This window comes from Polaribacter cellanae (genome assembly GCF_017569185.1).
GTDB classification, from domain to species: Bacteria; Bacteroidota; Bacteroidia; order Flavobacteriales; family Flavobacteriaceae; genus Polaribacter; species Polaribacter cellanae.
Genome location: NZ_CP071869.1, coordinates 3,248,503 through 3,306,173, shown reverse-complemented (window position 1 = coordinate 3,306,173; position 57,671 = coordinate 3,248,503). Strand labels below are relative to the sequence as shown.

The following is a 57,671-nucleotide window of genomic DNA, read 5'->3' as shown; positions in this document are numbered from 1 at the left end:
AATTCTTACGAAAACTTTTCTGAAGTTGTAAATAACAGTAAAGAACGAATTGCAAAAAATCCAAAATTCAATTTAATAAACGATTATGCTAAGTGGTTGAAGAAAAATCAGGACAACACTTCGTTTTCTTTAAATTATAAAGATTTTTCTAATGATAGTAAGAAACAAGAAAATTCGGCAAAAAAATATAAATCTGCTTTCGAATACACATCTAATTTAAGTTTTAACTCTCCTAAATACGAGCTTCCTTTATTAAAAAAAGATTCTATTTTAGAGCAGAAAAGAGAAAACTGGCATAAAAATCTTTCTAAAGATGTATATGTTGCAGAGGCTTTGAATGTTTTAAGTGAACTAAAACTGAAAAACGCTAGACAAATCGTAAAAAATTAAATTACAAACTATCTTATAAACCTGATAAAATTTAAAAAATTATCAGGTTTTTTTTAACTACAAACTATGAATTTTAAAATTGAATTTGCTACAAAATGGTCGGATTTCGATCCCAATAGACACATGCGTCATACAGCTTACAACGATTATGCTGCAGAAGTTCGTGTCCGTTTTTTTGCTGCACACAATTTCTCTATTGAAGAATTTACAAAACACAATATTGGCCCAATTCTATTTACTGAAGAAACTTCGTTCCGAAAAGAAATTCATTTAGGAGAAAATATCTCCGTAAATTTAAAATTATCTGGTATTTCCGAAAATAACGAACGCTGGAAATTAGTACACGAAGTTTTTAATGAAGCTGGAAAATTATCCGCAAAAATTAAAGTCTATGGAGCTTGGATAGATTTAACGAAAAGAAAACTTACAGTTCCACCTAAAGAAACCCAAAGTCTTTTTTTATCGGTAGAAAAAACGGAAGATTTCGAAATTATTTCTTTATAATAATTATAAATAAACTTCTAAAAGTTTACTTTTAGGAGATATCGCATTTACCTCCATTTTCTCTATGGAAGCTGGCAATAAAACAGTTTCTCCTTTTTGTAAATAGGTTGTTTTTCTATTATCAATTAGTGCAAAACTACCTTCAACACAAATGTAAATTACAAAAGAATCTAAATTAGAATAATCTTTTACAATAGTGTCTTCAACAATTATAATATTTGTTTTAAAATAAGGCGAATGCACTAATTCATTAGAAATATTCGGAGTCGTTTTATAAGAAGTTTTGTACTCTTTATAAGATTTAAAATCGATAACATCAATCGCTAAATCGTTGTGTAAATCTCTTAGTTTACCAGTTTTAGCATCTACTCTATCGTAATCGTAAATTCGATATGTTATATCTGATGTTTGCTGAATTTCCGCCAATAAAACACCTGCTCCAATTGCATGCACTCTTCCTGTTGGAATGTAAAAAGTGTCTCCTTCAATAACTTTTTCATGGTGTAAAACTTCTAAAATAGAACCTTTTTCTACATGTTTTTTATACCCTTCTTTATCTAATTCTTTATCAAAACCAACGATTAATTCTGCATTTTCATCAGCTTCCATCACATACCACATTTCATTTTTTCCAAAAGAATTGTGTCGTTCTTTTGCAATTTCGTTGCTTGGATGCACTTGAATAGACAAAGGCGTTTTTGCATCAATAAATTTTATTAATAAAGGAAATTCATTCCCAAATTGTTGGTAAACCTTATTTCCTAAAAAATTTCCTTTAAATTCTTTAATTAGATTTCTAAGTGTTTTCCCTTTATAAACACCTTCAAGAACAACTGTTTCGCTATTTTCTACATCAGATATTTCCCAAGATTCTCCAATATTATTTTCTGAATATTCTTTTTGTAAAACTGTTTTTAGCTTTTCTCCTCCCCATAATCTGTAGCTAAATACTGGCGAAAATTTTAACGGATATGCTTTCATCAAATAAAAATTAATTAAAATAAAAAAGCTGAAGTTTTCACTTCAGCTTCTACATTGTACAGGCGGAGAGACTCGAACTCTCACACCTCGCGGCACTAGATCCTAAGTCTAGCGTGTCTACCAATTCCACCACGCCTGCAACTTTTTCCGAAGATTTCGGGATGCAAATATAAACAATCCTTATAAACTACAAACTTGTTCATTATAATTTTTATATTTTTGAAAGAAATAAAAAAATTATGAGTGCTATAAATTCTTATATAAAAAATAACAAACAACGCTTTTTAGACGAATTAATCGATTTATTAAAAATTCCTTCAATTAGTGCAGACAAAGCATACAAAAAAGATGTTTTAAATACAGCCGATTTTGTTTTAGAAAGTTTAAAAAAAGCAGGTTGCGACCATGTAGAAATGTGCGAAACACCTGGTTACCCTATTATTTATGGAGAAAAAATTATCGACAAAAATTTGCCCACAGTTTTAGTGTATGGCCATTATGATGTGCAACCAGCAGATCCTATCGATTTATGGCATTCTCCACCTTTCGAACCCGTAATTAAAAAAACCAGTATTCATCCAGAAGGAGCGATTTTTGCAAGAGGTTCTTGCGACGATAAAGGGCAAATGTATATGCATGTAAAAGCCTTAGAATATATGACTTCCACAGGAAATTTACCTTGCAACGTAAAATTTATGATAGAGGGTGAAGAAGAAATAGGTTCAGAAAGTTTGGCTTGGTTTGTTCCAAGAAATAAAGAAAAATTAGCCAACGATGTTATTTTAATTTCAGACACTGGCATGATTGCCAACGATATTCCATCTATAACCACAGGTTTGCGTGGTTTAAGTTATGTGGAAGTAGAAGTTACTGGGCCAAATAGAGATTTACATTCTGGTTTGTATGGTGGTGCAGTTGCAAATCCTATTAATATTCTAACCAAAATGATTGCTTCACTTCACGATGAAAATAATCACATTACAATCCCTGGTTTTTATGATAAAGTGGAAGATTTATCATCAGAAGAAAGAGCAGAAATGGCAAAAGCTCCATTCTCTTTAGAAGATTATAAAAAATCGATTGCTATTGGCGATGTTTATGGTGAAAAAGGATATTCTACAAACGAACGAAACTCCATTAGGCCTACTTTAGATGTAAATGGAATTTGGGGAGGTTACATTGGTGAAGGTGCAAAAACAGTAATTGCAAGTAAAGCTTTTGCTAAAATTTCGATGCGATTAGTTCCTAATCAAGATTGGAGAGAAATTACCCAATTATTCAAAAAACATTTTGAGAGTATTGCACCTAATGCAGTTACTGTAAATGTAACTCCACATCATGGAGGGCAAGGTTATGTAACTCCAATAGATAATATCGCATACAAAGCTGCTAGTAAAGCTTATAAAGCCACTTTTGGTAAAACACCAATTCCACAAAGAAGTGGAGGAAGCATACCCATTGTTTCACTTTTCGAACAAGAGTTAAAAAGTAAAACTATTTTAATGGGCTTTGGTTTAAATTCGGATGCCATTCATTCTCCAAACGAACATTTTGGCGTGTGGAATTACCTAAAAGGAATTGAAACCATTCCTTATTTTTATAAATATTTTACAGATTTATCTCTCAATAAAAAAGAAACTTTATGAAACCAAATTTACAAGCAAATTTTATATGTAGCTTTCTTATCATATTTGCATTCAGCGCATTAAAAGCTCAAGAAAATCAAAAACAATTTACTGTTGCAGAATACGAAGCAGCCGCAAAATTTATGGACAGGAGTTTGTACAGAAAAGTATACAATCAAGTTTATGGAGTTTCCTTTGCCAAAAAAAATAAATTAATATACACCACAAACACAAAAGAAGGCAATAGGTTTGTTTTGGCAGATGCCAGAAAAAAAACTAAAAAAGACGCATTTGATCATCAAAAATTAGCAAAAGTCTTATCTGAAAAAATGAACTTTAATATTACAGAAAATTCGTTACCTATATATAACGTGTCTTTTTCTAAAGACATGAAAAAAGTACATTTTACTGTTACTAAGCAAAAATATGCTTACAATTTAAAAAATAATTCCATTGAAGAAATTGAAAAAGACACAAAACAAGTAAACAGAAACGAGCATATTTCTCCAAATAGAAAATTAGCAGCTTATATAGATCATTACAACCTTTGGATTCGTAATTTAGAAACCAATAAAAAAACGCAAATTACTTTCGATGGAAAAGAAGATTATGGATATGCAACCAACAATGCTGGCTGGATAAAAAGTGATGGAGCTGTCTTAAAATGGTCGCCAAATTCCGATAAAATTGCTACGTTTCAACAAGATGCAAGAGGTGTTGGTATGATGTATTTAACATCTACAAATGTTGGGCACCCTAAATTAGAAGCTTGGAAACATCCACTTCCAGGAGATAAGAAAATATTTACAATCGAAAGAGTAATTATTCACTTAGGAAAAAAACCAAAAATGGTTCGTTTAAAAATGAAACCAGATTTCCAAAGAGGAACCACAACAGACCATATTGCAGATTGGAATAACGAATTATTAGACGCACAATGGAATAAAGAAGGAACTAAATTTGCCTTTGTTTCTGGTTCTAGAGATCATAAAATAGCGCATTTACAAATTGCAGATGCAAATTCTGGAAAAGTAATCTCTATCCATAAAGAAGAAGTCGATACCTACTACGAATCTGGCGTAAACGCGGAAAATTGGAAAGTTTTATTCGGTTCTAACGAATTTATTTGGTATTCAGAAAAAACAAATTGGGGCCATATATATTTATATGATTTAGCTACAAAAAAATTAAAAAACCAAATTACCTCTGGAGATTGGCTTGTAAAACAAGTAAAACATATTGATGAAAAAAATAGACAAATCTATTTTACAGCTGGCGGAAAAGAAGAAGGAAATCCCTACCACAATTACTATTACAAAGTAAATTTCGATGGAACAAATCTTACCAACTTAACACCATCTAAAGGAACACATTCTGTTACTTTTTCTGATGATTATTCTATGTTGGTAGACACCTATTCTACAACTACAACTCCACCTGTTTCTGTCTTAAGAAATGGAAATGGAAAAAAAATAATGGATTTAGAAGCTGCAGATATTTCTGAATTAAAAGCCAATAATTGGCAAGAACCAATTGAATTTTCTGTAAAAGCAAGAGACAAAAAAACAGATCTTTATGGAGTTATGTTTTTACCTAGTAATTACGACGAATCTAAAAAATACCCTGTTTTAAATTACATTTATCCAGGACCACAATCTGGAAGTGTAGGTTATTATGGTTTTAGGCCTGTTTGGAGAGATTTCCAAGCAGTTGCAGAACTCGGTTTCGCTGTTGTTGCAGTAGATGCAATGGGTACTCCAATGCGTTCTAAATCTTTTCATGATGCTTATTATGGAAACATGGGCGATAATGGTTTGCCAGATAATATTACTGCTATTAAACAATTAGCGCAAAAATATAAAGGAATGGATATCGAACGTGTTGGAATTTGGGGGCATTCAGGAGGTGGTTTCGCTTCTACAAGAGCTGTTTTTGAGTATCCAGAATTTTATGATGTAGCAGTTTCTGGTGCAGGAAACCACGATAATAGAAATTACGAAGCAGATTGGGGCGAAAAATGGCAAGGACTTTTAGAGGAAGGAACTTTGGAAGGGAAAGCAGATAAAACCACAAATTACGACAATCAAGCAAATCAATTAATTGCGAAAAATTTAAAAGGAAAATTATTAATAACCCATGGTTCTATGGATAATAATGTGCCTCCATCTAACACAATGTTGGTAGTAGAAGCCTTAATTAAAGCGAATAAAGATTTCGATATGATTTTGTTTCCAAACAAAAGACATGGTTATGGAGATATGACAAAATATATGACCAGAAAACGTTGGGATTACTTCGTAACTCATCTTTTAAACGCAAAACCAGCTGAAGGTTTTAAACTGAAATAATTTATATGAAAAAAATAATTTTAATTTTCTTTCTTTTCTTAGGATTTTCATCCGCAAAAGCACAAGGTTTACTTAGCGAGAGAAGCAAATACACAAAACAAGATACACTTAGAGGATCTATAACTCCAGAAAGAATTTGGTGGGATTTAACCTATTATCATTTAGATGTAGAAGTAAAACCCGATGATAAATTTATTTCAGGAAAAAATACGATTAAATACACTGTTTTAAAAGAAAATCAAACTTTACAGGTCGATTTGCAAGCACCCTTATCCATTACAAAAGTTACTCAAGATGGCAAAGAGTTGAAAGTAATTCACGATGGAAATGCACATTTTGTAAAACTGATAAAGAAGCAGGAAATAGGCAACAAAGAAAGTATTGTTGTTTATTACGAAGGAAATCCGAAAGAAGCCATTAGAGCTCCTTGGGATGGAGGTTTTTCTTGGAAAAAAGATAAAAATGGAAAGCATTTTGTGGCGACTTCTTGCCAAGGTTTGGGCGCAAGCGTTTGGTGGCCTTGTAAAGATCATATGTATGACGAAGTAGAAAACATGCGAATTAGTGTTACTGTTCCAAAAAATTTAATGGATATTTCTAATGGTAGATTGGAAAGTGTGGTTGATAATGGCACAACAAAAACCTACAATTGGTATGTAAACAATCCTATAAATAATTATGGAGTAAACGTAAATATTGGCGATTATGCACATTTTTCTGAAGTTTTTAAAGGAGAAAAAGGAGATTTAGATATGGATTATTATGTCTTAAAATACAATTTAGAAAAAGCCAAAGAGCATTTTAAAGATGCGCCAAAAATGATGAAAGCTTTCGAACACTGGTTTGGTCCTTATCCTTTTTACGAAGATGGGTTTAAATTAGTAGAAGTTCCTTACTTAGGAATGGAACACCAAAGTTCTGTTACGTATGGAAATAAATACAAAAAAGGGTATTTAGGAAGAGATTTATCGGGAACAGGTTGGGGTTTAAAATTCGATTTTATTATCATTCACGAATCTGGCCACGAGTGGTTTGCAAACAATATTACAAACAAAGATATTGCAGATATGTGGATACATGAGAGCTTTACCAACTATTCCGAAAATTTATTTTTAGATTATTATTATGGTAAAAAAGCAGCATCTGAGTACGTTATAGGTACTAGAAAAGCCATTGAAAATAAAGCAACAATTATTGGAACATACAATGTTAATAAAGAAGGTTCTGGAGATATGTACTACAAAGGAGGTAACTTATTACATACATTAAGACAGTTGGTAAATAACGATGAAAAATGGAGAATGATTTTAAGAAAAATGAACAAAGTTTTCTACCACCAAACAGTTACTACACAGCAAATAGAATCTTTTTTAAGCAAGGAAACAAGTATGGATTTAACACCTTTTTTCAATCAATATTTAAGAGATATAAGGATTCCTACATTAGAATATTCAATAAAAAATAATACTTTAAGTTATCGTTGGACAAATGTTGTAGATGGTTTTGAAATGCCTTTAAGAATTTTTATTGATGATGAACCAAAATGGATTTATCCAGCATCAGAAAAGAAAGAATTACCATTATCGTCTCAACAAAAACAACAATTTGAAGTTGATAAAAACTTTTATGTTGAAGTTGAAAATAATTTAAAAAAATAACTTTAATTTATAAAGAAATATACCAAGTTGCACGAATCCAAAGTCGGTTTTCGGTTTGATTATGTATAAAAGTACTTAATCTATAATCCAACCCAAATTCTACTTTGTCTTTTTTAGTGGCTTGATAACCTAAATAAGGCGTAAATCGAATTTCCAAATCATCCTCATCAAAATCATACAAATATTCGTTACCAATTTTTATATAAAATTCGCTTACATCAACTCGTTCTCCATTTAAAGGTTTTTCTAGGCTCACTCTGTAACGTGTTCTAAAAGTGGTTTGTTTTTGAGTTTGATAAAACTGTTCAAAAGCAAAACGATGTCCTAATTTCAAGGATGAAAAAGAACTGACAATATTGTAATGCTGAAAAGTTCTGTGGATAATCTCTGAATCTTCGAAACGAATAATATATCCAAAATTTACAGATTGATTGGTGTTTATTTTGAATGATAAAATGGAAGAAACATCTACCAAACTATGAGAAAACTGATAATCTTCATCATAAACTATAGTTCTAGACTCAATACTATTTACCCATTTTGTTTGGTCTGATAGCTTTTTTCCCACTACAACTTTTGGTAAAAAACCCAAATTAAAATCTGATTGTCCAAAAAGTGAAAATCCAATAAAAAAAGTAACTAAAAGTGTTAGAAATGATTTCATTAAAATTCTAAATTAGTGGAATCTGACGATTTAATAAGCAACTCTTTTTCTATTTCTCCTTTTCTATTGAACAAAATTTCAAAATTCTGGTATCTTTTTTCTTTTTTGCCTTTTACAATAATTTCATATTTTGGAATTATCTTTTTATGATGTGATTTCAGATTAAATATCTCGTTATAAATAGCACTTTCATCACCTATAAATTGAATTTGAACTTTCTTAAAACGAAATTTCTTGAATTTTTTAGACAATGTGTTTTCTATATTTTTCTGTATGTCCTCTTCTAAATCACTAAATTTTACAGTTTTTTCTACATCTATTAGTGTACCATTTTCTTCAAATTCTAAACTGATTCTATTCCTATTATGGCAAACTTTAGCTTCAACTGTTTTACCATCTTGACTTTCTTCTGCATACCATTTTACTTTCTTTTTAAAATCCCACATAGTAACTATGTGTAATGCTTTTTTAGGAACATCTGAAGTTTTTAAACGATATTCCTTTTCAAATTTAACTTGAGAAAAAGTAAAATTAAAACCAAATAAAACAGCTACAAAAAATAGAAAAGGTATTTTTTTTATCATCATTTCTTTAATATATAAGCTTTTAAAATATAATCTACCTTTGGATATTTTTCTCTTAAAAAAGCATTCCCCAATTTATTAATTTTACCTTGTTGTCTTCCTAATTTATCTCCATAACCATCATAAAACTTTAAAACATTTTCTTGGCCAGCAATTACTTTTGCAACCACAGGAAAACCTGTAACTCCAGAATATGCCAACTTATCCAAACGATGATTTTCTTTTAAATTTATAAAAATTTGATTCGACCTCGTATTTACTCCTCCTCTAGCAAAAGAAATAGTCATAGAATCGTTTTTTCTTATTACTGGTTCATCTTCAACTCCTTTTTGCCAACTTTTATTAATTAAAGAATCGTTATGAATTCCAAATTGAGCCACAAAATTTGGTACGACTCTATAAATTGCAACATCGTTATAATAGCCATATTTAATTAATTGATACAAACGATCCACACCTTTTGGAGACCATTCTCTAGTTGCTTCAATATCGAAATTACCTTGTGTGGTTTCAAATCTTGCTTTAAAAGTTGCTGGTGCTTCTTTTTGCATCCATTTTTCTTTGAACTTTTTTGTTGCACAAGATGCAAAAAGGAGGATTCCTACTAATAAAATTAATTTATTTTTCATTTTTCCCAGTAATTTACTGATTTACAGAACACAAATATATAAAGCTTTTTTTAAAAATTTAAAACGACAATACCGTCTTTATTAAAATGTTAAATTTTAACAGCTATAGCTACGAATTTTAAGAAAAATTTCACTTTAAATCAATCTAACTTTAACGGTTTCTTCAATGGTTTTATATGGCAATGCCTTAATTTTGTATTGAATTATAAAACATATAAAACTATGAAAAAATTATTACTAGGAACTCTTTTATTTGGTTCCATGTTTCAAACAAATGCACAAGACTTTAACCAATGGTCTATAGACGTAGGAGTTGGTGTTCACACCCCTGTATTTCCTTTAGCTTCAGGTTATAATCCAGAAATTAAACAGCCAGATTTTTGGCAAACCAACTTAGGTGTAAGATATATGTTTAACGAAAAATTTGGTCTTCGTTTAGATTTAGGTTACAATAAGTTTACAGAAGGTAAAAACAGTAAGCCTTTCGAATCTAATTATTACAGAGCCTCTTTAGAAGGTGTTGTAAATGCTGGAAATATTTTAAACTTTAAAAGCTGGACAAATCGTTTTAATCTTTTATTACATGGTGGAGCTGGTTTTTCTAGATTATACCCAAAATCGCCTGTAGATGCGAGTCGCGATCAAGTAATTAATGTAATGGCTGGTATTACACCTCAAGTTAAATTAACAGATAGAGTTTCTTTATTTTTCGACGTATCTGCAATTGGGCATTTTTACCAACAACGTACTTTCGATGGAACAGCAACTATTAAGAGAAGAGGGTTAACAGGTGGTATTTTTAATTATTCTGCTGGTTTAAATATTGCTTTAGGTAACCACGAAAAGCACGCAGATTGGTATTACGAAGATGTTATGGAAGCAAACGAATTAGAAGAAATTCAAAATCGTTTGCAACAAGCAGAAGATAAAATTGCTGAGTTGAAAAAGAAAAATACTGACTTTGATAAAAACAAATTAATGTCGGAATTAGATCGCAGATACAACAAAGCAAACACAAACAATAACGCTACAAATACTGTTGCAAATAAAGATTTCGTTAAGGAGTTATTTAACAATGGTTATGTAAATGTTTATTTCGATGTAAACAAAACAACAATCCAAAAAGGATCTCATAATGCTATTAATTATCTAAAATTATATATGAAACAAAATTCGTCTGTAAATGCAGAATTAATAGGTTATGCAGATGAAACTGGACTTGATGGATACAACACTGCTTTGTCTGCAAAAAGAGCTAAAAAAGTCTACGACATTTTAGTTGCTGCAGGAATAGATGCTAGCAGATTATCTTATAAAGGTAATGGCGAAGATACAAGTGTTTCCAAAGATGCTAGACAATTAGCTAGAAGAGTAACATTTTTTATCAAATAAATAATAAAAGTTCGTATTAAATTATTATTTAGTATACTTTGGAGATTACACCTTATAACAAATTACATTTTGTTATAAGGTGTTTTTTTTTTGCAGAATATTTTAACTCTACATTTGTAGAATTCATTTTTTTGTTCTATGTTTGTAGAGTAAAATAGAATTCTTATGCAATTATCTAAAACCGAAGAACAATTAATGCAGTATTTATGGAAACGTAAAAAAGCATTTTTAAAAGATTTATTAGAAGATTATCCAGAACCAAAACCAGCAACAACAACAGTGGCTACTTTGTTAAAAAGAATTGCTGATAAAGGTTTTATCAACTATAAATTATTCGGAAAATCACGAGAATATTATCCGATTATTAAAAAGACAGACTATTTTTCGAACCACGTAAATGGGTTGATTAAAAATTTCTTTAACGATTCTGCGAGTCAGTTTGCGTCATTTTTCACAAAGGAAACCAACCTTTCTACAGACGAGTTAGAGGAATTAAAAAAGGTAATTGACAGTCAAATTAAAAAGCAACAAAAATGATTATTTACCTCTTAAAATCGGCAACTTGTTTAGCACTTTTGTTATTTTTCTATCATTTTGTGTTGGAAAAAGAAAAAATGCACAACTTTAATCGTTTCTATTTATTAGGAAGTGTTTTGTTTTCGTTTTTAGCGCCGTTAATAACCTTTACAACCTATGTAAAATCAATTGTAAATACAGTTCCAACAACCATGGAAGATTCTTTCTTTGTGGAAAACACCACCCCAATACTTATTGAAGAAAGGATCGATTACTCTCAAATAATTTTGGGAATCTACCTTTTTATTTGTGCGATTCTGCTATACAGATTTGTACGAAATTTGTATAAAATTATAAAGAAAATTCATGAAAATGAAAAGGTAAAACAAGGAAAAGCAACCTTGGTATTAGTAGAAGATAAAATACTACCACACACATTTTGGAATTTTATTTTCATTAACAAAACAGACTATAAAAACGGAAAAATAGAAGCAGAATTATTTACACACGAATTAACACACGTAACACAAAAACACACGTTTGATGTTTTATTTATAGAACTTTTACAAGCTGTTTTTTGGGTAAATCCGTTGTTTATTTTCTTAAAAAAAGCAATCCAATTAAACCATGAATTTTTAGCCGACGAAAAGGTTATCAATCAATATAAAAACCCATTCCAATACCAGCATTTATTATTAAATAAAGCTGCTTGGAACAACGAATATTACTTGGCCAGTAATTTGAATTATTCACTCACAAAAAAAAGATTAGAAATGATGACTACAAAAAGTTCCCACACCAAAATCTTGCTAAAAAAACTGGCGGTAATTCCGTTAATTGCAGGATTTATTTTCCTCTTTGCAGAAAGAGTTGAAGCGCAAGAAAAGCAAGATAATATTGAAACTGTCCATGAACAGCCAAATAATCAAGAAAAACTATCTGATTCAGAAATTTACAAAAAATACGTTTATAAAAATCTAAGAATTATACGTAAGGATAAAAATGGAAATAAAATTAGTAAAACTTACGATGAATTAAGCGCTATTGAAAAAACACGTTTAACACCTCCTCCACCTTTAAAATTGAAGAAAATTGTTCCCTCTCCAAAACAATTTGAAGCTTTAAAAGATAAAACCAAATATGCAGTTTGGATTGATGGGAAAATTGTTGATAATTCAGTATTAAACAATTATAAGCATACAGATTTTGCGAGATACTCCAATGGTCATGTATATAAAAATGCAAGAAGTAAACGTTTTCCTCAAGAAAATCAAGCAAACTTAGAAACCACAAAATATTTTGAAGCTCAAAATAAAAAGAGAGTAGAAAAATTTCAAAAATATTTAAAAGACGAATACAATGTTGAAGAAATAGTAGAAACACCCAAAAAGAAAGAATACATAGATTCTCCAATTCCAACCAATAAATCTTCTAAGCAGAGTATAGGAACAGTTACAAATATTCAATTAAAAATAAAAGATGTAAATGCTTTAAAAATTAGTTATCCAAATAGTGATTCTATTAAATTTAACGCAAACTGGTTTATAACAATCGATAATAATAGATACTACTACACTTTTGATAAAAATGAAAGAATTGCAAGATATTATAAAAACGGAAAATTAGTAAATCTTGATATTGAAAGAGAATACAATAAAAAACATACTAATTTTGAGAAACTAAAAAATACAGGAAAACATTATGTTTTTAAGTCTGAGAAAGACAAAAAAATTATAGACAGAGAATTCTCAGATTTAGGTGGAATGTATTTTAGAATGAATCGTGCACAAAAAAATAGTGTTTCTTATCCTGACAACCCTGTAAAACCATATGTAAAATTGCGTAAAGGAGATAAAGTTTGGTACAAAAAACGTAGCGAATTAACAAAAGAAGATAAATTATTAATCCCACCTCCACCACCAAATCCAAAAGCTTCAAAAGAAGATATTTTAAAAGCAAAAAAGGCTTATACTAATTGAAAAAAAAGAACTGGAAATGATTTACCTCCACCTCCTCCAATAAAAAATAAACAAAAGATGGTTCAAGTTATTCCTTTCGAAATAATTATTCAAAAAAAAGATGATGAAATAGAACTAGAATGTATAAAAGGTTGTGCTTGGAAAAAACTAACTTTTTCAAATAAAAATTCAGATATTAATGAGTTAGGAATGGCAAATAATTCAGATCTTAAAAGTTCCAAATTTTATTTTAATTTAAAAAGAGGAAATGATAAAATATACTTAATAGGCAACAAAGGCTCTGCTTGGAATCGTTTAAGCTTCTCTATAAATAAAGATCAAAAAATTAAAATTAATCAACTTGGAATGGTTGAATAATAAAGTAATTTTAATTATAGTCCAAAAAAAACCTCGAAATTCGAGGTTTTTTCATGTAACAAATTCTGTTTTAATACGTTGTAAGTATTCACAATGTCACTTCAAGTAATTTTCGATTTTATAAGAAAATTGTATCGAGAAGTCTTTTACAAGTTCTCGTTATAAACAAATTCATTAATCAACAATTCACTAGAAATGACTGTTTAAAATCAACACACTGTGCTTAAAAATTTCTTTCTAACCTGTTCTGGAGTCGATAAAAACCTAATTGAGAATTGTTCTAATGGAGAACAAAACAAATATGTTGGTATTGGAGCCACCGTTTTTTTTACTGCAATTATGGCAACCATTGCTGGAAGTTATGCGCTTTTTACAGTCTTCGATAATATCTTTGCTTCCATTTTCTTTGGACTAGTTTGGGGATTATTAATCTTTAATTTAGATCGTTTTATTGTTTCCACAATTAGAAAGTCAGATTCTAAATGGAAAGAATTTATACAAGCTTCTCCAAGAATTTTATTGGCGGTTATTATTGCCATTGTAATTTCTAAACCTTTAGAATTAAAGTTATTTGAGAAAGAAATAAATCAGGTTTTGTTAACGGAGAAAAACCAAATGACATTGGATAACAAAACGCAAATAGCAGCACAGTTTACGCCAGAAATCGCGAAAATAAATTCAGAAATCGAAAATTTAAAACAAGAAATTAACATCCAAGAAGCGAAAACAAATGCTTTGTACGAAACCTATATAGCAGAAGCTGAAGGTAGAAAAGGAACCAAATTATTAGGCAAAGGACCTGTTTACAAAGAAAAACGAGAAAAACACGATGCCTCTTTATTAGCATTAAATAATTTAAGAAAAGAAAACACCGAAAAAATTAAAAATAAAGAAGCAGCTATTGCTACATTAATACAAAGTCAAAAAAAATACGAAAGTAAAACACAGCCTATTATTGCAAATTTCGATGGATTAATGGCAAGAATAAATGCATTGGGAAAATTGCCTTGGTTGCCATCTTTCTTTATTTTCTTGTTGTTTTTAGCAATAGAAACTTCCCCCATTTTCGCAAAATTAATTTCACCAAAAGGCGAATACGATTTTAAATTAGAAGATAGCGAATCTGCTGTAAAAACATGGGTAAAACAACAAGTAGACCAAAGAAACCAATTGTTGCAAGCAGATATTACAGTCAACAAAAAAGTATATGAAGATATTACGACAGAGGAAGAAATTTATGCTTATAAACAAAAAATGGCTCGCGATTTAATGAAATTGCAAGCCGATTCTTTTTATAAAAAACAACAAAAAATGTTGTAATCTCCTTTTGTCTTTCAGGCATTTTCCCCAAAGGGGAAAGTGAGCTACAAATTCTATAAAAAGAGTTTCGCAAGAGTGTCTCCTCCTTTGGAGATATTAAGAGAAGATTACTCTTTTTCCGCCATTTTCTTCACGTAATCTGTAATAATTACAATTTGCGTTGGTCCAACTTTTCCCTCGATATATTTTGCGTTTTCGTGGTCTAAAGAAATTCTACGAACTGCAGTTCCTTGTTTGGCAACCATACTCGAGCCTTTTACCTTTAAATCTTTAATTAAAACCACAGAATCTCCAGCTTGTAAAATAGCACCATTTGCATCTCTATGAATAATTTTTTCGCTTTCATCTAAATGGTCTCCTGTCTCCTTTGCGAAACGTAAATCGTCATCCTCTAAATACATCATATCCAACAAATCTTTTGGCCAACCTTCGTTTCTTAAACGAGATAACATGCGCCAAGCAACCACTTTTACAGCTCTAAACTCACTCCACATAGAGTCGTTTAAACAGCGCCAATGATTGGCATCCATTTCTTCTGAATTCTCTATTTGAGTGATACAAATCTCACAAGCCAACAAACTTCCATCCATTCCTCCACCACCTGTTATGGTTGGTTTTACATCGTAAACAGCTAAATTATTGGTTGCTGAACATAACTCACATTTGTTGCCACTTCTTTTCTCTAAATCTTGTTGTAAACTCATTTTCTTGGATAAATAATTTGTGTCAAAGCTACATCAAATTTATGAATATCATTTATTTTTGGAATGGGTTTAAAAAAATTAATTCCAACTGTTTTTACTTGGGGTTTGCATTCGGCTAAAAAACCATCGTAAAATCCTTTTCCATAACCAACTCTGTAGTTGTTTTCATCGGAAATTAGCATAGGCACAAAAACCAAATCTATTTCTTTTGGGTCGATTTCTTTGGCATTTACAGGTTCTGGAATTCCCCAAGAGTTTACTTCCAATTGGGTGTTTTTATCGAAAATAAAATGTTGCAATGTATTATTTTCGAAATCGCATTTACTAACTACAAGTGTTTTGTTTTTTTTATTTAAAAAATCGATAATGGGTTGTGTGTTAATCTCATCGTATTTTCTAATACTTAAAAAAAGATGAACAACCTGTATTTCAGAAAAATCCAATTCAAAAATTTGAGTGTAAATATCTTGCTCAAATTCCAATTTTTGTGTTGGAGATAATTCCCTTCTTTTTTTCTTATATATTTTTCGAAGTTCTTTTTTAAACATATGCTTTTTATTGAATCTCTAATGAAGTAAATTGAAAACTATTTCCATCAAACAATCCTTTGTCAGACAATTTTAAAGACGGAATTACCAACAAAGCCATAAAAGATAAACTCATATAAGGTGCTCGTAATTTACTGCCCATTTGTTTTGCTATTTTATCTAACTTTGCATACGATTTGCCAATTTCTTGGGCAGGTTTATCAGACATAATTCCTGCAACTGGTAATGGAACAATTTTTTCTTCGGATGAATTTACAGCACAAACGCCTCCTTTATTTTCAATAATTAAATTTACTGCTTTGCAAATGGCTTCGTCTGAAACGCCAACTGCAATTATATTATGTGAATCGTGCCCAACAGAACTTGCAATGGCACCTTCTTTTATTCCAAAGTTTTTTATAAATGCAATTGCTGGCTTTTCTTTTTTATAACGATTTACAACCGTCATTTTTAAAACATCTGTTGCTGTGTTTGAAACTAAATTCCCATCAACAACTAAACTTTTTGCTTCAATATTATTGGTTACTAATTCGCCATCCAAAGCTTCAATAACTCTTATTTTTTCTGCTGAAGATGCAACTCTAAAATCTACTTTTTTCTTTTTATTTGTGTTGAAATTATTCAACACTTCAAAATCTACATGTTTTACAAACGACTTACCATTTTTAGCAACCAACTCTCCATTTATATAGGTTTCTAAAACCTTGAATTGCTGTAAATCTTCCACAATTATAAAATCGGCATCATCTCCTTTTTGTAGTAAACCAACCTCTAAATTGTAATGTTTTACCGGGTTTACACAGGCAACTTGCAATACTTTAAAAACATCCATTCCTTTGGCAACTGCTCGTTCACAAAGCTGGTTGATATGCCCTAACAACAAATCATCTGGATGTTTGTCATCGGAACAAAACATCATATTTTCGAAATGTTCTGGTAGTAAATCTATTAATGCTTCGAAGTTTTTTGCAGCACTTCCTTCTCTTATAATTATTTGCATTCCTTTTTGCAATTTCTCCAAACCTTCCTCATAAGAAAAACATTCGTGGTCTGTAGAAATTCCTGCAACAATGTATTTGGTAACATCATCTCCTCTTAATCCTGGAGCATGTCCATCAACAGGTTTGTTATTATTTTTTGCATGTTTTATTTTTGCCAACACCTCTTCATCATTAAATAAAACACCAGGATAATTCATCATTTCTGCAAGGTATTTAATGTCGGGGTTTTTCATCATTTTCTCGATATCATCAGCATTAATAACTGCTCCTGCACTTTCAAAAGAAGTTGCAGGCACGCAACTTGGCGCACCAAAGTTAAATTTTAACGGAACTTTCTTTCCGTTTTCAACCATAAAATCGACACCTTTTACGCCTAAAACATTGGCAATTTCATGAGGATCTGAAACCGTTGCAACTGTTCCATGAACAACTGCTATTTTCGCAAATTCCGAAGGTACTAACATCGAACTTTCTATATGAATATGAGCATCTACGAAACCTGGTAAAATATAATTTTCTTCAGTATGATTTACTTCACGAATGGTAGAAATTTTTCCTTTTTCGACAACGACTTCTCCTTTAAAAATTCGCTTGTTTTGTATATCTACAATGTTTCCTTTTACAATCATAAAAAATGTTTGTTCAAAATTACAAATAATCATTGAAGGTTAACAAGAAATCCCTACTTTTAAGGAAAATTTTAATCAAATGAAATATTTCTCTACTTTTTTTATCTCTTTTGTAGTCTTTACATTAAATTCTCAACAGAAAAACCCTATTAAAGATTACAAATACTATATAGAAAACGAACAAATTATTAGCGAAAATAAATTAGATGCACATGCTTCTTTTACTTCCTTTTCTAATGAAAAAAGTAGTTTTTCGAACAAACCAGAATTTTACAAATCTTTAAACGGAATTTGGAAATTTAATTGGGTTAAAAATCCGAAGGATAGACCTACTACTTTTATGAAAGAAGGTTTTAATACTAAAAATTGGAGCGATATAAAAGTCCCTTCTAATTGGGAAGTGGAAGGTTTTGGAACACCCATTTATGTAAATCATCAATACGAATTTGCAGATTACAAAGCGATGATTGCAGATGATATGGAATTAGTGGACACAAGATATCCAAAAAACCCAGGTGATGTTCCAGACAACTACAACCCTGTTGGTTCTTATGTTAAAGAGTTTACTATAGATAGAAATTGGAACGAAAAGGAAGTTTTCTTACACATTGGCGCCATGAAATCTGGTGGTTTTGTATGGTTGAATGAAAAATATATTGGGTATTCTCAAGGGAGTAAATTACCTGCGGAATTCAATATTACAGATGCTGTAAAATCAGGAAAAAATACTTTGGCGATTCAAATTTTTAGATGGACAGATGGTTCTTATTTAGAATGCCAAGATTTTTGGAGAATTAGTGGAATTGAGCGTGGCGTTTTTGTCTATGCACAGCCAAAAGTTAGAATTCAAGATTTCGAAGTAACTTCCATATTAGATGACGCTTATAAAAATGGTGTTTTTAATTTAGAAATTAATGTTGAAAATCATTTGAATAAAACAAAAAAAACAACCATTGAATATCAACTTTTAGATAAGAATAATCAAGCTGTAAAAACAGAAGAAGAAACGAATCACATTTCAAAAAAATCGAAAGGAAAAGTTAATTTTTCTGCAACGATTCCAAATGTAAAACAATGGAGTGCAGAACACCCAAATTTATATTCACTTTTAATAAAGGTAAAAGATTCTAAAGGAAATATATTAGAGGTTTCAAATACAAAAATTGGTTTTCGTTCTGTGGAAATTAAACAAGGTTTATTGTTAGTAAACGGACAACGAATTACTTTAAAAGGTGTAAATACACAGGAAGCAGATCCAGAAACTGGGCATGTAATGTCGGAAGAATTAATTTTAAAAGACATAAAACTTTGGAAAGAAAACAACATAAACGCAGTTCGTTTAAGTCATTATCCAAGAGGAAAACGTTTTTATGAATTGTGCGATATTTATGGAATTTATGTGGTAGATGAAGCAAATATCGAGTCTCATGGAATGTATTATGGAAAATATTCTTTGGCGAAAAAACCAAATTGGGAAAAAGCACATGTAGACAGAATGGTTCGCATGGTTAAACGCGATAAAAACCATCCTTCAGTTGTAATTTGGTCTATGGGAAATGAAGCTGGAAATGGCGTGAATTTCTTTAAAGGTTATGCTGAAATGAAAGCAAACGACAAAACAAAAAGACCTGTTCAATACGAAAGACCTTACAAAGATTACGATGGTAGTTTGTTTGATATGGATTCGAATACAGATATAATTGTGCCTCAATATCCTTCTCCAAGATTGTTCGAAGAAATTGGAAAATCGAAAACAGATCGTCCTTTTATTCCGAGTGAATATGCACATGCAATGGGAAATAGTACAGGAAATTTCCAAGATTATTGGGATATTATTGAATTATATGACAATCTACAAGGTGGCTTTATTTGGGATTGGGTAGATCAATCCATTTGGAAAACAAACGAAAAAGGAGAAAAATTTTATGCGTATGGTGGCGATTATGGTAAAAATATGCCAACTGACAATACATTTTTAAATAACGGAATTGTTTTTCCAGACAGAACGCCACAACCGGGTTTATATGAAGTTAAAAAAGCGCACGAATTCATAAACTTCAAGGAAAAAGGAATTAATAGACATAACGAATTAAGAGTTTTACTTGAAAATTTGTATGATTTTACCAACTTAGATAATTTTAATTTCTCCGTTAAAATTAAAGCAGATGGGAAAGTTTTAGAAAAAACCTCTTTCACAGATATTTCCGTTGAAACACATACTGGAAAACTCATTCGAATTCCTTTAAAAAATATTCAATTTACACCAAATACAGAATATTTTGTTGAAATTTCTGCCACTACAAAAAACGCTTGGGGTTTATTACCAAAAGGTTTCGAAATTGCTCATGAGCAAATTGCTTTAGATAGAAAATACGTTGCTAAAGCAACTGAATTAAAAAATAATGATAAATCGAAAGTTTCAGAAAATAGAAACTCAATTGTAGTTTCTGGAAATAATTTCAAAATTAATTTCGATAAAAATAAAGGGCAAATTATCTCTTACATTTTCGAAAACAACGAACTTTTAAACAATCAAAAAGGACCGAAACCAAATTTCTGGAGAGCTGTTACCGACAACGATTTTGGAAACGGAATGGATAAAAATAATATCGAATGGAAAAATGCTTCTTTAAATGCAACTGTAAAAAATATAGAAACAAAAACGCTTGAAAACAATACTGTTTTAGTAAATATTACCTATAATTTACCTGGCGTAAACACCACATCTTTATCCTCTTATTCTATTTTAGATAATGGTGTTATTAAAATTGAAAATACTTTAAATTCATCTAATTACAAAGGAGATATTCCAAGAATTGGAATGCGAATGCAGGTTCAAAAAGAATTTAATAATCTTACTTATTTCGGGCGCGGACCTTGGGAGAATTATCAAGATAGAAAAGCATCTGCATTTGTAGATTTGTACACTTCTAAAGTGAGCGACCAATATGTGCCTTACATTCGTCCGCAAGACAATGGTTATAAAACTGACACGCGTTGGTTAGCGGTTTCTAACAATTCCAACAACGGACTTTTAATAGTTTCTTCTAATAAAAATTTAGTAAGTTTTAGTGCGCTTCACATGGAAAATGAAGATTTTGATACTACAGCTGGTTTGGATTATAAAAAATCGAATAAAAGCAAACATACGACTGATATTAAAGAGAAAAACTTGGTGCAATTAAATATAGATTTAGGCCAACGTGGAGTTGCAGGAGACGATAGTTGGTATTCTAAACCGCAAGAAAAGTACCAGTTTAAAGCAAATAACACCTATTCTTATGGTTTTTATTTAATTCCGTTTTCGAAGAAAAATAAGACCAATTTTATAGAAATAAATAAAACTTTTAAAAACTTAAAATAGTTGTTTCGATGCAAATTCCTGAAGCTGAAAAAATTCTTTTTGAACAATATTCCATTAAAGGTAAAGCTTCGAAATTACCAGGAGAATTAGATGCTAATTTTAAAATTAAAGTAGACAACAAACCCACTTATATTTTAAAAATAGCGAATGAAAATTCATCTGAATCTGAGTTAGATTTTCAGGAAAAAATATTATTACATCTTTCTAATTCTGCTAAAAACAAAGCTTTTCCTCAATTGATTAAAACCAATTCTGGGAATTATATTTCAGAAATTGAAACAGAAAAAGGCATCTTTAGAAAAGTACGTTTACTTTCTTGGATGGAGGGCAGAATTTGGTCGAGAGTAAATCCGCAACTAAATGATTTGCGCTTTAGTTTAGGCCAAAAAGTAGGAGAAATTACCCATAAACTGTTAGGTTTTAAGCATAAAGAAGCAGCAAGAAAATTTGTTTGGGATAATGCACAAACCTCTTGGGTAAAAGACCATTTACATTTGTTTTCTAAAGGAAAAAAAGAATTAGTTTCTTACTTTTTAAATCGGTTTTTTTATTTCGAAAAAGACTATAAAAAACTTCGAAAAAGTGTGGTTCATAATGATGTGAATGACCATAATATTTTAGTTTCAGAAGATTTATTGAAGCCAACTGTAACTTCAATTATAGATTTTGGAGATGCCATAAAAACACAAGTAATTAACGATGTTGCCATTACTTGTTGTTATGCAATTATGCATCATAACGATCCTTTAGAAGCAAGTTTATCGATTGTAAAAGGTTACAATGCTACTTTTAAATTAGAAGCAAAAGAGTTAAAATTTTTATACACATTAATAGGAATTCGTTTGGTAATTTCTGTGACAAAAGCTGCCATTAACAAAAAAGAAAATCCAGAAAACACCTATTTATTAATTAGTGAAAAACCTGCGTGGGAATTACTAAAAAAATGGAAAACAGTTTCTGAGGATTTTGCACATTATAGTTTTAGAAATGCGTGTGGTTTTTCTGCACATCCAAATAAACATAAATTCGAAAACTGGGCTAAAAAACAAGATTTTTCTTTGGCTGAATTGTTCCCGACAATCAATAAAAATAAAATTGAACATTTAGATTTAAGTGTTTCCAGTTCTTGGATTGGGCATCAAAAAGAGTTTAACGATTTAGATTTATTTCAATTTAAAATTGAACAACTTCAAAAACAAGTTCCCACTAAAATAATTGCTGGCGGGTATTTAGAACCTCGCTCTTTATACACTTCCACTTCTTATAATAAAGTAGGTAATTATGGTAAAGAAAGTAGAACCATTCATTTAGGAATTGATTTTTGGTTACCAGAAAACACCCCAGTTCACACACTTTTCGATGGCGAAGTTGTTGTTGCAGATAATAATTCAAATAACAAAAATTATGGTGGTTTTATCATTTTAAAACACCAACAAAAAGACTTTCATTTTTATACTTTATATGGACATAATACAGCTGAAAGTGTTCTAAAACATAAAACTGGAGATTTCATTGAAAAAGGAACACAAATTGCGATTTTAGCCAATTATCCCGAAAATGGAAATTGGGCGCCGCATTTACATTTTCAAGTTTTCTTATCGATGTTAGATTGTATAAACGACTTTCCTGGAGTTGCTTTTTTTAATGAAATTGATGTTTGGAAAAGTATTTGTCCAAATCCAAATTTATTGTTTAAAGTAGACGGTTTTAAAGAGAATTTAATTGATATTTCTGATGAAATTCTTATTGAAAGAAAAGCACATTTAGGAAAAGGAATGAGTCTTCAATATAAAAAACCGTTACACATTGTTCGTGGTTTAGACCAATATTTAATGGATTTTTCTGGAAGAAAATATTTAGACACTGTAAATAACGTAGCACATGTTGGGCACGAAAATTTCGAGGTTGTAAAAGCGGGGCAAAAGCAAATGGCTGTTTTAAATACAAATACGCGTTATTTACATGAAAACATTCATATTTTAGCGAAAGAACTTTTAGAAACGTTACCAAAAGAATTATCTGTTTTACATTTTGTAAACTCTGGAAGTGAAGCCAATGAACTCGCTCTTAGAATGGTAAAAACGGTTACAAATTCTCAAGAAATTATCGCCAGTGAAATTGGGTATCATGGAAACACAAATGCAACCGTAAATATTTCATCTTATAAATTTGATGGAAAAGGAGGAAAAGGAACTCCGAAAAACACCCATATTTTCCCAATCCCAAATTCGTTTAGAGGAAAATATCGAGGAAAAAATACGGCTAAAAATTATGCTAACGAAGTTCAACTTTTAATTGATAACATTCATCAACAAAATAAAAAAGTTGGCGGTTTTATTATAGAACCTATTATTTCTTGTGGTGGACAGGTAGAATTGCCAGAAGGATTTTTAGAAAAAGTATATCAAAAAATTAAAAAAGCTGGCGGTTTGTGTATTTCAGATGAAGTACAAACTGGTATTGGTAGAATGGGAAAAACTTTCTGGGGGTTTCAATTGCACAATGTAATTCCAGATATTGTTACCATTGGAAAACCTTTAGGAAATGGACATCCAATTGCTGCAGTTGCTTGCACAAAAGAGGTTGCAGAGAAATTTGCAAATGGCATGGAATTCTTTAATACTTTTGGCGGAAACCCTGTTTCTTGTGCGATTGCAACCCAAGTTTTACAAACTGTAAAAAACAATAATTTACAAAAAAACGCGTTTAAAGTTGGAGATTATTTAAAGCAAGAACTTTTAACATTATCTAAAGAATTTCCAATAATTGGAAACGTTCGCGGACAAGGTTTATTTTTGGGTTTCGAATTAGTCAATAAAGAGTTACAGCCGCTGCCAAAACAAACCGATTATCTAATTAATAGAATGAAAGGTTTTGGCATTTTAATGAGTTCTGATGGTCCTGATAATAACGTAATTAAAATAAAACCACCCATTATTTTCTCTAAAAAAGATGCTCAAGAAGCCATTTTTTACTTAAAATTAGTTTTTAAAGAAAGCTTTATGAACTTGACTAAAATATAAACCTTATTTTTATAATCACAAAAACAGTTAAATTTATTTTATAATGATTAAAAAGCACATATATTTCTTATTATTTGCAATTTCTTCTACATTAATGGCACAAGAGAAATCAGCAAAATGGGACGTAAATAATCCGCACGAAAATTGGTTATATAATTCTTTCGTTTTAAATACAGACGAAGGAACTTGGATGAATTTAGACGTAAGCCCAGATGGAAAAACTATCGTTTTCGATTTGTTAGGAGATATTTATAAAATGCCTGTTTCTGGAGGAACAGCAACCATTTTACGTTCTGGTTTAGCGTATGAAGTACAGCCAAGATTTAGTCCAAACGGAAAATATATTTCTTTTACCAGCGATGCAGAAGGAGGAAATAATATTTGGGTAATGAGAGCCAATGGAAGTGATGCAAAATCCATTACAAAAGAAAAATACCGATTGTTAAATAATGCTGTTTGGACGCCAGATGGTAAATCTTTAGTTGCCAGAAAACATTTTACATCTACACGTTCTGTTGGTGCTGGAGAAATGTGGCAATACCCTCTTTCTGGTGAAACTGGTTTAAAATTAACATCAAGAAAAAACGACCAACAAGATGTAAATGACCCTTCGATTTCTCCTGATGGAAGGTATTTATATTATGCAGAAGACATGTATCCTGGAGGATTTTTTCAATATAATAAAGATCCAAATAAACAGATTTATGTAATAAAACAATACGATTTCGAAACTGGAAAAACAACACAAATTACAGGTGGACCTGGAGGAGCTGCAAGACCCGTTGTTTCTAAAGATGGTAAATTCTTAGCATTTGTAAAACGTGTAAGAACAAAAACAGTTTTATACATTCACGAATTAGAGACTGGGAGAGAATGGCCTATTTATTACGATTTAAGTAAAGACCAGCAAGAAGCTTGGGCGGTTTTTGGAGTATACCCTCATTTTTCTTGGTTGCCAAATAACAAAGAAATTATTTTTTGGTCTCAAGGAAAAATTAACAAAATTAATATCGATTCTAAAGAAGTGGTAAACATTCCTTTTGAAGTGAATCAAGATATCAAGTTAGCACAAACGCATCATGTAAAAAGAAAGGTTTTCGAACCAAATTTTACTTCAAAAATGATTAAAGATGTAAAAACTTCGCCTAATGGAAATATGATTATTTTTACTGCTTTAGGCCATATTTATAAAAAAGAATTGCCAAATGGTGCTCCAATAAGATTAACAACATTATTAGATTTTGAGGCAGAACCAAGTTTTTCTCCTGATGGAAATTCAGTAATTTTTGTTACTTGGAATGACGAGAATTTAGGTGCAATCTACAAAGTAAATATCGATGGAACTGGAGTTACAAAATTAACTTCAGAAAAAGGAATTTACAGAACTCCTGCCTATAATAATGCAGAAACAAGAATAACCTACAGAAAAGAAAATGGCAATGGAGACCAAGGTTACGATTACACTAAAAAAGCAGGAATTTACACTGCTTATTTAGATGGTTCTGGTGCGAATAAAATAAGCGATAGTGGAGAATTTCCTATGTTTTCTGCAAACGACGAACGTGTATTTTTTCAAACAGGTGGCTCTTTCTTTGGTGGATTAACAAAAAAATTAAAGAGTGTAAATTTAAATGGAACAGACGAAAAAAGTCATTTTTCGTCTAAATTAGCCAACAGGTTGGTACCAAGCAAAAATAACAACTGGGTAGCTTTTATTCATCTTCATAAATTATATGTAGCGCCATTTGTAATGAATGGAAGTGAAATTAATTTAGATGCAAATACAAAATCTTTTAACGTAGAAAGTTTATCAGAAAATGCAGGAATAAACTTACATTGGTCTTCTAACGACCAAAAAGTACATTGGACTTTGGGTGACGAGTATTTTTCGAAATCGATTGTAAACAACACTACAAATCCGTTTGCAAAAACAAACTTATCTGCTGCAACTGCTACCAGTGTAAAAATAGGATTACAAACAAAATCCGACGTTCCTGATGGAAGAATAGCTTTTACAAACGCTCGTTTAATTACAATGAATAATGATAAAATTATTGAAAACGGAACGATTATCATCCATAAAAATAAAATTGAAAAAATAGGAACTTCCAAAGCAATTGCTGTTCCATCTAACGCAAAAGTATATGACATGAAAGGCAAAACAATTATGCCTGGAATTGTAGATGTTCATGCACATATTGGCGCTTTTAGAAATGGATTAAGCACTCAAAAACATTGGCAATTTTATGCAAATTTAGCATTTGGAGTTACTACTGCACACGACCCATCTGTTAATACAGCTGCTGCTTTTACCTTAGAAGAACTACAAAAAAGTGGCCAATTAGTTGGTCCAAGAATGTTTTCTACAGGATTTATTTTATACGGAGCAGAAGGCGATTTTAAAGCAGTTGTAAATAATTTAGAAGATGCGCGTTTTGCAATTTCAAGAACGAAAGCATTTGGTGCAAAATCTATAAAAAGTTACAATCAACCAAGAAGAGAACAGCGTCAACAAATTATGCAAGCTGCTAGAGAATATGGCGTAAATGTAGTGCCAGAAGGTGGTTCTAATTTTTATGCAAATATGAGTATGATTTTCGATGGACATACAGGAATTGAACATAATATTCCTGTTGCTCCTTTGTATAAAGATGTGTTAACACTTTGGAAAAACAGTAAAACTGGTTACACACCAACTTTAATTGTAAATTATGGTGGTATGAATGGTGAGTTTGAATGGTACCAAAAAACAAATGTTTGGGAAAATAAAACGTTACTAAAATATACGCCAAGATATGTGGTAGATACACGTTCGAGACACAGAACAATGGTTCCTGAGGAAGAATATAAAAACGGACATATTTTAGTTTCCAAATCGGTTACAGATCTTGCAAAATTAGGTGTAAAAGTAAATTTAGGCGCTCATGGACAGTTACAAGGTTTAGGTGCTCATTGGGAATTGTGGATGCTTCAGCAAGGAGGTTTATCGAATTTAGAAGCTTTAAAAGCGGCTACAATAAATGGTGCTGCATACATAGGTGCTGCAGACGAAATTGGTTCTTTACAGGTTGGAAAATTAGCCGATTTAATTGTAATGGATAAAAATCCTTTAGAGAACATTAAAAACTCTAATTCTGTAATTTATACCATGGTAAATGGTCGTTTATATGATATAAATACTATGAACGAAGTTGGAAATTACGACAATAAAAGAGGAAAGTTTTATTTCGAAAACCAAGATTACAACCAAGGTTTTCCTGTAAATTTAAAAACGAATAGTTTTACGACTCCTACTTGTAGTTGTCACTAATAATCAATAAAAGTTAAATAAAAAGGCTTTTTAAATGATGTAAACTTCCATTTAAAAAGCCTTTTTTCTATTTTAGAATTCTATTACAAACCCTCTAATTCTGCCTGTAACTTCTTCGTTAATCCTTTTACCACCAAATCGTAAGAATGGTTTATTAATTCTCTAACCAAATCATCTGAAACATCCGAAGAATTAAGAATTAAAGTATTCCAATGTTTCTTATTCATATGATAACCAGCTTCAATACCTTCATATTTTCCTCTTAATTCTTCTGCTTTATCTGGGTCGCATTTTAAATTTATTTTCTGCTCTCCATTTTCCCATCTGTCTAAACCTACCAAGGCAAACATTTTTCCCATCACTTTAAATACAAGGGTTACATCATCGAAAGGAAAGTGTTCTGTAACTCCTTTTTTGGCAATACAAAAATCTCTTAATTGTTCTATATGCATAAAATATTATATTTATTACAATTTAAAAAGTACCTTTATCTACCAAATTTACAACTATTATTCAAATGGAAAATGAATTTTTGAACAAGTCGTCAATCATTAATTATTCGAGTAAAAACTATGAAAAAAAGAGTACATCTTCGATTTCTGAAATAATTTTTACTAAAAATGATCAGACCACACAATGGTTAAACACCTATGGAATTACATATCAAGAAGATTTTAAAAAGGTAATTCATCAAAATAAATTAGACGATTTTTTAATAAAATTATTGAGTGATGAAGAGCACCCAAACAAAGTTATTTTATTGGATGGCTTGTTATTTTTAACCACACGTGTTTTAATTACGGAAAGCTCTAAATTTGAATCTGAACAAATGATTTTTATCGTTTCTCCTAATTATTTATGGTCTATTCAAGAAAAAGAAGGTGATTATTTTAATTGGATTCGCGAGCGTTTACAAGGTAATAAAGGAATTGTAAGAAAGAAAAAAGCAGATTATTTATTGTTTTTATTGTTAGAATCTATCATTGATAATTACCAAGATACGTATCAAGAAAATGCGGAATTAAGTTCCGATCAATTGAGTTCTGCGAATATAAAACCAACGCCTGAATTTACTTCTTTGGTCGAAAAAAGGAAGCAAGAATTATTCAATTTTAAAAAAGCAACCATTAGTTTAAAAGACACAATTGTTAAGTTAGAAAAAATAGAAATTAAAGGTTTTAACGTAAAATATTTTAGCGAATTAAAAGAACAAACGAATAATTTAATAACAAATATCGATTTTGAATTGCAAGAATTAGAAAGTAAAATAAACTTGATTTTTAGCATCCAAGGACATCGTTTAAATGAAGTAATGAAAACGTTAACTATTTTGTCTGTAATCTTTATTCCATTGACTTTTTTGGCTGGAATTTACGGAATGAATTTCGAGAACATCCCAGAATTAAAATTTAAATATGGTTATTTTATTTTATTGGGAGTGATGGTTTTAGTAACTATTGGAGCTGTTTGGTATTTTAAACGTAAGAAGTGGTTTTAAAGTTTAAGACACGAATTTTTCAAATTTCTCTAAAAAAAATAATTTGAATTTCAAAGATTTGGATGCCTAAATTATTTAAGATTACTTTAGAATTTTATACAAAACAGGTTTGCTTGGAGTTGCATCGTTTTCGAAAGGCGCAATCATTAAATTCAGTAAATATTCACCATCTTCAACCGAATTTGGCACATAAATAAACTCTGTAATTGTAGCATTCATTCTTATTTTTCCTGAAGTATTCCAAAAAGCGTTGTGAGATAGTAATTCGCCATTATCTTTTTCTTTATCTACTGAAGGCAAATCGATTAACAAATGTTTTATTCCTTTTTCTCGTAAATAAATTGCTGCTTCTTCTAATAAATAAGGTGGATTCGTATTCGAATAACGCATCGATCTTTTATCCCTTAAATTCGGAATTGTTCGAATTACAATCGCATCTCTTTTCTTATTTCCTAAAGCAGTTCTTAATTGTTTGGCAGAAATTACAAAATCTTCTCCTTTGCTTTCTGGAGCCACTGTAACAACTTCTGCCAGAAATATAAAATATTTTAAATTTTTATTTACAGAATGTACTTTTTCTGTAATATGCCCAACACATTCTGTATGTGTAATATGCGAATGTGGGTTAAAATGAATATTGTTAAAATTGATAACTGCACCTTCAGAAACTTTAGCAATATTCCCTTCGAAATCTTCTGGAAAAATTTTTGGGTCACCTATATACCAAGCATTTACATTCTCTTTAGAAACATCTATAGGTATAGAAATGTCTATAGGCTCAGAGATATTTACGACTATTTTTCTGGAATTATATTCTATGGTTGCTTTCATGTATGATATACTTTTTTCTGAGAATTACACTAACATCTCAAAGATACCTTTTTTAAAAGACGTTTAAAAAACTCTTGAAGATTTTTTAAAATTAATTTAGCATAAAAAGGTCGGATGCTATTCCATCTACTAAGAATTTTCCTTTTTTTGTAGTGGTTAATTTCTTTATTCCATTTGTAGTTTCGGTAATTTCTAACAATTCTTGTTTAATATATTTCTTAGATTGATTTTTTAAATAATTTAGATATTTTTCTCCAAAATCACTTTTTATTTTATTTAAAGAAACACCCCAAATAGTTCTTAAACCTGTCATTATATATTCGTTATAAGTATCCGTTTTAGATAAAATTTCTCTTTCAATTGGTAATTTATCTTCTTGAATCGATTTTATATATTTCGTATTATTTCTAACATTCCAACTACGTTGTTTTCCATCGAAAGAATGTGCAGAAGGTCCAATTCCTAAATAAGATTTTCCTAACCAATAAGAAGAGTTGTTTTTGCTGAAAAAATTTTCCTCACCAAAATTCGATAATTCATAATTGATAAAACCCGCTTTTTCTAATGCTGAAATTAAAATATAAAACTGTTCTTGGGCTTTCTCCTCATCTACATTTTTAATTTTTCCTTTTGCAATTAATGTTTCTAAAGCTGTTTTGGGTTCAACTGTTAATGCGTAACTAGAAATATGAGGAATGCCAAAACTTAAAGCAGTTTTTATATTTTCTCTCCACTCTTCATTGGTACAATTTGGAATTCCATAAATTAAATCGACAGAAATATTTGTAAAATACTGCGAAGCAATTTGCAAACAATTTTTAGCTTCTTCTGCATTATGAGCACGATTCATCAACTTTAAATCTTTCTCAAAAAAAGATTGAACTCCAATACTTAATCGATTAATTGGCGATTTAGAAAGTGCTACAATTTTTTCTTCAGATAAATCATCTGGGTTTGCTTCTAGAGTAATTTCTGGTGTTTCTACAACTTCGAAATTATCGTAAACAGCAGCTATTAAAAACTGAATTTCTCCCGTATTTAAAACAGAAGGAGTTCCTCCTCCAAAATAAATGGTTTCAACAATTTTATTCTCTAATTCGTCTTTTCTAATTTCGATTTCTTTTACAAGTGAAGAAATCATTTCTTCTTTCTTTTTCAAAGAAGTAGAAAAATGAAAATCGCAATAAAAACACGCTTGTTTGCAAAATGGTATGTGAATGTAGATTCCAGACATAAAATAGTTTTCAGTAGCAGTATCAGTTGGCAGAGCTATTTAACTCCAAATTTATCAGGATTATTAATCATGTAATTAATTAACTTTCCAACTTCTGAGTTTTCAGCAGATAAATTTTCAAAAGTCCCTTTATCAATATATTTACATTCTAAAGCAAACATTAGCCAAGTTAAAGTTTCCGAATTTTCAGCATCAGAATCAGTTAATTTACTTGAAAAGTGTCTTGGATACTGCCTTTTTCTATAAGCTTCAGATATATTTGCAGACACACTTCTAGAAGATCTTCTTATTTGATCTGTTAGAGAATATCTTTCTTCTTTTGGAAAAGATTTAGAAAGTTCAAAAATTTTCATCGATAAAGTAAACGATTTTTTAAATGCTAATAGGTCTATAAAACTCATAACTTATATTTTATTAAAATTGTTAACCCAAACTGCTACTGCTACTGCTACTGCTACTGCTACTGAAAACTAAAAATTTATTTAATTTTTGTAGGATTCTGCTTCACAAAACTTGCCCAACCCGTATAATTTTTCCCTCCAACAACGCGTCCTGAATTGTAAAAATGACAAACTGCAGCTGCCAAACCATCTGTTGCATCAAGGTTTTTTGGTAAGGTTTTTAAGTTTAATAGCGATTTTAACATCAAAGCCACTTGCTCTTTACTGGCACTCCCATTTCCAGTAATCGCCATTTTAATTTTCTTTGGCAAATATTCTGTAATTGGAATTTCTCTCGACAAACCTGCTGCCATTGCAACTCCTTGTGCTCTACCCAACTTTAACATACTTTGCACATTTTTCCCAAAAAAAGGTGCTTCAATGGCGATTTCGTCAGGATTATAAGTATCTATTAATTCGGTTGTTCGCTCGAAAATTAATTTTAATTTTAAATAATGGTCGGTATATTTTGTTAGAATTAATTCGTTCATTTGAATAAATTCCATTTTTTTACCGACAACTTTTATCAAACCAAACCCCATAACTGTAGTTCCTGGGTCTATTCCTAAAATTATTTTTTCTATGGCCACAATCGTAGATTGTTTTTTATGTATATCGTCTTTTATACTAACGATTATTTATTACTTTGCACAAAATGTACAACTCGCTTTCTTACAAATCTAAACAATTCTTTTGGTTGATAATAAAACTATCTATTGTAATTGGCTGTGGGTATTTTATTCAGCAAAGATTAACTTCAAATAATAAGTTGCAATTTTCTGCTTTTTATCAAAATTTAATTAAAAACGATATTTTTTCTATTAAAAACAGCATTTTTTTATTCATTTTTACATTTTTAAACTGGTTTTTAGAAATTACAAAATGGGAAATATTGGCTTCTTTTTGTGTAAAAACAAGTAAGAAAAATGCGACAATACAAAGTTTAGCTTCGCTAACAACTTCTTTAATTACACCAAACAGAATTGGAGAATATGGCGCAAAAGCACTCTATTTTAATAAATCGTTGAGAAAACAAGTCGTTGGTTTAAATATCATTGGTAATTTTTATCAAATGATAATTACGCTTTTTTTAGGAGTTATTGGTTTTTTGTATTTTGTGTACAAGCACAATATTTCTATTGATTACAGTAAAATTTCACGATTTGTATGGATCGTATTTTTGGTGATTTTAGTGCTTATTTTTGGTATAAATTATTTTAAGTCTAAAAATAATTTTGTTGAAAAAGTAAAAACTTTTATTGATAGAATTCCATTAAAATTAAATCTTAAAGTAGGTTTTATTTCTTTGTTACGTTTTCTGGTTTTTTCGCATCAGTTTTATTTTGTGTTGCTACTTTTTAAGGTTGATATTTCTTATTTGGATGCAATTTCTGCGATTACTACTGTTTATTTTATCAGTTCTATGGTGCCAATGTTATCGCTTTTTGATTTTGTTTTAAAAGGAACAGTTGCAATTTGGGTGTTTTCGTTTTTTACGATTGAACCATTTGTAATTTTATCAGCTACAACAATCATGTGGGTTTTTAATTTTGTGTTGCCAGCGATTATTGGAAGTTATTTTGTGTTGACTTTTAAACCTAACTTTGTTAAATGATTTGGTGTACTATTTTCATATTAATTTTATACGCAATTTTAATTATTGCATTGGCTTTGGGTTTTACCAAAGTTGATGAATTTAAGTACGAAAATTTACAATCAAAAACTACCTTTTCTGTAATTATTCCTTTTAGAAATGAAGCTGAAAATTTGCAAGATTTATTACAATCTATTTCTCTATTAAATTACCCAAAAGAATTGGTGGAATTTATTTTTGTAGATGATGCTTCTTCGGATAATTCTGTAGAAATTATTAATGATTTTATTTTTTGTAAGGTCGAGCGCAGTCGAGACCTAAAACCTCTCGACTGCGCTCGAGGAGACATTTTAGTTCTCAATAATGTAAGAACTTCAAATTCCCCAAAAAAAGATGCGATTACTACTGCAATTTCAATCGCTAAAAACAAATGGATTCTTACTACAGATGCAGATTGTATTTTACCAGAAAATTGGTTAAAAACGTTTGATGATTTTATTCAAACCAACAACCCAAAAATGGTGGTTGCTCCTGTAAATTATTTAGCTAAAAATAGGTTTTTAGAACAGTTTCAATTGTTAGATTTTATGAGTTTGCAAGGAACCACAATTGGTGGTTTTGGAATTAATTTTCCTTTTATGTGTAATGGTGCAAATTTGGGATATAAAAAAGAAGAATTCTTAAAACTAAATGGTTTTAAAGGAAACAATACTATTGCAAGTGGAGACGATATTTTTCTGTTTGAAAAATTTTTAGAAAGTGATAAAAAATCTGTCCGATTTTTAAAATCCGAAGAAGCTTTTGTCACAACTTTTCCTGTAAAAACTTGGAAAGACTTGCTAAATCAAAGAATTCGTTGGGCATCTAAAACGAGTAGATTTAAAGATTATAAAGTAAAATTGATTGGTTTATTGGTATTTTTAGCAAACTTGATTGTTATTTTCAGTTTCTTTTATTTTGATGATTTTCTGTTTGTATTTCTTCCAATAACTGTAAAATTAATTATTGATTTGTATTTATTTATACCAACAATCAATTTTTACAATCACAAGAAAACATTCTACAAATGGTATTTATTTTGTAGTTTTTTCTATCCATTTTTTAGTGTATTTATTGTTTTTAATGCTGTATTTTCTAAATATAAATGGAAAGGGAGACAGTTTAAGAAGTAAAGAATTTACCAAACAGGTTTAGCCCTGATTGAAACGACATCCTTTTTTCTTTTTCAGAAAAAAGATATAGTGGAAAGCAGGAAATAGCTCCAAAAAAAAAATTAAAACAAAGCTTCCATTATAGCTTCTGCTTTAAACCAAAGTAGTAAAGCAATAGCTAATAAAACAACTAAAAAAAGACCTTTTTTGGGTTTCGTCTCTTTTTTTCTGCCAAATTTTCTTTCGAACTTCATTTTTTGTGTTTTTTTTTAATTTAAAACGTAAATTTAATAAAACTTCTTGATATTATTTTTTGAAAAGGTATAAAGATTTTTTTTACGATTCCTAAAAATTATTATTATACCAAATAATTACATAGAAAATATAGCTTTCTGTTGTTTAAACAAATTAATAAATATTGTGCAAATTACCACTGAATACTGAGACTGAATACTGCCTACTGAGTACTGCCTACTGAGGAGTACTACCAACTTTCTTAATCGCTCTTAGCATTTCTCTTTTTCCTGGAGGTCCAGGCAAACGTTCTACAGTAAAACCAACTGCTTGCATGGCTCTTCTTACGCTTCCTTTTCCGGAATAGGTTACTAGAATTCCATTTTCTTTTAGTGAAGTAAACATTTTAGCGAAGATTTCTTCTGTCCATAATTGTGGTTGTACTCTTGCTCCAAAAGCATCGAAATAAATTAAATTAAAAGCATTTACATCTGTAATATCTTCGAAAAATTGTTTCCTTTTTGTGAGTGAGAAATTATTGGTAATTGGGTGTTTTTCTTCCCAAGAAACTTCGTGCATTTTATTAAAAATCGCATCTTCTTCTTTGACATCTAAAACCGAAATAAAATTCATTTTTTCGATTTCTTCAGAAGTTACAGGATACGCTTCTACTCCAACATAATCAATCGGTTTTTTTGCTTCTAAATAGGTAATAAAAGCATTTAAACCTGTACCAAAACCAATTTCTAAAATGGAAACTTTATCTAAAGAAACTTGCTTTAAGCCACTTTCGATAAAAACGTGGTAGGTTTCGTTAATCGAGCCATTTTTAGAATGGTATTGCTCATTCCAATCTGGTAAATGTATGGTTGTAGAACCATCTGAAGTAATTAATATTTCTCTTTTCAAGACTAAATTTTATAGGTGTTTTTTTTTAGGTTTCTCCCATCGTCGAAATCACATTTAAAGCTATTCTGTTTTTAGCAAAACACCATTGGCTTCAAAAGCAAATTCTCTTTTTGGTTGAGTAATTTTTGCAATCTCTTCTTTACTTTTTCCTGCATCTTCTGCATAATGTTGCAATTCTTCTACAGGTGTAACTTTTACAAATGCTTTTCCTTCTAAAATTACTTCTTTCCCTTGCGAATCTATAGGCATAAAAAATCCGTAATCTTTAAAACGAACCATTGTTTCTGTTTCTTTACCTAAAGGCAACTTCATCCAACATCCTTTTTTAGAACAAACTTCTTTAATTTCTGAAGTAAACTTTACATTAATAGTGTCTCCAACATTCATGTTTTCGAATTTCGCTAACATTTGGTCTTTTGTTAACGCATCTTTTTCTGAAATTTTATCTCCAAAAGTTGCATACTCTATCTCTTTATTTGTCTTCTCTACTTCTTTATTTTCTTTCTTCCCGTCTTTACAAGCTGTAAAAAACAACAATACGATTGCACAAAATTTAACGATTCTCTTCATAATTTGCATATTTAATAATATTATCGCAAATGTACATAATTTTAGTGCAAAACTCATATTTTTATGTTCTTTCAGATGAATAAATTATGTACATTTGTGGTGAATTTTAATCAACTTAATTATGAGTTCTAACATAGAAATCAAACATATAAAAAAGTCTAAAATAGATAGTGTAGACTTTAATAACTTACCTTTTGGTAGCGTTTTTTCGGATCATATGCTTGTTTGTGATTTTAAAGATGGAAAATGGCAAACACCAGTTATAGAGCCTTTTGCTCCAATTTCTTTAAATCCGTCTGCGAAAATTTTTCATTATGGACAATCGATTTTCGAAGGAATGAAAGCTTACAAAGATGCAGAAGGAAACACCTTATTATTTAGACCTTTAGACAATTGTAAACGTTTAAATAAATCTGCAGAACGTTTGGTAATTCCACAAATTCCTGAAGACGTTTTTATGGATGGTTTAAAAGCATTATTAAAAGTAGATGAAGCTTGGATTCCTACAAACGACGGAAGTTCTTTATACATTCGTCCGTTTATGTTTGCTACTGGAAACGGTTTTCACGCATCACCTGCAAATGAGTATAAATTATTAATTTGCACTGCACCTTCTGGAGCTTATTTTGCTGGAAAAGTAAAGGTTTTAATTGAAGAAAAATACGCACGTGCTGCAAATGGTGGAGTTGGTTATGCAAAAGCGGGTGGAAATTATGCTGCGCAATTTTACCCAACACAATTAGCCATTGAAAAAGGGTACAATCAAGTAATTTGGACGGACGATAATACACATGAGTATATTGAAGAAGCTGGTGCCATGAATATTTTCATTAGAATTAACGATACTCTAATTACAAGTCCTACAAGTGATCGTATTTTAGACGGAATTACACGTAAAAGTGTTATTCAAATTGCAGAAGACATGAATATTAATGTTGAAGTGCGTAAAATTTCGGTTTCTGAAGTTATTACAGCTGCACAATCTGGAAATTTAAAAGAAATGTTTGGAGCTGGAACTGCGGCTGTGATTTCGCCAATTGCAGGTTTTGGTTACCAAGGAACAGATTACGATTTACCTGAATTAGAAACTCCTTTTGCTGGAACTTTAAAGAAAGCAATTACAGATATTCAAACAAACAAAGCTAAAGATCCTTATGGTTGGAGGGTTGTTGTGAAATAAATATTCCGTTTACAGTAGCTATTTTTAATTGTTTATTTTCAAAAATACATAATTCACAAAAGCATCAACACAAGTTGATGCTTTTAACCCATTGTAAATATGTTTTCAAATAGAGCTAGCTTTTGCTAAACTGTATTTAATAAGCAAAGCCACCTATGTTTAATTTATTTATGACATACAGCTAAAGCTTTATGCAAGTGAAAAAATTGAGCTGATAAAAAAACTTCTTTTATTGAATTAAAAACCACCCATGACTTCCTGCAACAGCTCCAAAAATGGTTATTAAACTAATTATTAACAAAATCCAATGTGCTTTGTGAAGAATATTAAAGGTTTTACCAGGGTTTTTAATGGCGTATTTTTTGAAGAGTTTGTGCAGAAATAAAGGTTCTAAAATATATAAAACCAATGTAAAAATAATCCAAACAATGCTCATTGCATGAATCCACCAAAAACGATAATCTAAATAACGTTCCCATGCATTTAATGCATACATCATATAAAACCCCGAAATTGCCGTAATTAAAGTGGTTATTTTTGCTTGTAATGCAAATTTTCCTTCGATGTTTTCAAAAGTAGTTAGTTTGTCTTGCTTAGATTTCATTTTTTTAACTGCAGGAATAATTACAGTGGTAACCATTGCTACACCTCCAATCCAAAGAACAACTGCGAGTACATGAACGACTCTTGCAAAGGTTATCGAATTCATTTTAATTCAGTTTAAATTGAATTTGCTGGCTCTCTAAAGTAGCCAACAATTCATTCGTAATATGAATTTTTGTATTTCTACTTGGCAAACTTACTTCTAACTTTTCTTTTTCGTCCCAAACTGTAAAATTTAAATTTTGTTTTCCTGGCGAATTTTTTAAAATAGATTCTAAATTTAAAATGGTGTCTTCTTTAATTTCGTTTAAAGGAAGTTGAATCGTTACTTTTTTACAGAGTTCGTCCATAATGTCGTGCAACAATTTCATTTCTGTAAATTTTAATCTTGGTTCTCCAGTTACGCCCTCTTTATTCGTCCAACCTGGTTGAATGGTACAACGTACAAACAAGAAAGAATTGGGCACTAAAAAGTGTTTCATTCTTAAATAATCTTCGCCAAATATTCTAAATTCATGACTATCGCCATAATCTTCCATCGTAAACATTGCCCAGCCTTTACCGGCTTTAGAAACTCTGTGTTGCACATCTGTAATAATTGCAGCAAAAGCCAAGTTCATATTTACAAATTTCGCCAAATCTGCTTTAAAATATTTTAAGGAAGCGTTGCAGAATTTTAATTCATTTTTAAAATCATCTAAAGGATGTGCAGAAATGTAAATTCCGATGACTTCTTTTTCTTGAGATAATAATTCCATAGTTCCCCAAGTTTCACATTGTGGAATATCTGGTTCTGGAAATTGCACAGTAGAAGCTTCGCCAAACATAGAAACTTGTGCAGAATTTTCGTTTTCTTGAAATTTACTTCCGAATTTCATAGCACGTTCTAAGAAGGTAATTCCTTTTTCGTCTTTTGCAAAATATTGTGCTCTGTGTGTATTTGTAAAAGAATCAAAAGCACCTGCTTTTACCAAACTATCGAACGATTTTTTATTGGCAGCTCTTAAATCTACACGTTTCGCCAAATCGAAAATGGAGGTATAATTTCCGTTTTCTTCTCGTTCTTTAATAATTGCTCTTACTGCAGCAGCACCAACACCTTTTACAGCAGCCATTCCAAAACGAACAGCACCTTCTTTATTTACGGAAAACTTTAAGAAAGATTCATTTAAATCTGGACCTAAAACTTGGAGTCCCATTCGTTTACATTCTTCCATAAAAAACGAAACGGCTTTAATGTCTTTCATGTTATTAGAAAGTACAGAAGCCATATATTCTGCAGGATAATGTGCCTTTAAATACGCAGTTTGGTAAGCAATCCAAGCATAACAAGTAGAGTGCGATTTGTTAAATGCATAACTTGCAAATGCTTCCCAATCTTTCCAAATTTTTTCTAATTTTTTTGCATCATGTCCATTTGCAGCAGCTTGTTCTATAAATTTTGGTTTCATTTTATCTAAAACCGCAATTTGCTTTTTACCCATTGCTTTACGTAAAACATCGGCTTCACCTTTGGTAAAATTTGCCAGCTTTTGTGAAAGTAACATTACTTGCTCTTGGTATACTGTAATTCCATACGTTTCTGCCAAATATTCTTCCATGGCAGGTAAATCGTACTCAATATCTTCTGTTCCGTGTTTTCTATTAATAAAAGACGGAATATATTCCATGGGTCCAGGTCTGTACAATGCATTCATGGCAATTAAATCTGCAAAAACCGTTGGTTTTAAAGAACGCATGTGTTTTTGCATTCCTGGAGATTCATATTGAAAAATACCTACAGTTTCTCCTCTTTGGAATAATTCATACGTTTTTTCATCATCTAAAGGAAACGTTTCTGGGTCTAATTCTACACCATGTTTTGCTTTTACAATTTTAACGGTGTCTTTAATTAAAGTAAGCGTTTTTAAACCTAAAAAGTCCATTTTTAGCAAACCTGCAGATTCCACTACAGAGTTATCAAATTGGGTAACATACATGTCTGAATCCTTTGCTAAAGCTACAGGAACATAATTGGTAATATCTCCAGGTGTAATAATTACACCACAGGCGTGAATTCCTGTATTTCTAACTGAACCTTCTAAAATTGTGGCTTTATTTATCGTTTCAGAAACCAAATCGTTTCCAAAAGACATGTGTCTTAATTCTTCTACAAGCTGTTTTTCTTCAGCACGTAAACCCTCTACTTTTCCTTTACTTTTGGCATCATCGCCAAAGATATTTTTTAGTTTAATTCCTGGAATTAATTTTGCAATTCTATCGGCTTCAAAAAGTGGTAAATCTAAAACTCTGGCAGTATCTCTAATGGACGATTTTGCTGCCATGGTTCCATAGGTGATAATTTGAGCCACTTGATTTGCACCATATTTATCAATTACATAATCCATTACTCTGCTTCGGCCTTCATCATCAAAATCTATATCGATATCTGGCATAGAAACACGTTCAGGATTTAAGAAACGCTCAAAAAGTAAATCGTATTGAATGGGGTCGATATTTGTAATCCAAAGACAATAGGCAACCACAGAACCAGCTGCAGAACCACGTCCAGGCCCTACTGCAACATCCATATTTCTGGCTTCTCGAATAAAATCTTCTACAATTAAGAAATAACCAGGGTATCCTGTTTTTTCAATTACGGAAAGTTCAAAATCTAAACGTTCTTTAATAGATTCTGTAATTTCTCCATATCGTTTTTTTGCACCTTCGTACGTTAAATGACGTAAGAATTTATTTTCCCCACGTTTTCCTCCGTCTTTTTTATCTTCTTCTGAAACAAATTCTTCAGGAATATCGAAAGCAGGTAATAAAACGTCTCTAGCCAATGTAAATATTTCTACTTTATCTACAATTTCTTGAATGTTAATAATCGCCTCAGGTAAATCTGCAAATAAGGTTTTCATTTCATCCGAAGATTTAAAATAATATTCCTCATTTGGCAAACCATATCTGTAACCACGTCCTTTTCCTTTAGGAGTCGCTTGTTTTTCGCCGTCTTTTACACACAGTAAAATATCGTGTGCATTGGCATCTTTTTTCTCTAAATAAAAGGTGTTATTTGTCGCTACAATTTTAACATCGTGCGCTTTAGAAAATTTTAATAAAGTTTCATTTACAATGTTTTCATCTTGTTGATTGTGGCGCATTACTTCGATATACAAATCGTCTTGAAATTGTTCTTTCCACCAAAGTAACGCTTCTTCTGCTTGTTTTTCTCCGAGATTTAGAATTTTACTTGGAACCTCTCCATATAAATTTCCCGTTAAAACAATAATATCTTCCTTATATTTTTTAATAATTTCTTTATCAATTCTAGGAACATAATAGAAACCATCGACAAATGCGATGGAAGACATTTTCGCTAAATTATGATACCCTTTTTTGTTTTTCGCCAATAAAACAACTTGATAACCATTGTCTTTTACAGATTTATTTTTATGATCTTCACAAACATTAAATTCGCACCCAATAATTGGTTTTATGGGGTTTTCTGCATTTTTATTATGATTTAAAATCGCACTTACAAAATGAAAAGATGCCATCATGTTTGCAGTATCTGTCATTGCAATGGCTGGCATATTGTCTTTGGTAGCTGCTTTTACAATATTGCCAATTTGCATGGTAGATTGTAACACAGAAAATTGCGTGTGATTGTGCAAATGTGCAAATTTTACATCTTTTAATTCCGCCAAACCAGCAGAAGTCGATTTTGTATCTGCAGTATCTTTTAATTTCTCAAGACGTTGGCGAATTTGTTCGCTTTCTTTTTTAAGGTTGATGTGTTTTAAACCAATAACCTGAATAGGTTTTGGGTTTGCTTCCGAGAAATTTTTGAAGTAATCTTCATCTACATCTAACTCTTCTTTGGTGAATTCTCGTAAACGAATCAATTCTAAAAAACAACGTGTTGTTGCTTCAACATCGGCACTCGCATTGTGCGCTTCACCAAAACCAACACCAAATAAATGATTGTGCAATTCTGTTAAAGTTGGTAGTTTGAATTTTCCTCCTCGACCACCAGGAATTTGACATAGTAGTGCCGTTTTTTCGGTACAAGTATCTAAAACTGGAAGGGAAGTCAGGTTATTTTCAACTCCTAGTCTATGAAATTCACAGCCCATAATATTAATATCGAACCGTAAATTTTGTCCGACAATAAATTTTGTTTTACCTAAAGCTTCATTAAATAAACGTAAACCTTCGTCTAAATCGATTCCTTTTTCTTCGGCTAATTCTGTAGAAATTCCGTGAATTCTTTCGGCATCGTAAGGTATATTATAGCCTTCTGGTTTTACTAAGAAATCGTTATGTTCTAATACATTTCCCATTTCGTCGTGTAATTGCCAAGCAATTTGCACACACCTTGGCCAGTTGTCTGTATCCGTTATTGGAGCGTTCCAACTTTTAGGTAAACCTGTGGTTTCTGTATCGAAAATTAAGTACATATTGTTGTTTAAGTGTGTAATTTGTATTTGTTGAAATGTTTAATCGAGCTGTGAAAACAATTTTTTACGACTGTTTTTTGGAAGTTTAAAAATACAAAAACATAAGAGATTTAAAACTGTTAATTTATGTGTACTTATCAACAACAAAAAAAGCCAACCCAATTAAGGGTTGACTTTTAATAAAATTAGTTTTTAACTAATTTGTACTAAAATAGTTTTTAAATTACGATACTAAGTGCTCTTCTAATTTTAAAGAATTAATAGCAGCCTGAATTTGTTGTCGTTGGTTTTCCAACATTTTTCTTGTTGATGGTGCAAAAGCTTCTTCCTTTAACATTTCGTCATACTCGTCTAAACTCGCTTTTTCTCCTCTTAATGCTTCCTCTAAAATTGCTTCTTCGTCGTTAGAACTAAATAAAGATTTTAAAGACATCCAATTTCTGTGCATTGTTCCTTTAAAAGAACCATCGTCTTCTGGAATTTGTCCGTAAGACAAAATTTCCGTTCTTAATTCTTTTGCGAATATACTTCTTTCTGAAGCCCTATTTTTAAAGAAAATTTTTAATTTAGAACTGTCTACATTTTCAGCAGAATTCAAATATCCTTTTTCTGCATCGTAGTTTTTTTCTAATAATTCGTTTAATTTATTCGAAATTTTTTCTGTGTACTTCATAATATCATTCTCATTTTAAATTCCAATAATTTATTTTGAGATGCGTATTGTTTCACATCTTATCTTAGCACAAAGATAAATTATATTTAAGGTTTCGTTTAGTGCAAAAGATTTGATTCTTGACTCATTTGAATTTAAGTTTTTTTTAAGAGCTTTCATTAAGATTAAGTGAGTGCGTTAGGGACAAAACCTTTCGACTGCGCTTAAGACAGGCTTTTTGTTTGAACTCTTTTTTGCTAAAATTATTCTGTGTTTTCTCAAAAATTGATTGTTCTTTGAATTAGCAGATACTTAAGTAAATACAGTAAAAAAAAACGAGTAGTGATAGCCCGTTAAAACACCCAAAAAAATGTTGAAAATTAGGGTTTTAATTTCAAAAGGTTTTTGTATTTTTGCGCCCACTTACTACGAGATGGTAAGATTTTTAATAATCGAGGTCGAGAACCTCAAAAAATTAACAAATTATGTCTGTAAAAATCAGATTACAAAGACACGGAAAAAAGGGGAAACCATTCTATTGGATAGTTGCTGCTGATGCTCGTGCAAAAAGAGATGGTAAATATCTTGAAAAAATTGGTACTTACAATCCAAACATTAACCCAGCAGTTATCGATTTAGATGTAGATAAAGCTGTACAATGGTTACAAAATGGTGCACAACCAACAGATACTGCAAAAAACATTTTATCTTACAAAGGTGCAATGTTAAAGAACCATTTAGCTGGTGGTGTAAGAAAAGGAGCTTTAACTCAAGAACAAGCTGATGCAAAATTTACTGCTTGGGTAGAAGAAAAAGCTGCCAAAATTGCTGACAAAGAAGCTGGTTTATCTAAAGCAGAATCTGAAGCAAAGGCAAAAGCTTTAGCTGCTGAAAAAGCAGTAAACGAAGCAAGAATCGAAGCAGCAAAACCAGTTGTGGAAGAAGTTGCTGAGCCAGTTGCAGAAACTGAAGTTGCTGAAGAAGCGGCTCCAGAATCTATTGACGACGCACAAGCAAAAGCAACAGAATAATTATAATTTCTGCGAATTATGCGTAAAGAAGATTGTTTTTATTTAGGCAGAATCGTAACAAAATATAGTTTTAAGGGTGAAGTTGTTATCAAATTAGATACAGACGAGCCTGAGTTGTACACAGAAATGGAATCAGTTTACGTCGAATTCGGCGCAAATTTGGTTCCATTTTTTATTGAAAAAAGTTCGCTTCATAAAGGAAATCAGTTACGTGTTCAGTTTGAAGATGTATATTCTGAAGCAGCAGCAGATGCTATTTTAAAAAGTAATGTGTATTTGCCTGCTACTATGTTACCAGAACTTACTGGAGATAAATTTTATTTCCATGAAGTTATCGGTTTTACAGTTATTGATGCTAATTTTGGCGAAGTTGGGCAAATTGTTCATATTAACGACAAAGCTGCACAACCACTTTTTGAAATCGATAGAGAAGGAAATGAAATTTTTATTCCAATGGTAGACGATTTTATTAAAAAAGTCGACAGAGAAAATAAAACAATAGAGGTTGAAACTCCAGATGGATTAATAGAACTTTATTTGTAAAAAGAGAGGTGTCTGAGTGGTCGAAAGAGCTACCCTGGAAAGGTAGTATATGGGTAACTGTATCGAGGGTTCGAATCCCTTCCTCTCTGCAAAAAGAATGTTAAATTCAATAAAACCTTATAAACATTATGTTTGTAGGTTTTTTGCGTTTATAATATATCAACTAAAATCATTAAGAAATTGATGTATAAGATGCGTGTTTGGTGTCTGTTTTTTTTAGCTCTACAACTAACACTAAGTTAAAGTTGTTGATAATCAATTTGTTACGAATATTTTTAATTTTCGTATATTATATGCTATAATAGTTAACTGACATCTACACAACATTTATTGACCTTAAATTTAGTTTAAACTTAACTTTTTATTTAGCATGTTATACTTTTGCTACAGCTATAATATTATTTTAAAATATAACTTTATTTTTTCTTAAATCGAACTTATATTAATAATACTAAAAAACTATTATTATTTATCTTAAAAACAAAATAATTTTAGGAGTAACAATTTTACTCTTTAGAAGTCAACTCTGTAAATAAACTTTCTAACGTTTTATTTTCTGAACTTAATTCCAGAATTTTTAAGTTATTTTTTTGCGCAAAATCGAAAATTTTAGAACGCATATCTTCGACAGAATTAAAGGTAAGTTGCCAAGTATTATTGCTAATATCTTTTGATGAAATTAAGTTTTCTAATTGATTGATTAGAGCCTCACGAACCTTCGTATTAAAAATAACTTTTATAATTTGTTGGTTGTTTTTTTGAAGTTTAGAAAGCTTTTTATCGATAATAATTTCTCCCTTTTTAATAATGATAACTCGATCGCAAACGGCTTCTACTTCTTGCATAATGTGCGTGGAAAACAACACAGTTTTGTCTTTTCCTAATTCTTTAATTAGCTCTCTAATTTCTACCAATTGATTTGGGTCTAAACCAGTGGTTGGTTCATCTAAAATTAAAACATTAGGATTGTGTAAAATGGCAGCAGCCAAACCTACTCTTTGTTGATATCCTTTAGAAAGTTGATGTATTTTCTTATGCGCTTCCTCTGTTAAACCCACTTTTTGGATACACGTTTCTATTTGGCTTTTATCAACTTTAAAAATTGAGGCTTGAAACTGTAAGTATTCACGCACATACATATCCGAATACAAAGGATTGTGTTCTGGTAAATAACCGATTGTTTTTTGTGCTTCTAACGGGTTTTGTAAAACATCTATTCCATCAACAAAAACTTCACCTTCATTGGGTTTTATAAAACCAGTTAAGATTTTCATCATGGTAGATTTTCCAGCTCCATTTGGTCCTAAAAAACCAATAATTTGCCCTTTTTGGGCAGAAAACGAAATAGTATTTAACGCTTTTTGAGTTTTATAAATTTTGGAAACTAAAGAAACTTTTATAGACATTTTAAGGCTTTATAAATTTTAGAGGTTTCTATTTTAGTTTATCTTGAGCGAAGTCGAAAGGCTCAATCAAGACATTCAATTTAATAAAATAGATTTATTCTAATAACAAATTTATCTTAATTTTAGTTTAATCAATCAAATTCATTCTAATTTTTCGAATATTTTTCATTCGAGACCAAGTTATTTTATGTCTTTGTTTGTAAAACCACAAGGTACCTAAATCTAATAAAAAGTAAAAAAGACTAATTCCACTTGGTGGATTGTGGCTTGGTAGAAAATCGAAAATTCCCCAAGCTGTATTAGGCCACCACCAACATTGGTAAGTTGTACCAATAATTTCTAAATAAGCAACTGTAATATACATGGTTAAGTAAAAAAGACGTTCTCTTGGTTTGTTTCTTAAAATTAAAAGGGTTGCAATGGTCATCGCAAAACCAAAAACATCATTTTTAAATAGTAAAAAAATGGTTGCATAAATAAGTATGAAAATAGTGAAAAATTTTTCTATTTGAATTTTGTTTTTGAGGATTGAAGATGCCTTTGAAAAGTACAAAACCGCTACATAAACAATGGCATGTCCTGGAGGCACATAATGTGGAACATTTTCCAATCTATAAGTGTACATACCTAATAAAATGGAGAAAAGATATTCGCCAATAATTGCAATAATTACTGCTGAAATCATTTGTTCTTTTACTCTTCTATTTACTTGCCAAAAGACGATTCCAAAACCAATAAACATGCTAATATTTGCATATAATTGTGCATTTTTTGTTTGCGAAACCATATAAGAGCTATCTAAAAATAATCCAAATCCTATAAATAAAAATAAAGCTCCTAAACTTTTAGATATAGCAAAATAAGGAGATTTTGAAGCAAGTAAACTCATAGCACAAAAATAGAGAAAGTAAATAAAAAATGGCGCAATAAATTGCGCCATTTTTTAAGATATATTTCTTTAAACTTTACAATTGGTATCTTATTCTAAAACTTACAAACCTTGGCAAAATAAACGTTTCGTTTATTGTAGAGGAAATAATACCTTGATTTATGTTTGCTTCTGAACCTGTACCTAACAAGTTGTTACCTACCAATTCGTATTCCCATTTTGCATCTTTATCTTTTCTGTAAGCAATTTTCGCATTCCACAAACTAAACGTATTTGCACTTACACCATTTTGTCTTTGATCTGTAAAAGAGAAATCTGAAGTAACTGTTACAGAGTTCCAAATATAGGCATCAAAATCTATAGATGGTCTGTGTCTTACTGTTTTAAATACACCTGCTCTCGAACTGTTATTTTGATTAGAAAAAGAAACACTATAACGTAGATTAACATTTGGAGCTTCTCTAAAATTTGTACCAAATCTTGTGCTAATTCCTTTACTTGTTATTTCGTTTGTATTGGCAACGTTATTTATAAATTGAAATACTTTATTATAACCATAGCTACCTCCTATTGAGGTTTGTAACTTACCAAATCTTTTTGAAGCATTAAATCTTGCATTTACACTTTCGTTGTTTAAAGGAGAGTTTAAAGAAGTAGCGCTTGAAACTACTGTACCTGGTGTAAAAATGGTATTTCTATTAACTTGATCTGCAGTTTTACTGTAATTTACAAATGCAAAAACATTGGTATTGTTAAATAAATTAAAACTAAAATAACGTAAATTTAAATTGTGTGAACTTGAATTAACTAAGCTTGCATTCCCTGCAAAAAAAGCATCGTAATTATTTGCTACAATTCCTCTTGCAATTTGTGTTACATCTGTAAAATTAATTTGTTTTTTATAAGAAAACCTTAGGTTTTCGCTTTTTTTAAATTGCGCTATTACTTCGAATTCTGGCAAAAACTCTTTAAATTTATCTTGGAAATACTCAGTACCATATTGTGTATTGTTAGAGTTGTAAGAGTGTACTGTAAAACCCGGTGTAAATATAAAAATACCAGATTTTAAACGGTATCGAACTCCTGCATACAAATCAGTAAAATTGTACTCTGTATTGTTTGTTATTTGCGGGTCTGAAATTCCATCGATTGTTGGGTTTGGTTCAAAAATGTTACTCCCTTCTTTTGGCTGATCTATATCTAAAATTTGGAAAAATTTAGAATCAAAATTTTGCTTACTTGAAATAGTTCCTGCCACAAAGTTTAAATTACTTTTCGAATTTAAAATGTAATAATAATCTAATTTCGCATCTAATTGATTCGATTTTACACGTCTGTCTTGTTCTAAGTTATAAAAAATTCTATCTCTAACTAATCCTAAACTTTTTGCAGGTTCATCAAAACCATCTGGAGGATTATTTCCATTTGGTTCATTCGCATTATTATCTGGATCATTCTCAATAGAAGCCACGTAAAAAGGGTCTTCATTTTGTAATACGTGTTTTACTTCTATCGCGAAAATATTATTTTCGTTTGCAGTATAGAAATAACTTAAATCTTGGTTAACAGTATAAGGTGTTGCTCTTTCTCTTTCAGTAATATCACTTAAAACACGAGAAGCTACATTTTCTGTTTTAAATTCGTTAGAAAAACGACCAGACACATTATAATTTAATTGGTTATTAACATTTTTCTTGTAAACAGATCTAAAACTAAACAATCCAGTATTACTTGTTTGATTGGATGTTTTATCTACAAAATCGTCTGGAATATTTGGGTTTACATAATCGATATCTCTAATATTTCTTTGTCCATTACTATTGCTAGAAAAAATTAAAAACCCAGTTAAATCTAATTTTTTATTGGGTGAATAACTGAAATTTAAAGCAGATAATTTTGTTTCAATTCTATTTGCATTTCTCGCACTTGCAGTTAAAAATCCAATACCTGCACTTGCCAAATTTATATTTGTTCCATTAGAGGGGCTTTGGCTTCTAAAATTGAAACTAAAACTTCTTAAATCTCTTCTACTTAGCACAACATCTCCTAAATTATTTACATCTCCAATAACATTAAGAGTGTATTTTGGAGAATAATAAAATAATTTGGGTTGAAACAAATACAAAGTTTGCTCTGGTGCACTACCTGCTCCTGCAACCACATCTCCAAACCAAAAGTTCTTTTTACCTTCTTTTAATTTTATATTTATGGCAACTCGATCTTGGTTGTTTTGAACGCCTTTTAACTGATTTATATCTCCATAATTTCTTAAAACTTGAATTTTATCTACAGCATTGGATGGAATATTTTTTGATGCCAATTTGGTATCTCCACTAAAAAATTCTTTTCCATCAACTGTAATTTTCTCAACAACTTTACCTTCTACTTCAATTTGCCCAGCATCATTAACTTCTACTCCTGGTAATTTTTTAAGAACGTCTTCTAGTTTTCTTTCGGAACCATTTTTAAAAGAATCTGCATTGTAAACAATGGTATCTCCTTTAATAGTTACTGGCATTTTAGAAACAATGGTAATTTCATCTAAAGAATTATCTTCAAACAAGGTAATATCCTTTACAATGTTTTTGGTTTTTGTGATAATTTCAAATTCCGACGTTTTCATTCCTATGTAACTTATTTTTATATCGAAAGTGCTGTTTTTATCTAAATCTAACTTATAATTTCCTTTAGAGTCTGTAAAACCATAAGAAGTCATTTTTTTGGTTATTTTATTAATTGCCAAAACATTTGCCATTTCTAAAGGTACTCCAATACTATCTTTAACAACTCCAGTAAGTTTTACTTGAGCACTTGTAATAAATGTAACCATAAAAATGGCCAATAGTAGTAATTTTTTCATTTTGTAAAATTGTGTGTTGGGTTGTAATTGTTTAGTTTCTGCCTCTTCTTCTACCACGTCTGTTTCTAAACATTTCTCTCATCTCTTCCATTTTTTTAGTGATGATTTTGTTATACTCGTCTCTTGTTACTTCTGTTCCTTTGGTAGGCGCCTCTATGTTTACTTTGTTTTCTGGGTTCATAACAATTTCTGTACATAAAACTGTAGTTCTTCCTGAGTTTAATTCTAAAATTAAACCTGGTAGCCCCCAATATTCTGCAGGTCCATTACTTACAGGAATTTGTGGTGTGTACCATGCTGTAACTGTAATTTGTTTTGGCATTTCTATTTCGTCAGAAATTTTTACAACATTCGAAGTATCTTTTTTGGCTTTATCTTTCTTTTTGTCATCATTATTTCTACCTCTTCTTCTCATGTTTGTCCAGTCTGTAGGGTCTACATCTCTCACAAGTGTTGCTTTATAGCAAATGTATTCTCCAATTTTTTTGGTTTCGCTTCCTAATTCCCATTCTGGTCTTTTCATATCATCAGAAATTAAGAACTTTTTACCAAAAAACTCTATAGATTCTAATGCTACAAGGTCTTTAATGTTTTTGTATTTTATTCCTCCACCAGACATTCCTCTCCAGCCTCTACCTCTACCAGCAGTTGGTGTTGCTAATTTTTCGTCTTCTTTATAAATAGAAGAAGTTTTATCGAAAGTTAGTATAAATGTTTTTTCAAGAAAAGATTTCATTCTTACTGCCATTTGCTTCTTTTGAGCTTCCGACATTTTGTTGAAACGATCTCCCCAGCTACTCATATCTATTGTTGCTTTAGACATGTAAGTTGCTTTTCCTTGAAAATTTTTCTGTGCAGATGTTGCTATTGTAACAATGGCGAATAATACTATAAATAATTGTTTCATATTTTTTAAAATTTTTCTAAAAAAGTAATGTTAATTTGTTTTTAGACTTCGTTTTAGCTTTAAGGTTTAAATCAGTAGAATGTTTTAATGTTATATTCCAGTGATTCATTCTCTAATTTTTTTCTATTTCTAAAACTTTCAAAATATTTATTTAATTGAGAAGTATGTAATTCTGTTTTATTTTTTTCTTTCAACAACTGAATTATTCTTCTTTCTTAAATTTTGATTGACCTTTTAATTACAACTTTTTGTAGATAAAAATTTAAAATTGTTACAACTACTTGCTTATTATTAATTATCCACCGATTTTAATTTCCATTCCATTGTTTTTTCCTCTCGTATTTCTAAGTTGCTCCATTATTTCTTTACTTTTTTTCTCCTGAATTTTATTAAATTCTTCTTGATTTACTTCCTTTCCTTTTCTAGGTTTTTTAATCTCTAAATCTTCTTTAGGGTTTAAAATAATTTCCGAACAAATAATCGTTAATTCTCCATCATTTATTTCTAAAATTAAACCAGGTAAACCTCCATAATTATCTGGACCATTGCTTATTGGTATTTGTGGTGTATACCAGGCTGTTGTTACAACTTTTACCATTTTGGTGTTTTCTTTAAGTTCGCCATCTACCATCGTCATTTCCTTATTTTCTACCTCTTTTGTATTTGTTGCTTTGTAACATGTATAGTTTCCAATATTTTTAGTTTCCGAAGATAACTCCCATTTAATTGGCTCTATTTTATCTTTAATCAAAAAAGATTTCCCCATAATATCTGTTTGCCTTAGATACGTTTTCTCTTTTTTGTTTTTATAGAGAATATCATTTTCTCCTCCACCCATCATTATTATGTCTGCACCACCTATTTGTGGATTTGGAGTTTCTAAAGCAACATCTTCTTTATAAATAGATTCTGTTTTATTAAAACGAAGAATATAGGTTTTTTGAAACATTTTTTGCAATCGAGCTTGCAATTGTTTATTCATTTCAGAGTTTTCGTCTTTTTTGTCTTCGCCAAAATTAACCTTCATTTTTCTATGCGTTTTATAGACAGCTTTCCCTTGAAAATTTTGTGCATTTAAACCAAATGCAACTACCATTGTTAGTATTGCTAAAATTAATTTCATCGTTTATTTGTTTTTGTATTTATTTGATATTTTTATTAATGATTTTACTCCTTTTTTAGCCTTTACAATTAGAGAATCTAAATTTTTACTTTCTCCAGAAATTTTAATAGAACTTTTTATTTTATACTTCGATTCTTTTAAATCGATTCCAAAATTCATTTCTATTATTTCTTCTGGTTTATTATTTTTAAATATCTCTTCTATTTTTTCCCAGTTGATTATTTTTAACTCTTCGATAGTACTTACTGTATAAGAAACTGAAGTTATCTGAGCTTCAGATATTGTAACTTTATTTTTTTGGGCAACTAAAATCGACGAACAAAAAAGTACTAGAAGTAATGCTACATTTTTCATTATTTATGTGTTTTTTTTAATTGAACACTACAAAGATGCATTTGAAAAGCAAACTATAGAGTTAACGAAAGTTAACGATTGTTAACAGCTTATTTTTATAAAAAAAAGAAATTATCTTTGGGGGTATGAATACACAAAAATACAGATGGATTCTCTATTTAATTGTAATAACAATTATCACTACAATTGTTGTACAAGGGTATTGGAATTATAAAAATTATGAAGAAAACAAACGGTTAGTTACTAATGAAATTCAATTGAGTTTAGATAATGCTATTGAAGAATATTATTCTTCTTTGGCAAAAAGCGATTTTTTAACGATTATAAATTCGAATGTTTCTAAAGATAGCACCACAAAAAGTAATACATTAAAAGATATTTTTAAAAAAATAAAGAAAAACACTTCTAAAAAAGAAAACACAAGAGTAACTTTTAATAATTTAAAAATTATAACAGACGAGAATCTATCGAAAGAAAAAAAAGATTCTATGATGAATTCCGTGAAGAAGTTTGTAACACAATTCAATTCGAAATCAGATCCTCTTCATCAAATAAAAAAAGATTCTCTAAAAATATTTACACAATTTATAGATGATAAAAATGGGTACACTTTAAATAGCGATGGTGCTAAAACTACCGTAAAACATTATAGAGGAAAAAAAGCTACAAATAGTTTAAAAATTTTAACTAATTTAGAGCCTATTTTTATTTCATTTTTAAACCAATCTGTAGAATACAATAAAATTGATTCGTTAATTGAAAATCAACTTGTAAAAAAACAAATTGATATAAAAACCAGTTTTCATCATCTTAAAAAAGACACTTTATTTCATCAAACAAAAGACTCTGTTTTAACTTCGGAAAAATTTTATGTGAGTTCTAATTCTACTTTTGTTAAACATGGAGAAAGCTTTCAATTATTTTTTAACAATCCTAGTTACGAAGCTTTAAAAAGAAGTTTCTTCGGAATATTTCTTTCCTTATTATTATCTTTAGCAGTTATTGCTTCCTTATTTTATTTGCTAAAAATTATCAACCAACAAAAAGAATTAGCGAGCATAAAAAACGATTTAATTAGCAATATTACACACGAATTTAAAACACCAATTGCCACTGTTTCTACAGCTATTGAAGCTATTGAAAATTTTAATGTTTTAGACGATAAAGAAAAAACAAAAAAATACCTTGCTATGTCTACTGTTCAGCTAAAAAAACTGCATCAAATGGTAGAAAAACTGCTAGAAACTGCCACTTTAGATAGCGAACAATTATTATTAAAAAAAGAGACAGTAGACATTATTGAGATTATTGAAAAATTGGTGATTAGACATCAACTTTTATCAACCTCTAAGAACATTTCGTTCTCTACAAATTTGCAACCAGTTTATGCAAACGTAGATGTTTTTCATTTCGAAAATGCGGTTTCTAATTTAATAGACAATGCTGTAAAATATGGTGGAGATGAAATAGAAGTAACCATTAATTCAATTTTAAACACCACAGAAATTTCGGTGGCAGACAATGGAAACGGAATTGATAAAAACCAACAGGAGAAAATTTTCGATAAATTTTACAGAGTTCCAAAAGGAAATACGCACGATGTAAAAGGTTTTGGAATCGGATTGTATTATTGCAAAAAAATCATCGAAAAACACGATGGAAGTTTGCATTTATCTACTACAAAAAATAACACCATTTTTAAAATAAACTTGCCAAATGAATAAGATAAAAGTACTCTTAGCAGAAGACGAAGCCAGTTTAGGAATGATTGTAACCGAAAGCTTAGAATCTAGAGATTTTACTGTTTTTCATGCAGCTAATGGCGAAGAAGCTTTGCAAATGTATCTGCAAGAAAAACCAGATATTTTAGTGTTAGATGTAATGATGCCCAAAAAAGACGGCTTCACTCTAGCCAAAGAAATCCGAGAAGAAAACAAACGAATTCCCATTATATTTTTAACAGCAAAGTCGCAAACAAGCGATGTTTTAGAGGGTTTTAATCATGGAGGAAACGATTATCTAAAAAAACCGTTTTCTATGGAAGAATTAATCGTTCGTATAAAAGCATTGCTAAATCGTGTAGAGTTAAAACAAAATGTAGAAAGTTTAAAGATTGGAAACTATACTTTTAACCACACAAAACAAACATTAACCTTTAACCAAGAAGAAGTAAATCTTACACACAGAGAAGCGCAATTATTATATTATTTAATCGAAAAGAAAAACGAAGTTTTAAACCGAACTTTTATCTTGAAAAAATTATGGGGAAATGACGATTTCTTTAACGCAAGAAGTATGGACGTATTTATTTCTAAACTTCGTAAGAAATTAAAAAAAGACGAAAACGTGCAAATTATTAACGTACGTGGTTTTGGTTATAAATTGCTCTGTTAATTCTGCTACAATTGCAAAAATTGTGTACCTTTAGCATCCCTTTTTAATCTTATATACTTTACATATGCACGTTGCAATTGCAGGAAATATTGGCGCAGGTAAAACGACGCTAACCAAACTTTTAGCCAAACATTATAAATGGAAACCTCATTACGAATCTGTAGATGAAAACCCATATTTAGATGATTTCTATGGAGAAATGGAACGCTGGTCCTTTAACTTACAAGTATATTTTTTAAACAGTCGTTTTCGTCAAATTTTAGAGTTAAGGCAATCTGGAAATAACATTATCCAAGACAGAACAATTTACGAAGATGCTCATATTTTCGCACCCAACTTACATGCAATGGGGCTAATGACTAATAGAGATTACAGCAATTACAGCTCTCTTTTCGAATTGATGGAAAACTTAGTTTCTCCACCAGATTTATTAATTTATTTACGGGCAGATATTTCTACTTTGGTGGGGCAAATTCACAAACGTGGTAGAGAGTACGAAAACTCTATTTCTATCGATTATTTAAGCCGATTAAACGAACGTTACGAAGCTTTTATTTCTACCTACAAAAAAGGAAAATTATTGGTAATAGATGTCGATAATTTAGATTTTGTAGACAATCAAGAAGATTTAGGATATATTATAGATAGAATCGATTCTCAAATTAACGGATTATTTTAGTAAAAGAAAACACATACATTTTTTCTGGGACTTTTCGTTCCTTTAAAATAACCCATAACCCAGAAAGGGTTTCGAACCCTTTATGGGTTGATTCGTTGACTAAAATTTTGATTTTAAAACTAAAAAACATCTGCAGAGTTTTAAAAACCTTGCAGGTTTACAAAATTGTTACAAATTCAAAGCATTTTCTAAATCTGCCAACAAATCTTCGATATCTTCAATACCAACACTCAAACGAATTAAAGAATCTGTAATTCCCATTTTTAAACGTGTCTCTTTTGAAACAGATGCGTGAGACATCGTTGCAGAATGATTTACCATACTTTCCACACCTCCTAAAGATTCTGCTAACGTAAACAATTTTATATTTTCTAAAAATTTAAAAGTAGTTTCTTTACTTTCATCCTTTAATGTAAATGAAATAACCCCACCAAAATTTTTCATTTGCTTTTTGGCAATTTCATAATTTGGGTGTTCTTCTAAACCCGGAAAATATACAGCTTCAACTTTTGTGTGATTTTTTAAAAACTCAGCAACCTCAATCGCATTTTTACAATGACGTTGCATTCTAAGATGTAAAGTTTTTATACCTCTTAAAGCTAAAAAAGCATCCATTGGACTTGCAATTGCACCTGCTGCAAATTGAATAAAATGTAATTCTTCTGCTAATTTCGCATCTTTTACAACCAAAGCACCCATTACTAAGTCGGAATGACCTCCTAGATATTTTGTGGCAGAATGCATTACAATATCTGCTCCTAAATTTAAAGGTTGTTGTAAATAAGGTGTTGCAAATGTATTATCTACTCCAATAAGAATATCAGAATTTACATTTTTAACTATTCTACAAATTGCTTCGATATCTACTATTTTTAATAACGGATTTGTGGGCGTTTCTAACCAAACTAATTTTGTATTTGCCGAAATTGCTTTTAAAATTTCTTCTTCAGAATCCATATTTACATAGGCAAACTCCAAGCCGTATTTTTCGAATAATTTGGTAAACAACCTATAAGTTCCTCCATACAAATGGTTCCCTGCAATAATTTCGTCACCTGGTTTTAGTGTTCTTAAAACACAATCGATTGCTGCTAAGCCAGATGAAAAAGCAAAACCATGTGTTCCATTTTCTAAAGAAGCCAAACTGTTTTCCAACGCAGTTCTAGTAGGATTAGAACCTCTAGAATAATTATATTCCTGATTTTCTCCTGCACTAAATTGTGCAAATGTAGACGTTTGGAATATGGGTGGCACAACTGCACCAGTTACTTCCTCCGTTTTTTGACCTCCATGAATTGTTTTGGTATTAAATTTCATTCTTTTTGAAACTTATTTAAAGTGAAGTTATTTCTGTTGTTTCTGTTTCCTTAGTGTATTTTTGAATCAATTTACCAACTGTTAATCCTTGTACTAAAATTGAAAACACAACAACAATATAGGTAATTACTAAAAACAAATCTCGTTCCATACTATTGGTAAGACTTAAAGCCAATGCAATTGAAATTCCACCTCGTAAACCTCCCCAAGTCATAATTAAATTGGTTTTCGGAACGAAACCTAACTTTTTTGCGTAAATTTTTATGGGTAATAATAAAGAGATATATCGTGCTAAAAGTAAAACTGGAACTATAATAAAACCTGCTAAAATATAAGTTGCATGAAAAGTTAACACTAGAATTTCCATTCCTATCATTACAAAAAGAATGGTATTTAAAAGTACGTCTAATAATTCCCAAAACTTATCTACATACTGTTCTGTAATTGCACTCATAGAAGTTTTTCGAACAGTATCTGTACCTACAATTAACCCAGCAGTTACCATTGCTAAAGGTGCAGAAACGTGTAATTTTTGGGCAACTAAAGTTCCACCCATAACAGCGGCTAAAGTTATAATTACTTCAGTATCATATTCGTCGATACTTTTTAACAATCTATATGTAGTCCAACCAATTATCAATCCTAAAATAATTCCTCCAATTACTTCAACAAAAAATAATTCTGCAATATGACCTGCAGAAATTTCTACACCACCTTTTGCTATTTGATAAATTGTTAGGAATATTACAACGCCTACTCCATCATTAAAAAGCGATTCTCCAACAATTTTTGTTTCCAAATTTTTTGGCGCACCTACTTTTTTCATAATTCCTAAAACTGCAATTGGATCTGTTGGCGAAATTAACGCGCCAAATAACAAACAGTAGATAAAATCGACATCCAACTGAATCATCTTCAACACATAAAAAACAAAAATTCCTGATAAAAAAGTAGAAACTACGGTTCCTAAAGTGGCAAAAATTAAAACGGGTTTTCTCTGAATTTTTAATTGCTGAAAGTTCGTATGTAAAGCACCAGCAAACAATAGAAAACTTAACATTACGTCTAATAAAATCGTTTTAAAATCGATGCTTGTAATGAGTTCTCTTTCTTTCATTAAAAGGGTATCATCGAAATAACTTAATGCAAAAACAGCCAAGGTAAAAACAATGGTTATTAACATTAAACCAATGGTGGTTGGTAACTTTAGAAACTTTGTATTTATATACCCAAAAATAGCTGAAAGCACGATTAAAACTGTCGCAATTAAAAAATAATCCATAAAAATTATATAAACTTTT

At 30.5% G+C, this 57,671-nt stretch carries 49 protein-coding genes and 2 tRNA genes (2 of these 51 only partly in view); 23 read left to right on the top strand and 28 right to left on the bottom strand.

Translation table 11 applies throughout. The features are described 5' to 3' along the window. Together J3359_RS14835 and J3359_RS14830 are read left to right on the top strand one after the other, a co-directional pair. Window positions 1–390: the 3' end of a carboxy terminal-processing peptidase gene (locus J3359_RS14835; protein ID WP_208077722.1), read on the top strand. 1,743 nt of this gene lie to the left of the window's left edge; 390 of the gene's 2,133 nt are visible here — the last part of the coding sequence; its start codon lies beyond the left edge, outside the window; the stop codon is at window positions 388–390. Window positions 391–456: 66 nt separating this feature from the next. Then, window positions 457–894 (top strand): acyl-CoA thioesterase, encoded by a 438-nt coding sequence (locus tag J3359_RS14830; protein ID WP_208077721.1) that lies wholly within the window; start codon window positions 457–459, stop codon window positions 892–894. A 3-nt stretch (window positions 895–897) separates the two neighbouring features. On the opposite strand, the gene J3359_RS14825 is transcribed toward J3359_RS14830, so the two are convergent. Together J3359_RS14825 and J3359_RS14820 are read right to left on the bottom strand one after the other, a co-directional pair. Continuing rightward, on the bottom strand, window positions 898–1,875 hold the full coding sequence (locus J3359_RS14825) for a type I phosphomannose isomerase catalytic subunit (RefSeq protein WP_208077720.1): 978 nt from the start codon (window positions 1,873–1,875) through the stop codon (window positions 898–900). Between the two features lie 57 nt (window positions 1,876–1,932). Further along, window positions 1,933–2,014: transfer RNA gene (locus J3359_RS14820), tRNA-Leu, on the bottom strand. 100 nt (window positions 2,015–2,114) lie between these two features. Between J3359_RS14820 and J3359_RS14815 the strand changes: the two genes are divergently transcribed. From J3359_RS14815 to J3359_RS14805, 3 genes are read left to right on the top strand one after another with little or no spacing between them, the layout of a single operon-like run. Further along, a complete protein-coding gene (locus tag J3359_RS14815) occupies window positions 2,115–3,521 on the top strand; it encodes a dipeptidase (RefSeq protein WP_208077719.1) in 1,407 nt (468 codons plus the stop codon). Continuing rightward, entirely contained in the window at window positions 3,518–5,848 is a 2,331-nt protein-coding gene (locus J3359_RS14810; RefSeq protein ID WP_208077717.1) for a S9 family peptidase, read from the top strand. The genes J3359_RS14815 and J3359_RS14810 overlap by 4 nt, the downstream gene beginning before the upstream one ends. A 5-nt stretch (window positions 5,849–5,853) precedes the next feature. Beyond that, window positions 5,854–7,506, top strand: a complete 1,653-nt coding sequence (locus J3359_RS14805; protein WP_208077715.1) for a M1 family metallopeptidase — start codon at window positions 5,854–5,856, stop codon at window positions 7,504–7,506. A gap of 7 nt (window positions 7,507–7,513) precedes the next feature. On the opposite strand, the gene J3359_RS14800 is transcribed toward J3359_RS14805, so the two are convergent. The 3 genes from J3359_RS14800 to J3359_RS14790 are packed head-to-tail and all read right to left on the bottom strand — an operon-like array spanning window position 7,514 to window position 9,383. Next, window positions 7,514–8,170: a DUF2490 domain-containing protein gene (locus J3359_RS14800; protein ID WP_208077713.1), complete on the bottom strand. Its 657-nt coding sequence runs from the start codon at window positions 8,168–8,170 to the stop codon at window positions 7,514–7,516. Further along, window positions 8,170–8,757 carry a hypothetical protein gene (locus J3359_RS14795; RefSeq protein WP_243765931.1) on the bottom strand — a complete coding sequence of 196 codons (588 nt, stop codon included), beginning with the start codon at window positions 8,755–8,757 and terminating at the stop codon, window positions 8,170–8,172. Before J3359_RS14795 ends, J3359_RS14800 begins: the two co-directional genes overlap by 1 nt. Next, the gene (locus J3359_RS14790) at window positions 8,754–9,383 is read right to left on the bottom strand and encodes a peptidylprolyl isomerase (protein WP_208077711.1); all 630 of its coding nucleotides are present in this window, start codon (window positions 9,381–9,383) and stop codon (window positions 8,754–8,756) included. Before J3359_RS14790 ends, J3359_RS14795 begins: the two co-directional genes overlap by 4 nt. A 222-nt stretch (window positions 9,384–9,605) precedes the next feature. Here J3359_RS14790 and J3359_RS14785 point away from each other — a divergent pair, with 222 nt between their 5' ends. The 5 genes from J3359_RS14785 to J3359_RS14765 all read left to right on the top strand — a co-directional run bounded on the left by J3359_RS14785 (window position 9,606) and on the right by J3359_RS14765 (window position 14,947). Next, window positions 9,606–10,775 (top strand): OmpA family protein, encoded by a 1,170-nt coding sequence (locus J3359_RS14785; protein WP_208077709.1) that lies wholly within the window; start codon window positions 9,606–9,608, stop codon window positions 10,773–10,775. A 165-nt stretch (window positions 10,776–10,940) separates the two neighbouring features. Then, the gene (locus tag J3359_RS14780) at window positions 10,941–11,312 is read left to right on the top strand and encodes a BlaI/MecI/CopY family transcriptional regulator (RefSeq protein WP_208077708.1); all 372 of its coding nucleotides are present in this window, start codon (window positions 10,941–10,943) and stop codon (window positions 11,310–11,312) included. Beyond that, window positions 11,309–13,270, top strand: coding sequence for a M56 family metallopeptidase (locus J3359_RS14775; RefSeq protein ID WP_208077706.1), 1,962 nt, complete (start codon window positions 11,309–11,311; stop codon window positions 13,268–13,270). Before J3359_RS14780 ends, J3359_RS14775 begins: the two co-directional genes overlap by 4 nt. Window positions 13,271–13,327: 57 nt before the next feature. Next, window positions 13,328–13,627: a hypothetical protein gene (locus J3359_RS14770; protein WP_208077705.1), complete on the top strand. Its 300-nt coding sequence runs from the start codon at window positions 13,328–13,330 to the stop codon at window positions 13,625–13,627. 219 nt (window positions 13,628–13,846) lie between these two features. Continuing rightward, the gene (locus J3359_RS14765; RefSeq protein ID WP_208077704.1) at window positions 13,847–14,947 is read left to right on the top strand and encodes a DUF4407 domain-containing protein; all 1,101 of its coding nucleotides are present in this window, start codon (window positions 13,847–13,849) and stop codon (window positions 14,945–14,947) included. 107 nt (window positions 14,948–15,054) lie between these two features. Here the strand turns inward: J3359_RS14765 and J3359_RS14760 are convergent, their stop codons facing one another. The 3 genes from J3359_RS14760 to ade are packed head-to-tail and all read right to left on the bottom strand — an operon-like array spanning window position 15,055 to window position 17,829. Beyond that, entirely contained in the window at window positions 15,055–15,651 is a 597-nt protein-coding gene (locus J3359_RS14760) for a PhnA domain-containing protein (protein WP_208077703.1), read from the bottom strand. Then, the gene (locus J3359_RS14755) at window positions 15,648–16,199 is read right to left on the bottom strand and encodes a 5-formyltetrahydrofolate cyclo-ligase (RefSeq protein ID WP_208077702.1); all 552 of its coding nucleotides are present in this window, start codon (window positions 16,197–16,199) and stop codon (window positions 15,648–15,650) included. The genes J3359_RS14760 and J3359_RS14755 overlap by 4 nt, the downstream gene beginning before the upstream one ends. Before the next feature lie 7 nt (window positions 16,200–16,206). Next, the gene (gene ade / locus J3359_RS14750; RefSeq protein WP_208077701.1) at window positions 16,207–17,829 is read right to left on the bottom strand and encodes an adenine deaminase; all 1,623 of its coding nucleotides are present in this window, start codon (window positions 17,827–17,829) and stop codon (window positions 16,207–16,209) included. A 79-nt stretch (window positions 17,830–17,908) separates the two neighbouring features. On the opposite strand from ade, the gene J3359_RS14745 reads away from it, so the two are divergent. Genes J3359_RS14745 through J3359_RS14735 form a run of 3 tightly spaced genes read left to right on the top strand, consistent with a single transcriptional unit; the run spans window position 17,909 to window position 27,526 of the window. Then, window positions 17,909–21,193 (top strand): glycoside hydrolase family 2 TIM barrel-domain containing protein, encoded by a 3,285-nt coding sequence (locus J3359_RS14745; RefSeq protein WP_208077700.1) that lies wholly within the window; start codon window positions 17,909–17,911, stop codon window positions 21,191–21,193. Window positions 21,194–21,201: 8 nt separating this feature from the next. Beyond that, on the top strand, window positions 21,202–24,216 hold the full coding sequence (locus tag J3359_RS14740; protein ID WP_208077699.1) for an aminotransferase class III-fold pyridoxal phosphate-dependent enzyme: 3,015 nt from the start codon (window positions 21,202–21,204) through the stop codon (window positions 24,214–24,216). Window positions 24,217–24,259: 43 nt separating this feature from the next. Further along, a complete protein-coding gene (locus J3359_RS14735; RefSeq protein ID WP_208077698.1) occupies window positions 24,260–27,526 on the top strand; it encodes an amidohydrolase family protein in 3,267 nt (1,088 codons plus the stop codon). An 83-nt stretch (window positions 27,527–27,609) separates the two neighbouring features. On the opposite strand, the gene J3359_RS14730 is transcribed toward J3359_RS14735, so the two are convergent. Continuing rightward, window positions 27,610–27,978 (bottom strand): MmcQ/YjbR family DNA-binding protein, encoded by a 369-nt coding sequence (locus tag J3359_RS14730; protein WP_208077697.1) that lies wholly within the window; start codon window positions 27,976–27,978, stop codon window positions 27,610–27,612. A 65-nt stretch (window positions 27,979–28,043) separates the two neighbouring features. On the opposite strand from J3359_RS14730, the gene J3359_RS14725 reads away from it, so the two are divergent. Beyond that, a complete protein-coding gene (locus J3359_RS14725) occupies window positions 28,044–29,024 on the top strand; it encodes a magnesium and cobalt transport protein CorA (RefSeq protein ID WP_208077696.1) in 981 nt (326 codons plus the stop codon). A gap of 81 nt (window positions 29,025–29,105) precedes the next feature. On the opposite strand, the gene J3359_RS14720 is transcribed toward J3359_RS14725, so the two are convergent. The 4 genes from J3359_RS14720 to ruvC all read right to left on the bottom strand — a co-directional run bounded on the left by J3359_RS14720 (window position 29,106) and on the right by ruvC (window position 32,119). Beyond that, window positions 29,106–29,855, bottom strand: a complete 750-nt coding sequence (locus J3359_RS14720; RefSeq protein ID WP_208077695.1) for a cyclase family protein — start codon at window positions 29,853–29,855, stop codon at window positions 29,106–29,108. A 91-nt stretch (window positions 29,856–29,946) separates the two neighbouring features. Further along, on the bottom strand, window positions 29,947–31,089 hold the full coding sequence (gene hemW, locus J3359_RS14715; RefSeq protein WP_208077694.1) for a radical SAM family heme chaperone HemW: 1,143 nt from the start codon (window positions 31,087–31,089) through the stop codon (window positions 29,947–29,949). A gap of 35 nt (window positions 31,090–31,124) precedes the next feature. Beyond that, on the bottom strand, window positions 31,125–31,490 hold the full coding sequence (locus J3359_RS14710; protein WP_208077692.1) for a four helix bundle protein: 366 nt from the start codon (window positions 31,488–31,490) through the stop codon (window positions 31,125–31,127). 77 nt (window positions 31,491–31,567) lie between these two features. Next, the gene (gene ruvC / locus J3359_RS14705) at window positions 31,568–32,119 is read right to left on the bottom strand and encodes a crossover junction endodeoxyribonuclease RuvC (RefSeq protein WP_208077691.1); all 552 of its coding nucleotides are present in this window, start codon (window positions 32,117–32,119) and stop codon (window positions 31,568–31,570) included. Between the two features lie 65 nt (window positions 32,120–32,184). Between ruvC and J3359_RS14700 the strand changes: the two genes are divergently transcribed. Together J3359_RS14700 and J3359_RS14695 are read left to right on the top strand one after the other, a co-directional pair. Beyond that, window positions 32,185–33,144: a hypothetical protein gene (locus tag J3359_RS14700; RefSeq protein ID WP_208077690.1), complete on the top strand. Its 960-nt coding sequence runs from the start codon at window positions 32,185–32,187 to the stop codon at window positions 33,142–33,144. Continuing rightward, window positions 33,141–34,295 carry a glycosyltransferase family 2 protein gene (locus J3359_RS14695; protein WP_208077688.1) on the top strand — a complete coding sequence of 385 codons (1,155 nt, stop codon included), beginning with the start codon at window positions 33,141–33,143 and terminating at the stop codon, window positions 34,293–34,295. Before J3359_RS14700 ends, J3359_RS14695 begins: the two co-directional genes overlap by 4 nt. A 101-nt stretch (window positions 34,296–34,396) precedes the next feature. Here J3359_RS14695 and J3359_RS18465 read toward each other — a convergent pair whose 3' ends face one another. The 3 genes from J3359_RS18465 to J3359_RS14685 all read right to left on the bottom strand — a co-directional run bounded on the left by J3359_RS18465 (window position 34,397) and on the right by J3359_RS14685 (window position 35,987). Continuing rightward, complete coding sequence (locus J3359_RS18465; protein WP_302850189.1) at window positions 34,397–34,528, bottom strand: hypothetical protein; 132 nt, start codon at window positions 34,526–34,528, stop codon at window positions 34,397–34,399. 217 nt (window positions 34,529–34,745) lie between these two features. Beyond that, complete coding sequence (gene mnmC2 / locus J3359_RS14690; protein WP_208077686.1) at window positions 34,746–35,417, bottom strand: tRNA (5-methylaminomethyl-2-thiouridine)(34)-methyltransferase MnmC2; 672 nt, start codon at window positions 35,415–35,417, stop codon at window positions 34,746–34,748. 60 nt (window positions 35,418–35,477) lie between these two features. Beyond that, the gene (locus tag J3359_RS14685) at window positions 35,478–35,987 is read right to left on the bottom strand and encodes a DUF4920 domain-containing protein (RefSeq protein ID WP_208077684.1); all 510 of its coding nucleotides are present in this window, start codon (window positions 35,985–35,987) and stop codon (window positions 35,478–35,480) included. A 121-nt stretch (window positions 35,988–36,108) separates the two neighbouring features. Between J3359_RS14685 and J3359_RS14680 the strand changes: the two genes are divergently transcribed. After that, window positions 36,109–37,167 (top strand): branched-chain amino acid aminotransferase, encoded by a 1,059-nt coding sequence (locus J3359_RS14680; protein ID WP_208077682.1) that lies wholly within the window; start codon window positions 36,109–36,111, stop codon window positions 37,165–37,167. A gap of 229 nt (window positions 37,168–37,396) precedes the next feature. Here the strand turns inward: J3359_RS14680 and J3359_RS14675 are convergent, their stop codons facing one another. The 3 genes from J3359_RS14675 to J3359_RS14665 all read right to left on the bottom strand — a co-directional run bounded on the left by J3359_RS14675 (window position 37,397) and on the right by J3359_RS14665 (window position 42,888). Further along, window positions 37,397–37,876: a hypothetical protein gene (locus tag J3359_RS14675; RefSeq protein WP_208077680.1), complete on the bottom strand. Its 480-nt coding sequence runs from the start codon at window positions 37,874–37,876 to the stop codon at window positions 37,397–37,399. A 1-nt stretch (window position 37,877) separates the two neighbouring features. Further along, the gene (gene dnaE, locus J3359_RS14670; RefSeq protein ID WP_208077678.1) at window positions 37,878–42,215 is read right to left on the bottom strand and encodes a DNA polymerase III subunit alpha; all 4,338 of its coding nucleotides are present in this window, start codon (window positions 42,213–42,215) and stop codon (window positions 37,878–37,880) included. Between the two features lie 223 nt (window positions 42,216–42,438). Next, complete coding sequence (locus J3359_RS14665) at window positions 42,439–42,888, bottom strand: ferritin-like domain-containing protein (protein WP_208077676.1); 450 nt, start codon at window positions 42,886–42,888, stop codon at window positions 42,439–42,441. A gap of 464 nt (window positions 42,889–43,352) precedes the next feature. Here J3359_RS14665 and J3359_RS14660 point away from each other — a divergent pair, with 464 nt between their 5' ends. The 3 genes from J3359_RS14660 (at window position 43,353) to J3359_RS14650 (ending at window position 44,530) form a co-directional block, all read left to right on the top strand. Beyond that, window positions 43,353–43,898 (top strand): 30S ribosomal protein S16, encoded by a 546-nt coding sequence (locus J3359_RS14660; protein ID WP_208077674.1) that lies wholly within the window; start codon window positions 43,353–43,355, stop codon window positions 43,896–43,898. 18 nt (window positions 43,899–43,916) lie between these two features. Continuing rightward, entirely contained in the window at window positions 43,917–44,441 is a 525-nt protein-coding gene (gene rimM, locus J3359_RS14655; RefSeq protein ID WP_208077672.1) for a ribosome maturation factor RimM, read from the top strand. 2 nt (window positions 44,442–44,443) lie between these two features. Further along, window positions 44,444–44,530: transfer RNA gene (locus J3359_RS14650), tRNA-Ser, on the top strand. A 417-nt stretch (window positions 44,531–44,947) separates the two neighbouring features. Here J3359_RS14650 and gldA read toward each other — a convergent pair. The 6 genes from gldA to J3359_RS14620 all read right to left on the bottom strand — a co-directional run bounded on the left by gldA (window position 44,948) and on the right by J3359_RS14620 (window position 51,980). Next, a complete protein-coding gene (gene gldA, locus J3359_RS14645; RefSeq protein ID WP_208077669.1) occupies window positions 44,948–45,847 on the bottom strand; it encodes a gliding motility-associated ABC transporter ATP-binding subunit GldA in 900 nt (299 codons plus the stop codon). 127 nt (window positions 45,848–45,974) lie between these two features. Then, window positions 45,975–46,787, bottom strand: a complete 813-nt coding sequence (locus J3359_RS14640) for a hypothetical protein (RefSeq protein ID WP_367890379.1) — start codon at window positions 46,785–46,787, stop codon at window positions 45,975–45,977. Window positions 46,788–46,812: 25 nt separating this feature from the next. Then, window positions 46,813–49,596 carry a carboxypeptidase-like regulatory domain-containing protein gene (locus J3359_RS14635; protein WP_208077668.1) on the bottom strand — a complete coding sequence of 928 codons (2,784 nt, stop codon included), beginning with the start codon at window positions 49,594–49,596 and terminating at the stop codon, window positions 46,813–46,815. A 31-nt stretch (window positions 49,597–49,627) separates the two neighbouring features. Then, window positions 49,628–50,503, bottom strand: coding sequence for a GLPGLI family protein (locus J3359_RS14630; protein ID WP_208077667.1), 876 nt, complete (start codon window positions 50,501–50,503; stop codon window positions 49,628–49,630). A 295-nt stretch (window positions 50,504–50,798) separates the two neighbouring features. Then, entirely contained in the window at window positions 50,799–51,626 is an 828-nt protein-coding gene (locus tag J3359_RS14625; protein WP_208077666.1) for a GLPGLI family protein, read from the bottom strand. 3 nt (window positions 51,627–51,629) lie between these two features. Then, window positions 51,630–51,980 carry a hypothetical protein gene (locus J3359_RS14620; RefSeq protein ID WP_208077665.1) on the bottom strand — a complete coding sequence of 117 codons (351 nt, stop codon included), beginning with the start codon at window positions 51,978–51,980 and terminating at the stop codon, window positions 51,630–51,632. A gap of 125 nt (window positions 51,981–52,105) precedes the next feature. Between J3359_RS14620 and J3359_RS14615 the strand changes: the two genes are divergently transcribed. From J3359_RS14615 to J3359_RS14605, 3 genes are all read left to right on the top strand, one after another. Next, window positions 52,106–53,704 (top strand): sensor histidine kinase, encoded by a 1,599-nt coding sequence (locus tag J3359_RS14615; RefSeq protein ID WP_208077664.1) that lies wholly within the window; start codon window positions 52,106–52,108, stop codon window positions 53,702–53,704. Continuing rightward, window positions 53,697–54,374 carry a response regulator transcription factor gene (locus tag J3359_RS14610; protein ID WP_208077663.1) on the top strand — a complete coding sequence of 226 codons (678 nt, stop codon included), beginning with the start codon at window positions 53,697–53,699 and terminating at the stop codon, window positions 54,372–54,374. Before J3359_RS14615 ends, J3359_RS14610 begins: the two co-directional genes overlap by 8 nt. Before the next feature lie 64 nt (window positions 54,375–54,438). Then, on the top strand, window positions 54,439–55,053 hold the full coding sequence (locus J3359_RS14605) for a deoxynucleoside kinase (RefSeq protein ID WP_208077662.1): 615 nt from the start codon (window positions 54,439–54,441) through the stop codon (window positions 55,051–55,053). A 168-nt stretch (window positions 55,054–55,221) separates the two neighbouring features. Here J3359_RS14605 and J3359_RS14600 read toward each other — a convergent pair whose 3' ends face one another. The 3 genes in view from J3359_RS14600 to J3359_RS14590 are tightly spaced (at most 16 nt apart) and all read right to left on the bottom strand, a layout consistent with a single transcriptional unit that may run on beyond the window. Continuing rightward, entirely contained in the window at window positions 55,222–56,370 is a 1,149-nt protein-coding gene (locus J3359_RS14600) for a cystathionine gamma-synthase (RefSeq protein ID WP_208077661.1), read from the bottom strand. A gap of 16 nt (window positions 56,371–56,386) precedes the next feature. Continuing rightward, a complete protein-coding gene (locus J3359_RS14595) occupies window positions 56,387–57,652 on the bottom strand; it encodes a cation:proton antiporter (protein WP_208077660.1) in 1,266 nt (421 codons plus the stop codon). 5 nt (window positions 57,653–57,657) lie between these two features. Next, on the bottom strand, window positions 57,658–57,671 hold the end of the coding sequence (locus J3359_RS14590) for a DinB family protein (protein WP_208077659.1). The gene runs 442 nt beyond the window's last position; only the last 14 of its 456 coding nucleotides appear in the window; its start codon lies beyond the right edge, outside the window; the stop codon is at window positions 57,658–57,660.

What these genes read in the sequence shown, in the direction of transcription:
- J3359_RS14755 (WP_208077702.1), bottom strand. Translation starts at nt 16,199, where the DNA reads ATGTTTAAAAAAGAACTTCGAAAAATATATAAGAAAAAAAGAAGGGAA.
- J3359_RS18465 (WP_302850189.1), bottom strand. Translation starts at nt 34,528, where the DNA reads ATGAAGTTCGAAAGAAAATTTGGCAGAAAAAAAGAGACGAAACCCAAA.
- J3359_RS14660 (WP_208077674.1), top strand. Translation starts at nt 43,353, where the DNA reads ATGTCTGTAAAAATCAGATTACAAAGACACGGAAAAAAGGGGAAACCA.
- J3359_RS14665 (WP_208077676.1), bottom strand. Translation starts at nt 42,888, where the DNA reads ATGAAGTACACAGAAAAAATTTCGAATAAATTAAACGAATTATTAGAA.
- rimM (WP_208077672.1), top strand. Translation starts at nt 43,917, where the DNA reads ATGCGTAAAGAAGATTGTTTTTATTTAGGCAGAATCGTAACAAAATAT.
- J3359_RS14680 (WP_208077682.1), top strand. Translation starts at nt 36,109, where the DNA reads ATGAGTTCTAACATAGAAATCAAACATATAAAAAAGTCTAAAATAGAT.
- J3359_RS14640 (WP_367890379.1), bottom strand. Translation starts at nt 46,787, where the DNA reads ATGGCGCAATTTATTGCGCCATTTTTTATTTACTTTCTCTATTTTTGT.
- J3359_RS14785 (WP_208077709.1), top strand. Translation starts at nt 9,606, where the DNA reads ATGAAAAAATTATTACTAGGAACTCTTTTATTTGGTTCCATGTTTCAA.
- J3359_RS14790 (WP_208077711.1), bottom strand. Translation starts at nt 9,383, where the DNA reads ATGAAAAATAAATTAATTTTATTAGTAGGAATCCTCCTTTTTGCATCT.
- J3359_RS14825 (WP_208077720.1), bottom strand. Translation starts at nt 1,875, where the DNA reads ATGAAAGCATATCCGTTAAAATTTTCGCCAGTATTTAGCTACAGATTA.
- gldA (WP_208077669.1), bottom strand. Translation starts at nt 45,847, where the DNA reads ATGTCTATAAAAGTTTCTTTAGTTTCCAAAATTTATAAAACTCAAAAA.
- J3359_RS14805 (WP_208077715.1), top strand. Translation starts at nt 5,854, where the DNA reads ATGAAAAAAATAATTTTAATTTTCTTTCTTTTCTTAGGATTTTCATCC.
- J3359_RS14620 (WP_208077665.1), bottom strand. Translation starts at nt 51,980, where the DNA reads ATGAAAAATGTAGCATTACTTCTAGTACTTTTTTGTTCGTCGATTTTA.
- J3359_RS14605 (WP_208077662.1), top strand. Translation starts at nt 54,439, where the DNA reads ATGCACGTTGCAATTGCAGGAAATATTGGCGCAGGTAAAACGACGCTA.
- J3359_RS14780 (WP_208077708.1), top strand. Translation starts at nt 10,941, where the DNA reads ATGCAATTATCTAAAACCGAAGAACAATTAATGCAGTATTTATGGAAA.
- J3359_RS14700 (WP_208077690.1), top strand. Translation starts at nt 32,185, where the DNA reads ATGTACAACTCGCTTTCTTACAAATCTAAACAATTCTTTTGGTTGATA.
- J3359_RS14710 (WP_208077692.1), bottom strand. Translation starts at nt 31,490, where the DNA reads ATGAGTTTTATAGACCTATTAGCATTTAAAAAATCGTTTACTTTATCG.
- J3359_RS14810 (WP_208077717.1), top strand. Translation starts at nt 3,518, where the DNA reads ATGAAACCAAATTTACAAGCAAATTTTATATGTAGCTTTCTTATCATA.
- J3359_RS14800 (WP_208077713.1), bottom strand. Translation starts at nt 8,170, where the DNA reads ATGAAATCATTTCTAACACTTTTAGTTACTTTTTTTATTGGATTTTCA.
- J3359_RS14760 (WP_208077703.1), bottom strand. Translation starts at nt 15,651, where the DNA reads ATGAGTTTACAACAAGATTTAGAGAAAAGAAGTGGCAACAAATGTGAG.
- J3359_RS14740 (WP_208077699.1), top strand. Translation starts at nt 21,202, where the DNA reads ATGCAAATTCCTGAAGCTGAAAAAATTCTTTTTGAACAATATTCCATT.
- J3359_RS14675 (WP_208077680.1), bottom strand. Translation starts at nt 37,876, where the DNA reads ATGAATTCGATAACCTTTGCAAGAGTCGTTCATGTACTCGCAGTTGTT.
- J3359_RS14775 (WP_208077706.1), top strand. Translation starts at nt 11,309, where the DNA reads ATGATTATTTACCTCTTAAAATCGGCAACTTGTTTAGCACTTTTGTTA.
- J3359_RS14630 (WP_208077667.1), bottom strand. Translation starts at nt 50,503, where the DNA reads ATGAAACAATTATTTATAGTATTATTCGCCATTGTTACAATAGCAACA.
- J3359_RS14625 (WP_208077666.1), bottom strand. Translation starts at nt 51,626, where the DNA reads ATGAAATTAATTTTAGCAATACTAACAATGGTAGTTGCATTTGGTTTA.
- J3359_RS14635 (WP_208077668.1), bottom strand. Translation starts at nt 49,596, where the DNA reads ATGAAAAAATTACTACTATTGGCCATTTTTATGGTTACATTTATTACA.
- J3359_RS14685 (WP_208077684.1), bottom strand. Translation starts at nt 35,987, where the DNA reads ATGAAGAGAATCGTTAAATTTTGTGCAATCGTATTGTTGTTTTTTACA.
- J3359_RS14600 (WP_208077661.1), bottom strand. Translation starts at nt 56,370, where the DNA reads ATGAAATTTAATACCAAAACAATTCATGGAGGTCAAAAAACGGAGGAA.
- dnaE (WP_208077678.1), bottom strand. Translation starts at nt 42,215, where the DNA reads ATGTACTTAATTTTCGATACAGAAACCACAGGTTTACCTAAAAGTTGG.
- ade (WP_208077701.1), bottom strand. Translation starts at nt 17,829, where the DNA reads ATGATTGTAAAAGGAAACATTGTAGATATACAAAACAAGCGAATTTTT.
- J3359_RS14815 (WP_208077719.1), top strand. Translation starts at nt 2,115, where the DNA reads ATGAGTGCTATAAATTCTTATATAAAAAATAACAAACAACGCTTTTTA.
- J3359_RS14695 (WP_208077688.1), top strand. Translation starts at nt 33,141, where the DNA reads ATGATTTGGTGTACTATTTTCATATTAATTTTATACGCAATTTTAATT.
- J3359_RS14725 (WP_208077696.1), top strand. Translation starts at nt 28,044, where the DNA reads ATGGAAAATGAATTTTTGAACAAGTCGTCAATCATTAATTATTCGAGT.
- J3359_RS14830 (WP_208077721.1), top strand. Translation starts at nt 457, where the DNA reads ATGAATTTTAAAATTGAATTTGCTACAAAATGGTCGGATTTCGATCCC.
- J3359_RS14720 (WP_208077695.1), bottom strand. Translation starts at nt 29,855, where the DNA reads ATGAAAGCAACCATAGAATATAATTCCAGAAAAATAGTCGTAAATATC.
- J3359_RS14730 (WP_208077697.1), bottom strand. Translation starts at nt 27,978, where the DNA reads ATGCATATAGAACAATTAAGAGATTTTTGTATTGCCAAAAAAGGAGTT.
- J3359_RS14615 (WP_208077664.1), top strand. Translation starts at nt 52,106, where the DNA reads ATGAATACACAAAAATACAGATGGATTCTCTATTTAATTGTAATAACA.
- J3359_RS14795 (WP_243765931.1), bottom strand. Translation starts at nt 8,757, where the DNA reads ATGATGATAAAAAAAATACCTTTTCTATTTTTTGTAGCTGTTTTATTT.
- hemW (WP_208077694.1), bottom strand. Translation starts at nt 31,089, where the DNA reads ATGTCTGGAATCTACATTCACATACCATTTTGCAAACAAGCGTGTTTT.
- J3359_RS14595 (WP_208077660.1), bottom strand. Translation starts at nt 57,652, where the DNA reads ATGGATTATTTTTTAATTGCGACAGTTTTAATCGTGCTTTCAGCTATT.
- J3359_RS14735 (WP_208077698.1), top strand. Translation starts at nt 24,260, where the DNA reads ATGATTAAAAAGCACATATATTTCTTATTATTTGCAATTTCTTCTACA.
- J3359_RS14770 (WP_208077705.1), top strand. Translation starts at nt 13,328, where the DNA reads ATGGTTCAAGTTATTCCTTTCGAAATAATTATTCAAAAAAAAGATGAT.
- J3359_RS14610 (WP_208077663.1), top strand. Translation starts at nt 53,697, where the DNA reads ATGAATAAGATAAAAGTACTCTTAGCAGAAGACGAAGCCAGTTTAGGA.
- J3359_RS14745 (WP_208077700.1), top strand. Translation starts at nt 17,909, where the DNA reads ATGAAATATTTCTCTACTTTTTTTATCTCTTTTGTAGTCTTTACATTA.